Origin of the sequence: Aliihoeflea sp. 2WW (genome assembly GCF_000497755.1) — a bacterium.
Classification (GTDB): domain Bacteria; phylum Pseudomonadota; class Alphaproteobacteria; order Rhizobiales; family Rhizobiaceae; genus Aliihoeflea.
In genome coordinates, this window is record NZ_AYOD01000003.1 from 1 (window position 1) to 56,108 (window position 56,108).

At 65.2% G+C, this 56,108-nt stretch carries 56 protein-coding genes (1 of these 56 running past the window's edge); 25 read left to right on the plus strand and 31 right to left on the minus strand.

The features are described from left to right. Window positions 1–103: 103 nt before the first annotated feature. Entirely contained in the window at window positions 104–2,554 is a 2,451-nt protein-coding gene (locus ALII_RS0103105) for an FAD-dependent oxidoreductase (RefSeq protein WP_024585874.1), read from the plus strand. 3 nt (window positions 2,555–2,557) lie between these two features. Here ALII_RS0103105 and ALII_RS0103110 read toward each other — a convergent pair whose 3' ends face one another. Both ALII_RS0103110 and ALII_RS0103115 read right to left on the minus strand, forming a co-directional pair. Beyond that, entirely contained in the window at window positions 2,558–2,848 is a 291-nt protein-coding gene (locus ALII_RS0103110) for a hypothetical protein (RefSeq protein WP_348265974.1), read from the minus strand. Between the two features lie 31 nt (window positions 2,849–2,879). Beyond that, complete coding sequence (locus ALII_RS0103115; RefSeq protein ID WP_024585876.1) at window positions 2,880–3,113, minus strand: hypothetical protein; 234 nt, start codon at window positions 3,111–3,113, stop codon at window positions 2,880–2,882. A gap of 107 nt (window positions 3,114–3,220) precedes the next feature. On the opposite strand from ALII_RS0103115, the gene otsB reads away from it, so the two are divergent. Next, window positions 3,221–3,982, plus strand: a complete 762-nt coding sequence (otsB, locus tag ALII_RS0103120; RefSeq protein WP_024585877.1) for a trehalose-phosphatase — start codon at window positions 3,221–3,223, stop codon at window positions 3,980–3,982. 115 nt (window positions 3,983–4,097) lie between these two features. Further along, complete coding sequence (gene otsA, locus ALII_RS0103125; protein ID WP_024585878.1) at window positions 4,098–5,495, plus strand: alpha,alpha-trehalose-phosphate synthase (UDP-forming); 1,398 nt, start codon at window positions 4,098–4,100, stop codon at window positions 5,493–5,495. Between the two features lie 3 nt (window positions 5,496–5,498). On the opposite strand, the gene ALII_RS0103130 is transcribed toward otsA, so the two are convergent. Continuing rightward, entirely contained in the window at window positions 5,499–5,681 is a 183-nt protein-coding gene (locus tag ALII_RS0103130; protein WP_024585879.1) for a DUF3008 family protein, read from the minus strand. 297 nt (window positions 5,682–5,978) lie between these two features. Between ALII_RS0103130 and ALII_RS0103135 the strand changes: the two genes are divergently transcribed. Both ALII_RS0103135 and ALII_RS0103140 read left to right on the plus strand, forming a co-directional pair. Beyond that, complete coding sequence (locus ALII_RS0103135; RefSeq protein ID WP_024585880.1) at window positions 5,979–7,889, plus strand: autotransporter assembly complex family protein; 1,911 nt, start codon at window positions 5,979–5,981, stop codon at window positions 7,887–7,889. Continuing rightward, window positions 7,886–12,481: a translocation/assembly module TamB domain-containing protein gene (locus ALII_RS0103140; protein WP_024585881.1), complete on the plus strand. Its 4,596-nt coding sequence runs from the start codon at window positions 7,886–7,888 to the stop codon at window positions 12,479–12,481. Before ALII_RS0103135 ends, ALII_RS0103140 begins: the two co-directional genes overlap by 4 nt. Window positions 12,482–12,578: 97 nt before the next feature. Here the strand turns inward: ALII_RS0103140 and ALII_RS22760 are convergent, their stop codons facing one another. The 4 genes from ALII_RS22760 to ALII_RS20950 all read right to left on the minus strand — a co-directional run bounded on the left by ALII_RS22760 (window position 12,579) and on the right by ALII_RS20950 (window position 19,687). Beyond that, window positions 12,579–12,818, minus strand: coding sequence for a hypothetical protein (locus ALII_RS22760; protein ID WP_051375755.1), 240 nt, complete (start codon window positions 12,816–12,818; stop codon window positions 12,579–12,581). Window positions 12,819–12,836: 18 nt separating this feature from the next. Beyond that, window positions 12,837–15,500: a PAS domain S-box protein gene (locus tag ALII_RS0103150; protein ID WP_024585882.1), complete on the minus strand. Its 2,664-nt coding sequence runs from the start codon at window positions 15,498–15,500 to the stop codon at window positions 12,837–12,839. Window positions 15,501–15,591: 91 nt separating this feature from the next. Next, a complete protein-coding gene (locus ALII_RS0103155) occupies window positions 15,592–17,865 on the minus strand; it encodes an acyl-CoA dehydrogenase (protein ID WP_024585883.1) in 2,274 nt (757 codons plus the stop codon). Window positions 17,866–17,938: 73 nt separating this feature from the next. Further along, the gene (locus ALII_RS20950) at window positions 17,939–19,687 is read right to left on the minus strand and encodes a pilus assembly protein (protein ID WP_024585884.1); all 1,749 of its coding nucleotides are present in this window, start codon (window positions 19,685–19,687) and stop codon (window positions 17,939–17,941) included. 210 nt (window positions 19,688–19,897) lie between these two features. On the opposite strand from ALII_RS20950, the gene ALII_RS0103165 reads away from it, so the two are divergent. After that, the gene (locus ALII_RS0103165; RefSeq protein ID WP_024585885.1) at window positions 19,898–21,310 is read left to right on the plus strand and encodes a sodium:alanine symporter family protein; all 1,413 of its coding nucleotides are present in this window, start codon (window positions 19,898–19,900) and stop codon (window positions 21,308–21,310) included. A 15-nt stretch (window positions 21,311–21,325) separates the two neighbouring features. Here ALII_RS0103165 and ALII_RS0103170 read toward each other — a convergent pair whose 3' ends face one another. The 4 genes from ALII_RS0103170 to ALII_RS0103185 are packed head-to-tail and all read right to left on the minus strand — an operon-like array spanning window position 21,326 to window position 24,123. Continuing rightward, complete coding sequence (locus ALII_RS0103170; protein ID WP_024585886.1) at window positions 21,326–22,207, minus strand: alpha/beta hydrolase; 882 nt, start codon at window positions 22,205–22,207, stop codon at window positions 21,326–21,328. Continuing rightward, on the minus strand, window positions 22,204–22,983 hold the full coding sequence (locus ALII_RS0103175; RefSeq protein WP_024585887.1) for an alpha/beta hydrolase: 780 nt from the start codon (window positions 22,981–22,983) through the stop codon (window positions 22,204–22,206). The genes ALII_RS0103170 and ALII_RS0103175 overlap by 4 nt, the downstream gene beginning before the upstream one ends. Continuing rightward, on the minus strand, window positions 22,980–23,486 hold the full coding sequence (locus ALII_RS0103180) for a DUF192 domain-containing protein (protein WP_024585888.1): 507 nt from the start codon (window positions 23,484–23,486) through the stop codon (window positions 22,980–22,982). The genes ALII_RS0103175 and ALII_RS0103180 overlap by 4 nt, the downstream gene beginning before the upstream one ends. A 46-nt stretch (window positions 23,487–23,532) precedes the next feature. Further along, on the minus strand, window positions 23,533–24,123 hold the full coding sequence (locus ALII_RS0103185) for a cold-shock protein (protein WP_024585889.1): 591 nt from the start codon (window positions 24,121–24,123) through the stop codon (window positions 23,533–23,535). 225 nt (window positions 24,124–24,348) lie between these two features. Here ALII_RS0103185 and gloA point away from each other — a divergent pair, with 225 nt between their 5' ends. After that, window positions 24,349–24,789 carry a lactoylglutathione lyase gene (gene gloA, locus ALII_RS0103190; RefSeq protein ID WP_024585890.1) on the plus strand — a complete coding sequence of 147 codons (441 nt, stop codon included), beginning with the start codon at window positions 24,349–24,351 and terminating at the stop codon, window positions 24,787–24,789. Window positions 24,790–25,319: 530 nt separating this feature from the next. Here the strand turns inward: gloA and ALII_RS22765 are convergent. Then, window positions 25,320–25,760, minus strand: a complete 441-nt coding sequence (locus ALII_RS22765; protein WP_029660153.1) for a hypothetical protein — start codon at window positions 25,758–25,760, stop codon at window positions 25,320–25,322. A 170-nt stretch (window positions 25,761–25,930) separates the two neighbouring features. Here ALII_RS22765 and ALII_RS22820 point away from each other — a divergent pair, with 170 nt between their 5' ends. Together ALII_RS22820 and ALII_RS0103205 are read left to right on the plus strand one after the other, a co-directional pair. Continuing rightward, window positions 25,931–26,104 carry a hypothetical protein gene (locus ALII_RS22820; RefSeq protein ID WP_173401390.1) on the plus strand — a complete coding sequence of 58 codons (174 nt, stop codon included), beginning with the start codon at window positions 25,931–25,933 and terminating at the stop codon, window positions 26,102–26,104. A 64-nt stretch (window positions 26,105–26,168) separates the two neighbouring features. After that, window positions 26,169–27,209 carry a DUF1176 domain-containing protein gene (locus ALII_RS0103205; RefSeq protein ID WP_024585892.1) on the plus strand — a complete coding sequence of 347 codons (1,041 nt, stop codon included), beginning with the start codon at window positions 26,169–26,171 and terminating at the stop codon, window positions 27,207–27,209. Between the two features lie 4 nt (window positions 27,210–27,213). Here ALII_RS0103205 and ALII_RS0103210 read toward each other — a convergent pair whose 3' ends face one another. Genes ALII_RS0103210 through ALII_RS0103240 form a run of 7 tightly spaced genes read right to left on the minus strand, consistent with a single transcriptional unit; the run spans window position 27,214 to window position 33,402 of the window. Next, window positions 27,214–28,083 (minus strand): alpha/beta hydrolase, encoded by an 870-nt coding sequence (locus tag ALII_RS0103210; RefSeq protein WP_024585893.1) that lies wholly within the window; start codon window positions 28,081–28,083, stop codon window positions 27,214–27,216. Continuing rightward, window positions 28,080–29,696, minus strand: coding sequence for a molybdopterin-binding/glycosyltransferase family 2 protein (locus ALII_RS0103215; RefSeq protein ID WP_024585894.1), 1,617 nt, complete (start codon window positions 29,694–29,696; stop codon window positions 28,080–28,082). The genes ALII_RS0103210 and ALII_RS0103215 overlap by 4 nt, the downstream gene beginning before the upstream one ends. Next, window positions 29,693–30,397, minus strand: coding sequence for an XdhC family protein (locus tag ALII_RS0103220; RefSeq protein WP_024585895.1), 705 nt, complete (start codon window positions 30,395–30,397; stop codon window positions 29,693–29,695). The genes ALII_RS0103215 and ALII_RS0103220 overlap by 4 nt, the downstream gene beginning before the upstream one ends. 2 nt (window positions 30,398–30,399) lie before the next feature. After that, window positions 30,400–30,735 (minus strand): XdhC family protein, encoded by a 336-nt coding sequence (locus ALII_RS0103225; RefSeq protein ID WP_024585896.1) that lies wholly within the window; start codon window positions 30,733–30,735, stop codon window positions 30,400–30,402. A gap of 26 nt (window positions 30,736–30,761) precedes the next feature. Beyond that, window positions 30,762–31,994, minus strand: a complete 1,233-nt coding sequence (locus ALII_RS0103230) for a VWA domain-containing protein (RefSeq protein ID WP_024585897.1) — start codon at window positions 31,992–31,994, stop codon at window positions 30,762–30,764. Between the two features lie 2 nt (window positions 31,995–31,996). Further along, on the minus strand, window positions 31,997–32,926 hold the full coding sequence (locus tag ALII_RS0103235) for a MoxR family ATPase (RefSeq protein ID WP_024585898.1): 930 nt from the start codon (window positions 32,924–32,926) through the stop codon (window positions 31,997–31,999). Between the two features lie 20 nt (window positions 32,927–32,946). Then, window positions 32,947–33,402, minus strand: a complete 456-nt coding sequence (locus tag ALII_RS0103240; RefSeq protein ID WP_051375759.1) for a flavin reductase — start codon at window positions 33,400–33,402, stop codon at window positions 32,947–32,949. Window positions 33,403–33,594: 192 nt separating this feature from the next. Here ALII_RS0103240 and ALII_RS0103245 point away from each other — a divergent pair, with 192 nt between their 5' ends. The 4 genes from ALII_RS0103245 (at window position 33,595) to purB (ending at window position 37,734) form a co-directional block, all read left to right on the plus strand. Then, window positions 33,595–34,620, plus strand: a complete 1,026-nt coding sequence (locus ALII_RS0103245) for a branched-chain amino acid ABC transporter substrate-binding protein (protein WP_024585900.1) — start codon at window positions 33,595–33,597, stop codon at window positions 34,618–34,620. Continuing rightward, the gene (locus tag ALII_RS0103250; protein WP_024585901.1) at window positions 34,620–35,630 is read left to right on the plus strand and encodes a P1 family peptidase; all 1,011 of its coding nucleotides are present in this window, start codon (window positions 34,620–34,622) and stop codon (window positions 35,628–35,630) included. Before ALII_RS0103245 ends, ALII_RS0103250 begins: the two co-directional genes overlap by 1 nt. 10 nt (window positions 35,631–35,640) lie before the next feature. After that, window positions 35,641–36,357, plus strand: coding sequence for a DUF2259 domain-containing protein (locus ALII_RS0103255; RefSeq protein ID WP_024585902.1), 717 nt, complete (start codon window positions 35,641–35,643; stop codon window positions 36,355–36,357). A 69-nt stretch (window positions 36,358–36,426) separates the two neighbouring features. Then, window positions 36,427–37,734 (plus strand): adenylosuccinate lyase, encoded by a 1,308-nt coding sequence (purB, locus tag ALII_RS0103260; RefSeq protein ID WP_024585903.1) that lies wholly within the window; start codon window positions 36,427–36,429, stop codon window positions 37,732–37,734. Window positions 37,735–37,783: 49 nt separating this feature from the next. On the opposite strand, the gene ALII_RS0103265 is transcribed toward purB, so the two are convergent. After that, window positions 37,784–38,128: a hypothetical protein gene (locus ALII_RS0103265; RefSeq protein WP_024585904.1), complete on the minus strand. Its 345-nt coding sequence runs from the start codon at window positions 38,126–38,128 to the stop codon at window positions 37,784–37,786. A 260-nt stretch (window positions 38,129–38,388) separates the two neighbouring features. Then, window positions 38,389–39,192, minus strand: a complete 804-nt coding sequence (locus tag ALII_RS0103270; protein WP_024585905.1) for a VOC family protein — start codon at window positions 39,190–39,192, stop codon at window positions 38,389–38,391. Window positions 39,193–39,345: 153 nt separating this feature from the next. Between ALII_RS0103270 and ALII_RS0103275 the strand changes: the two genes are divergently transcribed. Continuing rightward, entirely contained in the window at window positions 39,346–39,900 is a 555-nt protein-coding gene (locus ALII_RS0103275; RefSeq protein WP_024585906.1) for an alpha/beta hydrolase, read from the plus strand. On the opposite strand, the gene ALII_RS0103280 is transcribed toward ALII_RS0103275, so the two are convergent. Together ALII_RS0103280 and ALII_RS0103285 are read right to left on the minus strand one after the other, a co-directional pair. Next, complete coding sequence (locus tag ALII_RS0103280) at window positions 39,890–40,651, minus strand: HpcH/HpaI aldolase/citrate lyase family protein (RefSeq protein WP_024585907.1); 762 nt, start codon at window positions 40,649–40,651, stop codon at window positions 39,890–39,892. The genes ALII_RS0103275 and ALII_RS0103280 overlap by 11 nt on opposite strands. Continuing rightward, the gene (locus ALII_RS0103285; RefSeq protein ID WP_024585908.1) at window positions 40,648–40,965 is read right to left on the minus strand and encodes a DUF1476 domain-containing protein; all 318 of its coding nucleotides are present in this window, start codon (window positions 40,963–40,965) and stop codon (window positions 40,648–40,650) included. The genes ALII_RS0103280 and ALII_RS0103285 overlap by 4 nt, the downstream gene beginning before the upstream one ends. Window positions 40,966–41,232: 267 nt before the next feature. Here ALII_RS0103285 and purC point away from each other — a divergent pair, with 267 nt between their 5' ends. The 9 genes from purC to ALII_RS0103330 all read left to right on the plus strand — a co-directional run bounded on the left by purC (window position 41,233) and on the right by ALII_RS0103330 (window position 47,861). After that, window positions 41,233–42,024, plus strand: a complete 792-nt coding sequence (purC, locus tag ALII_RS0103290) for a phosphoribosylaminoimidazolesuccinocarboxamide synthase (protein WP_024585909.1) — start codon at window positions 41,233–41,235, stop codon at window positions 42,022–42,024. Between the two features lie 16 nt (window positions 42,025–42,040). Continuing rightward, the gene (purS, locus tag ALII_RS0103295) at window positions 42,041–42,283 is read left to right on the plus strand and encodes a phosphoribosylformylglycinamidine synthase subunit PurS (RefSeq protein WP_024585910.1); all 243 of its coding nucleotides are present in this window, start codon (window positions 42,041–42,043) and stop codon (window positions 42,281–42,283) included. A gap of 20 nt (window positions 42,284–42,303) precedes the next feature. After that, window positions 42,304–42,537, plus strand: a complete 234-nt coding sequence (locus ALII_RS0103300) for a hypothetical protein (RefSeq protein WP_024585911.1) — start codon at window positions 42,304–42,306, stop codon at window positions 42,535–42,537. Then, complete coding sequence (gene purQ, locus ALII_RS0103305; RefSeq protein WP_024585912.1) at window positions 42,534–43,202, plus strand: phosphoribosylformylglycinamidine synthase subunit PurQ; 669 nt, start codon at window positions 42,534–42,536, stop codon at window positions 43,200–43,202. Before ALII_RS0103300 ends, purQ begins: the two co-directional genes overlap by 4 nt. Further along, the gene (locus tag ALII_RS0103310) at window positions 43,199–43,606 is read left to right on the plus strand and encodes a hypothetical protein (protein ID WP_024585913.1); all 408 of its coding nucleotides are present in this window, start codon (window positions 43,199–43,201) and stop codon (window positions 43,604–43,606) included. The genes purQ and ALII_RS0103310 overlap by 4 nt, the downstream gene beginning before the upstream one ends. Before the next feature lie 15 nt (window positions 43,607–43,621). Continuing rightward, entirely contained in the window at window positions 43,622–45,841 is a 2,220-nt protein-coding gene (gene purL / locus ALII_RS0103315) for a phosphoribosylformylglycinamidine synthase subunit PurL (RefSeq protein WP_024585914.1), read from the plus strand. Between the two features lie 12 nt (window positions 45,842–45,853). After that, the gene (locus ALII_RS0103320) at window positions 45,854–46,087 is read left to right on the plus strand and encodes a BolA family transcriptional regulator (protein WP_024585915.1); all 234 of its coding nucleotides are present in this window, start codon (window positions 45,854–45,856) and stop codon (window positions 46,085–46,087) included. Window positions 46,088–46,167: 80 nt separating this feature from the next. Next, window positions 46,168–46,503: a Grx4 family monothiol glutaredoxin gene (gene grxD, locus ALII_RS0103325; protein ID WP_024585916.1), complete on the plus strand. Its 336-nt coding sequence runs from the start codon at window positions 46,168–46,170 to the stop codon at window positions 46,501–46,503. A 104-nt stretch (window positions 46,504–46,607) separates the two neighbouring features. Continuing rightward, complete coding sequence (locus ALII_RS0103330) at window positions 46,608–47,861, plus strand: multidrug effflux MFS transporter (RefSeq protein WP_024585917.1); 1,254 nt, start codon at window positions 46,608–46,610, stop codon at window positions 47,859–47,861. Window positions 47,862–48,059: 198 nt separating this feature from the next. Here the strand turns inward: ALII_RS0103330 and ttcA are convergent, their stop codons facing one another. The 3 genes from ttcA to ALII_RS0103345 all read right to left on the minus strand — a co-directional run bounded on the left by ttcA (window position 48,060) and on the right by ALII_RS0103345 (window position 51,115). Next, window positions 48,060–48,914, minus strand: a complete 855-nt coding sequence (gene ttcA, locus ALII_RS0103335; RefSeq protein ID WP_024585918.1) for a tRNA 2-thiocytidine(32) synthetase TtcA — start codon at window positions 48,912–48,914, stop codon at window positions 48,060–48,062. A gap of 81 nt (window positions 48,915–48,995) precedes the next feature. Continuing rightward, window positions 48,996–49,613, minus strand: coding sequence for a 30S ribosomal protein S4 (rpsD, locus tag ALII_RS0103340; RefSeq protein ID WP_024585919.1), 618 nt, complete (start codon window positions 49,611–49,613; stop codon window positions 48,996–48,998). A gap of 215 nt (window positions 49,614–49,828) precedes the next feature. Continuing rightward, a complete protein-coding gene (locus ALII_RS0103345) occupies window positions 49,829–51,115 on the minus strand; it encodes a DUF445 family protein (protein WP_152529513.1) in 1,287 nt (428 codons plus the stop codon). A gap of 123 nt (window positions 51,116–51,238) precedes the next feature. On the opposite strand from ALII_RS0103345, the gene ALII_RS0103350 reads away from it, so the two are divergent. Continuing rightward, window positions 51,239–51,700 (plus strand): phasin family protein, encoded by a 462-nt coding sequence (locus ALII_RS0103350; protein WP_024585921.1) that lies wholly within the window; start codon window positions 51,239–51,241, stop codon window positions 51,698–51,700. Between the two features lie 57 nt (window positions 51,701–51,757). Here ALII_RS0103350 and ALII_RS0103355 read toward each other — a convergent pair whose 3' ends face one another. Further along, window positions 51,758–52,303, minus strand: a complete 546-nt coding sequence (locus ALII_RS0103355; RefSeq protein ID WP_024585922.1) for a GNAT family N-acetyltransferase — start codon at window positions 52,301–52,303, stop codon at window positions 51,758–51,760. Window positions 52,304–52,526: 223 nt separating this feature from the next. On the opposite strand from ALII_RS0103355, the gene rirA reads away from it, so the two are divergent. Continuing rightward, on the plus strand, window positions 52,527–52,988 hold the full coding sequence (rirA, locus tag ALII_RS0103360; RefSeq protein WP_024585923.1) for an iron-responsive transcriptional regulator RirA: 462 nt from the start codon (window positions 52,527–52,529) through the stop codon (window positions 52,986–52,988). 179 nt (window positions 52,989–53,167) lie between these two features. Here the strand turns inward: rirA and ALII_RS0103365 are convergent, their stop codons facing one another. The 4 genes in view from ALII_RS0103365 to ALII_RS0103380 are tightly spaced (at most 11 nt apart) and all read right to left on the minus strand, a layout consistent with a single transcriptional unit that may run on beyond the window. Beyond that, a complete protein-coding gene (locus tag ALII_RS0103365) occupies window positions 53,168–53,959 on the minus strand; it encodes a heme ABC transporter ATP-binding protein (RefSeq protein WP_024585924.1) in 792 nt (263 codons plus the stop codon). A 7-nt stretch (window positions 53,960–53,966) separates the two neighbouring features. Beyond that, window positions 53,967–55,055: an iron ABC transporter permease gene (locus ALII_RS0103370; RefSeq protein WP_024585925.1), complete on the minus strand. Its 1,089-nt coding sequence runs from the start codon at window positions 55,053–55,055 to the stop codon at window positions 53,967–53,969. A gap of 1 nt (window position 55,056) precedes the next feature. Next, window positions 55,057–55,905 carry an ABC transporter substrate-binding protein gene (locus tag ALII_RS0103375; protein ID WP_029660159.1) on the minus strand — a complete coding sequence of 283 codons (849 nt, stop codon included), beginning with the start codon at window positions 55,903–55,905 and terminating at the stop codon, window positions 55,057–55,059. An 11-nt stretch (window positions 55,906–55,916) separates the two neighbouring features. Beyond that, on the minus strand, window positions 55,917–56,108 hold the end of the coding sequence (locus ALII_RS0103380) for a hemin-degrading factor (protein WP_024585927.1). It continues 861 nt past the right edge of the window; only the last 192 of its 1,053 coding nucleotides appear in the window; its start codon lies off the right edge, out of view — the gene reads right to left on this strand; it ends in the stop codon at window positions 55,917–55,919.

Genomic DNA, 56,108 nt, shown 5'->3' on the forward strand with positions numbered 1-56,108 from the left:
GCCCTCCCTCCCCCTTGTGGGGAGGGATAAAGGGTGGGGGTTCCCACGCGCAGTCGTCTCGGATTCCCGTCACGCCCGCCCCTCAAACACCAAAGGTCACCGCATGACCGCACTCCCCGCCCGCGCCCGCGCCGTCATCATCGGCGGCGGCATTTCGGGATGCTCCGTCGCCTACCACCTGGCAAAGCTCGGCTGGCGCGACATCGTGCTTCTGGAGCGCAAGCAGCTCACCTCCGGCACGACATGGCACGCTGCCGGCCTCGTCGGCCAACTCCGCGCCTCGCGCAACATGACGCGGCTGGCGAAATATTCCGCGGATCTCTACACAAAACTCGAAGCCGAGACCGGCGTCGCCACCGGCATGCGGCAGGTCGGGTCGATCACCGTCGCCCTCACCGACGAGCGCAGGCAAGAAATCTTCCGCCAGGCCTCGCTTGCCCGCGCCTTCGATGTCGACGTGCGCGAGATTTCGCCTACCGAGGTCAAGGAGATGTACCCGCATCTCAACATCGACGGCGTCAAGGCCGGCGTCCACCTGCCGCTCGACGGCCAGTCCGACCCCGCCAACATCGCCATGGCACTCGCCAAAGGTGCCCGCCAGAACGGCGCGACCATCGCCGAAAACGTCAAGGTCACGGCGGTTCACAGCAAGAACAGCCGCATCTCCGGCGTCTCATGGCAGCAGAACGGCGAAGCCGGCACCATCGAAACCGACATCGTCGTCAACTGCGCGGGCATGTGGGCGCGCGACCTCGGCGCGGCCTCGGGCGTCACGATTCCGCTCCACGCCTGCGAGCATTTCTATCTCATCACCGAACCGATCGCCGGTCTCGGTCGCCTGCCCGTCCTGCGCGTTCCCGACGAGTGCGCCTATTACAAGGAAGACGCCGGCAAGATGATGCTCGGCGCCTTCGAGCCCAAGGCCAAGGCCTGGCCGCCGGTCGGCGGGCGCATCCGCGAAGATTTCTGCTTCGACCAGTTGCAGGAGGATTTCGAACATTTCGAACCGATCCTCGAAATGGGCGTCAACCGCATGCCGATGCTGGGTTCGGCCGGCATCCACACCTTCTTCAATGGCCCTGAAAGCTTCACGCCCGACGATCGCTACTATCTCGGCGAAGCACCCGAACTTGGCGGCTATTGGGTCGCAGCCGGCTACAATTCCATCGGCATCGTCTCGTCGGGCGGCGCGGGCATGGCACTCGCCCAATGGATGAACGACGGCGAGCCGCCCTTCGACCTATGGGAAGTCGACATCCGCCGCGCCCAGCCCTTCCAGAAGAACCGGGCCTATCTGCGCGAGCGCGTCTCCGAAACGCTCGGCCTCCTCTACGCCGACCACTTCCCCTTCCGCCAAATGGAAACCTCGCGCGGCATCCGCCGCTCGCCACTTCACGAGCACCTGAAGGCGCGCGGTGCCGTCTTCGGTGAGGTCGCCGGCTGGGAGCGCGCCAATTGGTTCGCCCGCGAAGGCCAGGAGCGCGAATACCGCTATTCCTGGCAGCGCCAGAACTGGTTCGACAATCAGCGCGAAGAGCATCTGGCCATCCGCAACAATGTCGGCCTGTTCGACATGACCTCCTTCGGCAAGATTCGCGTCGAAGGCCGCGATGCCTGCGCGTTCCTCCAGCGCCTTTGCGGCAACGACATCGACGTCGAACCCGGCCGCATCGTCTATACGCAGATGCTCAACGCGCGCGGCGGCATCGAAAGCGACCTCACCGTCACCCGGCTCTCAGAAACCGCGTTCTTTCTCGTCGTACCCGGCGCGACGCTCCAGCGCGATCTCGCCTGGCTGCGCCGGCACCTTGCCGACGAGTTCGTGATCATCACCGACGTGACCGCCGCCGAAGCGGTTCTGTGCCTCATGGGGCCGCAATCGCGCGCTCTGATCCAGAAAATCAGCCCCAATGACTTCTCCAACGAAGCGAATCCGTTCGGCACGTGCCAGGAGATCGAGATCGGCATGGGCCTCGCCCGTGCTCATCGCGTCACCTATGTCGGCGAACTTGGCTGGGAACTCTACGTCCCGACCGACCAGGCCGCCCACGTCTTCGAGACGATCGAGGCCGCAGGCGCCGATGTCGGCCTGAAGCTTTGCGGCCTCCACACGCTCGACTCCTGCCGCATCGAAAAGGCCTTTCGCCATTTCGGCCACGACATCACCGACGAGGATCATGTTCTCGAAGCCGGCCTCGGCTTCGCGGTGAAGACGGCAAAGGGTGACTTCATCGGCCGCGATGCCGTGCTGCGCACGAAGGAGGCCGGCCTGTCGCGCCGGCTCGTCCAGTTCAAGCTGAACGATCCGCAACCGCTTCTCTTCCACAACGAGGCGATCGTACGGGACGGCGAGATCGTCGGCACGATCACATCCGGCAATTATGGTCACCATCTCGGCGGCGCGATCGGCCTTGGATACGTGCCGTCAAAGGGCGAAACGGCCGACGCCCTGCTGGCCTCGACCTACGAGATCGAGGTGGCGGGCATTCGCCACCCCGCAACCGCCTCACTTAAGCCGATGTACGACCCGGCCTCCGAACGCGTGCGGATGTAGGGGTCAATCGTCGAACAGGAAAATGTCCTGGCCGCACCGATAGACGGGACACTGGTTCGCATCCCGCGTCTGGACCGAGGCGATCACTGGAACGCTCGGATGACTGCAGAACTGGCGCGATGCGACATAGCGATCATAAGTAAACTGGCCGGTCGTCAGCACGACCGCACCATTGTCGACGATCAGTTGCTGCACCTGCGCGCACGACATTGCTCGGCTGTCCGGCCGGCCCTGCGCGCTCGCACCGGCAATCGTCGCCGCCATCAGAATTGCCACCAGCGAGATTCGTTTCACGGCACGTTCCTCCGTCATGTTGCCGATGCGCCTAAAGGAATGCGGCCGCCAGAAAGGCCACGAGCACGACACCGGAAACGATGATCGTCAATCGCCAGCTAAACCCGTTGCTCATTTCCGGTCCAGACCCATAATCGCGCCCGTCGCCCAGCATGATACTCGGGGCATCTGCAGGCGTCAGGCGAACCGTCGGTCCGCCATTTTCGTCATTGCTGATTTCGACGACCTTCGACTGGTCGAGGATATCGCGTTCGAAATAGGTCATCTCATCCCTTGCCCGGCTGCAGCCAGCCCGTTGGTAATCGAATTGTGTTGCCTATATGGCCGGATAACGTCTCCGATCGGGCGCGTGTTCCGCGACTTCAACGAAGGGTGAACATCATTTCCACCAGACCACTGACGATCCGCGACATCCCCTGCCCGCCTGAACGGCTCGCCGTGTTCCTCGATTTCGACGGCACGCTCGCCGACATCGTCGAACATCCCGACGACGTTCACCTGCCCGCGACCACGGCAAAAGCGCTCGCAAAACTCGAAACCCGCACGTCGGGCGCGATCGCGATCGTGACCGGCCGGCCGATCGCGCAGATCGACGCGCTGGTCGATCCGCTCGTCCTGCCGGTCGCCGGCGTCCACGGCATGGCGCGACGCGGCTTCGATGGACGGCTTCATTCGACCCAGCACGACGCCACGCTGTTCGCCGAGATCCAGACGCGCCTGACGCGCCTTCATCTCGAACTTCCCGGCACGATGATCGAGATCAAGCCCGGCTCAATCGCCTTCCACTATCGGCGTCGTCCCGAACTTGCCCCGACGATCGCCGAGACGGTCCACGACCTTCTCGGTGAACTCGAAGGCCTGGACATCCTGCACGGAAAGATGGTCGTCGAGGTCAAGGCCGGTCACGCGCACAAGGGCGATGCCATCCGCGCCTTCATGACGGAGGCACCGTTCGCCGGCCGCGTGCCGCTTTTCGCGGGCGATGACGTCACGGACGAGTTCGGCTTCGCGGCGGTTCGCGACCTGGATGGCATCGCGATCAAGATCGGACCGGGCGAAACGGCCGCCGAGTGGCGTGTCGACGATCCGGACCGCTTCAGGAAATGGCTGGAGTGCCTTGCCGATTCTGCCTAAATTTGCATCGCCATCAGATGTTGCTAAAACCATGCGCAGATTTTCGATGATCGCAATGGATCAAATAGCCGCCCGATGGGTTCGGCCGACGAGTACAGCATAGGAGATTTTGATAGTGGGTAGACTGGTGGTCGTCTCGAACCGGGTCGCGGACCTGACGAAATCGACACAGTCAGGTGGACTTGCGGTCGGCCTTGCCGATGCCCTGAAACGGCGCGGCGGGCTCTGGGTGGGCTGGAGCGGGGAAACGTCAACCGATGCGGACGACGCCGCGCCGGAACTGACGACGGCCGGGAACGTCGCGATGGCGACCATCCCGCTCACCCCGGACGACTACGCCAATTACTATCTCGGCTTCGCCAACTCCGTCCTCTGGCCGCTCTTCCACTACCGGCTCGACCTCGTCGACTTCCATTCCGAATTTCTCGACAGCTACCGGAAGGTGAACCGCCGCTTCGCCGAAGCGCTCCTCCCGCTGCTCAAGCCCGACGACACGATCTGGATTCACGACTACCACCTGATCCCGCTCGCCTCGGAGTTGCGCAAGCGCGGTTGCACGCAGCGGATCGGCTTCTTCCTGCACATCCCCTTCCCGCCGCCGGAGGTCCTCGCGGCGGCGCCGGGCCACAAATGGCTCGCCGACAGTTTCCTCGCCTATGATCTCGTCGGCTTCCAGACCCAGACGGACGTCGCGAATCTAGCCCACTATGCCGAAGACCACATGCAGCTTTCGGCACCGGTCGACGGGCGCATGTCGGGGCCGGCCGGTGATCTGCACCTCGACTGCTTCCCGATCGGCATCGACACGCAAGCCTTCGCCGAGCTCGCCGCTTCGCCCGCCGACGACGTCCAGGTCGACACGATGCGGCGCATGGTGCTCGACCGGAAACAGATCATCGGCGTCGATCGGCTCGACTATTCCAAGGGCCTGCCCGACCGGATGAAGGCGTTCGGGCGTCTGCTCGACCTCTATCCCGAGCACATGAAGAAGGTCACCTTCCTGCAGATCGCCCCGCCGACGCGCGAGGATGTCGACGCCTATGCCGACATCCGCCACGAACTGGAATCGCTGTCGGGCTCCATCAACGGCCGCTTCGCCGATTTCAACTGGACGCCGATCCGCTACATCCACCGCTCCGTCGCGCGCGAAAAGCTCGCCGCGCTCTACCGCGTCAGCCGCGCAGGGCTCGTCACGCCGCTGCGCGACGGCATGAACCTCGTTGCCAAGGAATATGTCGCCGCGCAGAACCCGGACGATCCGGGCGTGCTCATCCTGTCGAAATTCGCGGGCGCGGCGGAGGAACTCGCCGAGGCGTTGATCGTCAACCCCTACGACATCGACGCCATGGCCGCCGCCATCGACCGCGCACTGACCATGCCGATCGAGGAGCGCAAGGAGCGCCATTCGGCGCTCTACAAACGCGTTGCCGAGGGCGATGCGCTCGCCTGGCAGAAGGCCTTTCTCGACGCACTGGAAGCCGCGCCGAACGGCATCACCCTCGACGTCGCCTGACGATCACGATTTCTTGTCGGGCAGTTTCTTGCGCTTGGTCTCGGCGAGGTCTTCGAGTTGTCGCTCGCTCATCGAGTCCGCCATCTGCTTCGATGCGCCCTTCAGCTCCGATTTCTTCGTATCGCCCCGCTTGGCGGAAAGCGCGGCGCCAGCGGCTTTTTGCTGGGCTTTCGACTTGGCAGGCATGAACTTCACTCCTCAGGTCTTTCCGCCTCCAAAGCTATCCGGGCGGCCCGATGTTCCTGACGTTCTGATACGTCCTGTGACCTTCCCGCCACGATGTCGATTGGACAGGGCCGGGGCTAACCGATAGGTTGCATCGGCGCGACTGGTCGCGATTTGTTAGGAATTCATTATCAATATCACGAACTTGGCCTTGGCCTGAGTTGGTGGCGTTGGACGGGCGGATCGCAGGGGGAGCTTCGGTTTTCGCGGTTCGGCAGTCGCAGAGTTCGGGGAGTAGCCGTGTCAGGACAATTCGGGATGCGTCACCGGCTCCTCGTCGCCTCGCTGGCGGTCGCAACGGCGATGTCTCAGGTTTCTACCGCCTCCGCCTTCTTCGGCCTGTTCGGCTCGAGCGATGCCGACGAAGTCGAGGTCATCGGCGAGCCGCAGAACTACACCGCCGAAGTCACCGTGCTCGACGCCGAAACCGCGCTCGAGCGCAAGCTGCGCAATTCCTCGACGCTCTGGAACGACCGCAACGAGCCCGCCTCCGGCGCCGGTGGCCTGCTCGCCAAGGCCCGCGGCGATTATCGCCGCCTCCTTGCTGCGCTCTATACCGAGGGCCGCTATGGCGGCACGATCTCGATCCGCATCGACGGACGGGAAGCCGCCGACATCGCGCCCGATACGCCGCTCGCAAATCCGGCCACCGTCGTCGTCTCGATCGATCCAGGCCCCGAATTCCGCTTCGGCGAAGCCTCCATCATCAACGAGGCCCCGCCTCCGCAAAGCTGGCGCGACGAGGTCGACGATCCGCGCGAAGAAGGCTACGCGCCCGGCGAGGTCGCCCGCTCATCCGTCATCCTGCGCGCCGAGCGCCTGTCGGTCGAAGCCTGGCGCCAGCAGGGCCATGCCAAGGCCGAGGTGGTCGAGCGCCGCGTCGAAGCCGCACATGATGCCGACCTCCTCAATGCCCGCATCACGGTCGAGCCCGGCCGCAAAGCGTTTTACGGCCCGGTTACGGTCCAGGGCACTGAGCGGATGGACCCGGAATTCGTAGCCTTCATGGCCGGCTTGCCGCTCGGGCGCGAATACGACCCCGACGACATCAAGCGCGCCGGCGACCGCCTCGCCCGCCTCGACGTCTTCCGCGCCTCGCGCTTCCAGGAAGCCGAAACGATCGGGCCGGACGGCCTCCTGCCGATCGACCTCATCGTCCAGGAGCGCGAGCTTCGCCGCTTCGGCATCGGCGGCTCCTATTCCACGGTCGATGGCCTCGGCTTCGAGACCTACTGGCTGCACCGAAACCTGTTCGGCCGCGCCGAGCGCCTGCGCTTCGACGCGCGCGTCGCCGGCATCGGCAAGTCGCTCGACAGCGAAGGTTTCGACCCGCGCGACTTCACCTATCGCGTCGGCGCCAGTTTCGAGAAGCCGGGCGTCTTCACGCCCGACACCAACTATTTCGCCTCGCTCTTCGGTACGCGCGAGGTGCTCGACACCTACACCCGCACCGGCATCGATGCGACGTCGGGCTATTCGCACATCTTCACGGAGGAACTGGCCGGCCGCTTCGCCGTCAATGCCGGCCATGCCGAGTTCGAGGACGACGCGTTCGGGACGCGCACATTCACAACCGCCGGCCTTCTCGGCTCGCTCACCTTCGATTCTCGCGACGACGTTCCGAACCCGACACGCGGCTATTTCGCAGAAGCGATGGTCGAGCCGTTCTACGAGTTCCAATACGGCAACGCCGCGTTCCGCTCGACGCTCGAAGGCCGCACCTATTACGGCTTTGGCGCGGAAGACCGGTTCGTTCTCGCCGGTCGCGCCAAGTTCGGCACGCTGGTGGGCCCGTCCATCGGCGAAACCCCGCCGGACAAGCTCTTCTTTGCCGGCGGCGGCGGTTCGGTGCGCGGCTATGCGTTCCGCAATATCGGCGTCGAAGGTCCGGGCGGAGCGGTTATCGGCGGCAAGTCGCTGATCGAAGGCTCGGTCGAGGCGCGCGCGCAGGTCACCGACACGATCGGGCTCGTCGGCTTTGCCGATGCCGGACTGGTCGGCTCGGACTCGGTTCCCGATTTCGGTGAAGACGTGCGCATCGGCGTCGGCGCCGGCCTGCGCTATTTCACCGGGCTCGGGCCCATACGCCTCGATGTCGCGGTTCCGCTCGATCCGAGGCCGGGCGATCCATCCGTCGCCTTCTATGTTGGGATAGGACAGGCGTTTTGATCCGAATTCTCGTCGCCCTCGCATGTCTGATCTTCGCCGTTCCCGCCAGCGCGCAGGAAACGGAAGCGGAGACGCGCTCGCTTTTCACCAATTTCATCCAGAACCAGCTTTCGACGCCCAACCGCCAGATCCAGATCAGCGGTATCCAGGGCGCACTGTCGTCGAATGCCCGTATCGGCTCGATCACGGTTGCCGATCGCGAGGGCGTGTGGATGCGCATCACCAATGCGTCGATCGACTGGAGCCGCTCGGCGCTGCTCCTGCGCCAGCGGCTCGAAATCTCCTCGCTTCGCGCCGAACGGATCGACGTGATCCGCCAGCCCGTCCCCGAAGAAGGCATGCCGGCGCCCGAATCCTCCGGCTTCGCGGTTCCCGAACTGCCCGTCGCGATCAATCTCGAAAGCCTCGAAATTCCTGTTGCGACCTTCGGTCCGACCGTCTTCGGGCTCGAATCCGAACTTTCGCTCACCGGTCGCCTGCGGCTTGAAGACGGCGCGATCGACACCGCGCTGGACGTCACGCGCCTCGATGGCCCCGGCGGTCAGCTCGGGCTCTCCTTCGTCTATTCCAACACGACCGAAGTGGTCGATCTCGACCTGTCGCTCAGCGAGCCGGAAAACGGCATCGTCGCCAACGTCCTGAACATCGAGGGTCGCCCCCCGGTCGCGCTGACGCTTTCGGGCAATGGCGAGCTCGACAATCTCGACGTCCAGCTCGCGCTCGATGCCGACAGCGAGCGCATCCTCACCGGCATCGCCATGCTGCGCGAGGGTCGCGGCGGCCGCGGTTTCTCCACCCGCCTGTCGGGGCCGATCGCACAGCTCATTCCCGCGCAGTTCCGCGACTTCTTCGGCGCCGAGACCTCGCTCGAAGCGCAAGGCTTCATTCGCGACGAAGGCGGCTTCCGCCTCGATGCGCTCGACCTCGAAAGCGCGGCGCTGACGCTATCGGCCTCCGCCGAGACGACCGCCGACAGCTTCCTGCGCCGGCTTGCCATCGACGCCTCCGTCGAGGACCCGAGCGGGGACGTCGTCGTCCTCCCCGTCCCCGGTGGCGATACGACCGTCCAGCGCGCGGCGCTCACGCTTTCCTATGGCGGGGGTGCGGATGATGACTGGTCCGGTTCGCTCGATATTCGCGGCCTCGATACGGCGGGCTTTGCGGCCGAGACGATGGAACTCGACCTGTCCGGCCTCGCGCAGAACCTCGACCAGCCGAACGACCGGCGCATCACCTTCGACCTGTCCGGTGCGATCGACGGCGTCACGTCGCCCGACGAGGAAATCGCCCAGGCGCTCGGAACGCGCATCGACCTGACTTCGTCCGGCGAGTGGGCGAGTTCGCAGCCGCTCGTCCTGTCGGATACGCAGATCGAGGCCGAGGCGCTGATCCTGCGCCTTGCCGGCACGGTCGCCGAATATGTCTTCGACGGCGATATCGGGGTCGAAACGTCGAGCCTCGCCCCCTTCTCCGGCCTTGCCGGCCGCGACCTTTCCGGCGCGCTGGCGCTCAATGCGCGGGGCAGCGTCGCGCCGATCTCCGGCGGCTTCAACCTGACGCTCGACGGCACGATCGACGAATTGCGCATCGACCAAGAAGCCGCCGACAATCTGATGGGCGGGCGCACCACGATTGCAGGACGCATCGAACGCGGGGCGAACGGCCTCGTGACCGAAAACCTGCGCGTCGAGAACCAGCAGTTCAACCTCCTCGCCGACGGCACCTATGCGACGGGCGCGGCCGATTTCGACTTCCGTTTCGGCTTGACCGACCTCGCGCTCGTCTCGCCTGAGGCGTCCGGCGCGCTGACCGCCGAAGGCCGCGCGGCAGGCAGCGACGGGCTGATCAACCTGACGACGTCCGTCACGGTTCCCTCCGGCCGGCTTGCCGACAAGCAGTTGCGCGACGCCGCCATCGCCTTCGAAGGCACGCTCGAGGAAAGCGACCTCGAAGGCACCCTTGCGGGCAGCGCGTTCCTCGACGGCGTCCGTGTCGACCTGTCCTCCGCCATCGCGCTGGTCGAGGAAGAACGGCGCCTGACCGACCTCGTCTTCACCGCCGGCGGCGCGCGCCTGACGGGCTCCGTCGTGCAGGATTCGGCCGGGCTTCTCACCGGCTCGCTCGACATCGATGCCGCCGACATTTCCACGCTCGCAGCACTTGCGCTTCAGGAAGCATCCGGCGCCGTTCAGGCGTCCGTCGGGCTCGAACCCGTCGAAAACGAACAGCGCGCGACGCTCGAAGGCACGATCGACGACTTCACGCTCGGCGAAACGCGCATCGAAGCCGCCGAAATTCAGGCCGCGATCGACGATCTCTTCGGCGTCCCGCGCATCGACGGCTCGGTCGACGCGAGCGGCATTTCGGCCGGCGGGGTCGAGGTGACGACGCTTCAGGCCAATGCCAACCGGCAGGGCGAGACCACCGACTTCTCCGCCAATGCACGCCTCGACAATGGCACGACGGCCGCTGCCGAAGGTTCGCTGACGCCCGAAGGCGAAGGCTTCCGCCTCGCCCTGACGCGCATCGATCTTGCGCAGGGCAACCTTGCCGCACGTCTGCGCCAGCCTGCGAGCCTCTCGGTCATCGGCGAGACCATCACCATCGACGCGCTCGCGCTCGATGTCGGCGGCGGCAGCATCGACGCCACCGGCCGCATCGCGGAACAGATCGATCTCGACGTGACGATCGCCGCCCTGCCCCTGTCGATCGCCAACACCGTCCGCCCCGATCTCGAACTCGGCGGCACGATCGACGGCACGGCGCGCGTCACCGGCCCGCGCAGTCAGCCGGACGTGGCCTTCGACATTCGCGGCAACGCCTTGCAGGCCGCAGCCCTGCGCGATGCGGGCCTCTCCTCGCTCGGCGTGACGGCGCGCGGCACGACATCCGGCGAACGACTCAACATCGACGCGCGCGCAACGAGCCCCGAAGGGCTCGACGCAACCGTTCGCGGCTCCGCACCGCTGGGCGACGGCCAGCTTGCGCTCGACGTGACCCTCGCCGCCTTCCCGCTCGGCATCCTGAACACGGTCGTTCCCGACCAGAATCTCGGCGGCAACCTCTCGGGCACCGCGCGCGTCACCGGCACCACGTCCGACCCACAGGCCGCGTTCAATCTGAGCGCTTCGGGCCTGTCAGCCGCGCCGCTCAGCGATGCCGGCATCGGCGCGCTCAACGCCACCGCCGCCGGCAATTTCGCCAATCAGACGGTCACCCTCTCCTCGGTCAACGTCTCCGGCAATCAGGGCCTGTCGCTCTCGGCCAGCGGCGCCGTCCCGCTTCAGGGCGCGGGGCTCGCCGTGAACCTCTCGGGCGAAGCGCCGCTCTCGCTCGCCAACCGCTTCCTGATCGATCGCGGCACCCAGCTCGTCGGCACGGTCGGCCTGCAGGGTCAGGTCACCGGCTCGATATCCGATCCACAGATTCGCGGCACGGTCTCGACGCAAGGGGCGCAGATCGTCGATCCGGAAACCAACATCTCGCTGCGCGGCATCAACGTCTCGGCCAGCATCGACGGCCAGACGATCACGATCCAGTCGGCCAATGCGACGCTCGGCGCCGGCGGCACGATCACGGCGGGCGGCACGATCTCGCTCGGCGAGGGCCTTCCCGCCAATATCAACATCGCGCTCAATCAGGCCCGCTACAATGATGGCGACCTGATCGCCGCGACCGTCTCGGGCAACCTCGCCTTCACCGGCCCCCTTGCCGCCGATGCGCGCCTGTCGGGAACGGTCAATATCGAGCGGGCCGAAATCTCCGTCCCCGAGAACCTGGGCGGCGGCGCGGCCGGCATCGACGTCATCCACCGCAACCCGCCGCCCGGCGTCGCCGCGACGCTGCAGCGCGCCCGGGCCAATGACGGGACGCCTGTCCCCACCTCGCGGCCAAGCGTCATCCAGCTCGACGTGACGGTCAACGCGCCGAACCAGATCTTCGTGCGCGGTCGCGGGCTCGACGCGGAGCTTGGCGGCAGCGTGCGGGTGCTGGGCCCGGTCACCAATGTCCAGCCGGTCGGCGCTTTCGAGCTGATTCGCGGTCGTCTCGGAATTCTCGGTCAGCGCATCGAATTCGAGGAAGGCACGATCACGCTGGTCGGCGATCTCGATCCGGTGCTGAACTTTGTCGCCAGCTCCGAGAGCGACGGGACGACCGTGTTCATCACCGTCTCCGGCCGCGTCTCGGCCCTCGACATCTCCTTCTCCTCCTCCCCGCAACTGCCGGAAGATGAGGTACTTGCGCGGCTGATCTTCAACCGATCCCTTAACGAACTCTCCGCCTTCCAGATCGCGCAACTCGCCGCCGCCGCAGCAGAACTTGCCGGCGGCGGGAACTCGTCGCTGCTCGGCAGCCTGCGCAGCGCGACCGGGCTCGACGATCTCGACATCGTCACCGACAGCGAAGGCAACGCCGCGGTCCGCGCCGGACGCTACATCCAGGACAACATCTATCTGGGCGTCGAAGCGGGCGCCGGGGGGACAGCGCGGGGGACGATCAATCTCGACATCACCGACGAATTGAAGGCGCGCGGGGCGGTTGGGTCGGATGGGGATTCGAGCCTCGGCGTGTTCTTCGAACGCGATTATTAGGCTCCGGAACGCGAAAAAGGCGGCTGAAAGGCCGCCTTTTTGAGCTCAAAGTCCGCGATTTTGAGCGAAAGCCAGCTCGTTTCGAGCGGTTTTCAGCTCATTTCTTGCCCGATTTTTCCTTTTTGGGCGCGCCCGTGATGCTCGATCCGGTTGCGGAGACGGGGTCGCTCGCGGGGAACGTGTCCTCCAGACCCTCCTGCAATTCCTCTTCCTGACGCTTCTTCTCGGCGTCCTTTTCAATGTCGAGATGACGCTTCTTTTCGTTTTCCGGCATGGGAGCCTCCTGTTGGAATTCGTCGCTCCCAAAACGCGCCCGCCCCGGCGGTGGTTGCAGCATTGCTGAAATATCGACGCGTCAGACGACGACGCCGATTTCATCGAGCGGGGCGCTGATGGTGCAGCGCAGGCCATCGGGGCGGAAGTCGAGGCGGACATCGCCGCCCAGTTCTCCGGCAAGGCTGCGGCCGACGAGGCGCGAGCCGAAACCCTGGCGCGTCGGCTGGACGACCGGCGGCCCGTCCTGTTCGCTCCAGAGAAGCGCGAACCGGCCGTCGGCGCGGTCGACGGTCCATTCGATCCGGACCGAACCTTCGGCGGTCGACAAGGCGCCGTATTTGACCGCGTTGGTGGCGAGTTCGTGCAGCGCCATTGCAAGCGCCAGGGCCGACTTCGTCGAACAGCGCACGTCGGGGCCGTTCGAACGGATGCGCGGCGTGTCCTTCTGGACAAAGGGCAGGATCGCCTGCGCCACGATCTCCGCCAACGGTGCCCCCTCCCAGCTTTCGCGGGTCAGGACGTTGTGAGCGTTGGACAGTGCGATGAGGCGCGATTCGAACGTGGCGCGCAGGTCGCGGGCGACGTCGTGGCCGCGAAAGGTCTGCGAGGCGATCGACTGGACGGTCGCCAGCGTGTTCTTCACGCGGTGGTTCAGTTCGTTGATCAGCAGGCTGCGGCGCTCCTCGGCGCGCTTGCGCTCGGTCAGGTCGAAATTGACCCCCACCATGCGTTCCAGCCGCCCGCTCGCATCGCGCATCGCGATCGCGCGCGAGCCCATCCATCTGATTTCACCGGTATCGGGCCGCTGGATTCGGAAATCCACCTCGACCATCCGACCGCCCGGTCCGTCGAGCTCCGCCGCATCGGCAATGCCCATGAAGTCGTCGCCGATGGTCAATTCCCGGAAGGATGCGAGCGAAGGCTCAAAACTTTCCGGCGAGACGCCGAACAGCCGGAACTGCGCATCGTCCCAGATCATCGTATCGGTCTGCGCGTTCCACTCCCAGACGCCCATCTGGCCGGCCGAAAGCGCCAGATCCTTGCGCAGCGATATCTCGCGCAATTCCTGTTCGGCCGCCTGACGGGCGGTGTCGTCGCGGATGGTCAGGACGTTGCCGATGGTCTCGCCATTCGGCCCGAAAACCGGCTTGGCGCTGCCGATCGCCAGGATTTCGACATCGTCAGGACGGCGAATGCGCCAGCGCGCCTCGATGACGCTCTCGCCGTTCAGAACCGCACGCGCCAGCGGCAGTTCGTGCGAGGGATAGGGCTCGCCATTCTCGCGGAAGAGCTGGAACCGTGTGGCGTATTCGTCGGGCGAGATGTCGAGATGGGCGACGCCATGGATTTCGGCGGCGGAACGGTTGATGAAGGTGATGCGCCCCTTGGGATCGGTGACGATGACGCCTTCGCTCAACTGGCCGAGAAGCGCCGCCTGTTCGGCAGCGATGAGTTCCGCGCGCCGGCGTGCCTCGGACGTCGCCTCATGCGCCTCGCGCTCCTCCGTCCGGTCCCGAAGTATCTTGAGGAAGCCGCCACCGCCGCCGCCAACCAGCGGCACGATCGCGCCCGAACCCCAGAAGCGGGTTCCGTCCTTGCGCACGTGCCAGCGCTCGTTGGAGGCACGGCCGGTCGCGCGCGACAGGGCGCGCTCTTTCTGCGGAAGCTCGTTCGCCAGATCCTCCTCGGTGAAGAAGATCGTCGCGTCCATGCCGAGGATTTCGTCTTCCGTATAGCCCAGAAGGCGCTCGGCGCCGCTGTTCCAGGACAAGACCTGCCCGGAATCATTGATCAGGATGATCGCGTATTCGACCGCGCTGTCGAGGATGAGGCGCGAGCGCTCGCGGCTGCGCACGAGTTCCTGCTCCGCTTCGCGCGCTTCGGTCACGTCCCGGACGACGGCGAAGAAGCCGGTCACGCTGCCGTCTTCGCCGCGATGCGGGACATATTCCGATTCGATGTGGCGCATGCGCCCATCCGTCTGGGGGATCGCGGTGGCGAAGGAGACCTGACGCCCGGCAAGAGCGGCTTCGGCATGTTCGCGCATGTCGGCAAAGGCGCGTTTGCCGAGCACTTCGGCAATGGTCTTTCCGATCACCTGATCATCTGGACTGGCGACGCCACGACGATGTGCATCGTTGCGGAAGGTGTAGCGCATCTGGGTGTCGATGAAGGCGACCATCTGCGGCAGGCCGTTCGCCAACTGGCGGACCTGATCGACGAGGCGCAACGAGGCCACGGGCGAGCGCGCCGTCGTTGCCGGTTCCGCGAGCAACGTCACCAGGATGCCGGCGACCGGCACGTTTCCATCGCCGATCGGCGTGGCCGTCGCTGCGAACTGCCGTGGAACCATGCCCGTCACATCGACGACGTCGCGCTCGAAAGTCAGGGTGGCGGCAGAAGCGGTCTCGCGGACGCGGTCGGCCAGTTCGCGCAGGGGACGTTCGATTTGCGGATCGAGCGCATCGAGCGTCACGCCGCGATGGGTCGGATAGAGGCTCTGGTCGATGAGCGGCGTCGCCGCGTCATTGTAGACGAGGCGAAGATCCGTGCCCCAGAGAATGAACGCAGGCGCGTTCATCGTCAGGACGATGTCGCTTGCCGCGACGAGCGCGGGCGGCCATTCGGACCGCGCGCCGAGCGCCGTCAGGTTCCAGTCGAAGACGCCTGCGCCCAGCGGACGGTGAATTGCCGTCGCCAAACCCTGCCGCCCTTCGTCAGTCTCGCCCTCTCGCGCCGACACGCATATCCCCTCGATGGCCTTGCGGCTGCCCCAGCCCGTATTTCTTGGTCGTCGGTTTTGACGCTGGTGTCAACGTTATCCCCGATACCGGTCATTCGGCCGCTTCGCGCGGCAATTCCTTCCTTTCGCCGGGCCGATGCTGGTCGGCAAGCGGCGAAATTTCGGCCATCGGGAAGGCATCGACGGCGACCACGCGCGCCACCGCCTCGCGCGCCTCGACCAGACGGCGATGCTCGTCGGCGGATATGAGACCCGTTTCGACCGCCCGTTCGACCTCGCGCATGTTCGCATCGCGAAGCTTCTTTTCGATCGGTGCAACGCCGGCACGAAGATCGAATGCGCGCTCCAGGTCCTTCAAGGCGTGGTCTTCATGACCTTCACCGAGATAGAGATCCGGCGCCAGCCGATCACGCTGCGAGCCGGGCTCCATCAGCATTTCCGCGACGCGGGTGCGCGCGGCATCGCTCGGTTCGGGGTTTGGAACGCCGAGCGGGAACGCAATGGCGCGAACGAGCCAGGCCGCCCATCGTGCCGGAAGGTTGGCGAGGACGCCCTTGAAGGCGACGCCCATGCGCTGGCGGCCGCGCATCATGATGAAATCGACGAGCGGCCTGTCGGCCTCCTGTCTCCCTTCGTCCTCGAAGCGCTTCAAGACGGCGGCGCCGAGATAGATTTCCGCCAGAATGTCGCCCAGCCGCGCGGACAGCATCTCCTTGCGCTTCAGCGCACCGCCAAGCGTCAGCAAGGCAAGGTCGGACAGGAGCGCGAAGGCGGCGGCATAGCGGGAAAGCTGGCGCCAGTGACCGGAAAGCGCAGCCTTGCGCGGCGCCGGGGCGACGAGCCCGCCCGTCCAGCCGCGAACGAAGGCCTTGAGCGCGTTCAGCGCCGAATGTCCGGCATGGCGCCAGAACTGACGGTCGAACTCTTCCAGACCGCGCGCGTCGTCCCCGTCGGACAGGGCCAGAAGCTCCTTCAGCATATAGGGATGCGAACGGATGGCGCCCTGCCCGAAGATCATCAGATTGCGGGTCAGGATGTTGGCGCCCTCGACCGTGATGCCGATGGGCACGGACCGGTATTGCGGCCCCAGATAGTTCTTCGGCCCCTCGATGATGGCCTTGCCGCCATGAATGTCCATCGCATGCTCGATGGAACGGCGCATGCGGTCGGTCGCGTGAAACTTCATGATCGCGGAGATGACGGAAGGCTTGTGATCCTCGTCGAGCGCCGCGACCGTCAGGCGCCGCGCGGCGTCGATCTGATAGGCATTCGCGGCGATCTCGGCCATCGGCTCCTGGATGCCTTCGAACTTGCCGATCGGCACGTTGAACTGCGTGCGCACGCGCGCATAGGCGCCGGTGGCGCGGGCGCACATGGCGGCGGAGGCCGCAGACTGCGACGGCAGCGAAATGCCGCGACCGGCCGCTAGCGCCGTCATCAGCATCTTCCAGCCCTGACCGACGCGCTCGGGACCACCCAGCACCCATTCGAGCGGGATGAACACGTCCCTGCCGGAGAGAGGCCCGTTCTGGAACCAGGTGAAGAGCGGGACATGGCGATCACCATGGGTGACGCCGGGCGTCGAGGTCGGCAGGAGCGCGACGGTGATGCCCCGGTCCGTGCCGCCGCCAAGATGGTTGTCGGGATCGGACAGCTTGAAGGCGAGGCCCATGACAGTCGCGACGGGGCCCAGCGTGATGTAGCGCTTTTCGAAATTCAGACGGATGCCGAGGACGCGCTCGCCTTCGTGATCGCCATATTCGACGATGCCGGTGTCGGTCATGGCGGCGGCATCGGAGCCCGCCTGCGCGGAGGTCAGCCCGAAGCAGGGAATCTCGCGGCCGTCGGCAAGGCGCGGCAGCCAGTAATCGCGCTGCTCGTCAGTACCGAAGTGCATCAGGAGTTCGCCCGGGCCGAGCGAGTTCGGCACCATGACCGTGACGCCAGCCGTCACGCTCGCCGAAGATATCGTCCTGACGACCTCGGAATGGGCGGTGTTGGAAAAGCCGAGCCCGCCAAAGCGCTTCGGAATGATCATCCCGAAGAACTTCTTCTCGCGCAGGAAATCCCAGACGTGCTTCGGCAGGTCGCGGTCTTCCCAGACGAGCTTCCAGTCGTCGACCATGGCGCACAATTGCCGCACCGGCCCTTCCATGAAGGCCTGCTCCTCGGCGGAGAGGCTGGCAGGCTTCATTTCGAGAAGCTGGCCCCAGTCAGGCGTGCCGGAGAAAATCTCGCCGTCCCACCAGACCGTTCCGGCATCGATCGCATCGCGCTCGGTTTCCGAAATGGGCGGCATGACGCCCTTGGCCCAGCCGAAAATGGGCTTCGAAATGCGGTCGCGGCGAAACTCGCGGATCGTCATGGCACTCCCCCGGATCAAGCGATGCGTTGAACCTGATGGAATGCGCGGGCGGGCTGATCGTTCCGGCCGGGCCTCAATGCGTCAGGTGCAGCGCCGCGACCGCGCGGCCGATATCCGAGAAGGCCTTTTCCAGAGCGGCCGTGTTGCTGGCCATGTGGAAATTGTCCTTCTTGGTCGCGCAGTTCTCGAACAGGGTCTTAACGGCCGCGTTCGTGGTGTTGTAGAGGACCGTGAAGACCTCCACGCCCTGGGCCTTCATCTGGGTGCACATCGAACCCGTCCAGGTGTTCAGCGTCTTTTCCGCCTCGCCCTGGCTGGTCTTGCCGTCGATGCGGCTGGCGGCATTGTTCATGCCCTTGGCGCCGAGGAAGCCGTAGGAGCCGTAGTCGGACTTGTTGATCGTGTTGCTGGAACCGAATGACACGTTGGTGCCGTCGGTCATCAGGACCAGGAACTTCGAGACGCTGTCGGTGCCGAAGGGCGCGGCCTGCGTGTAGGGCGCTTCGGGCGACAGGACGCGCCAGCCCCAGGCTAGGCCTTCGGAAATATTGGTGCCCGACCCGTTCCAGAACTGCATCGCGTCGATGCCGGTGCGCACCTTTGCCATGTCGTCCGTCAACGGCACGATCGGCGTCGGGCAGGCGCGATTCGGGCCGATGGTCAGGTTGTGGGTGTCCTTGACCGACTTGCCCGGCAGATTGTTGACGACCCCGTCGATCGAATACTTGACCGTGGAACGCTGGATGTCGGTGCGGCCGGCATTCGTGTTGATGTCGAAGCCCTGGGTCTTGTGGTCGAGCCAGGCATTGTTGAAGTTCGCACCGTCATTGCCGCCGGTGGTCTGGCGCGCTCTCGGCTCGCTCGGGGCAAAATAGGGCACGAACAGCGTATCGGGCTTCGACGGATCGGGCGGTGTCAGGTCGAAATTGTAGGGAACGGGACGTGCCTCGACGCAGCCCTTCCACTCCGTCTTCGACTGGCGGAACAGTTCCCAGTGATGCGGGTACTTCTTCACATTGGCGCACATGGCGCGCATGTCCTTGGCGGCTTGCGAGGTGCCGGTTATCGAGCAGCCGGCGCTGTCATAATGGGCCCATTTCGCCATGATCGCGTTGCGCTGGGCGTCGGTCAGGTCGGCGCGGCGCTGGACGGCGTTCAAGGTCGGGCGCGCGTTGCGCATCGTGTCGTCGATGAAGTTCCAGCCATTGTAGACGGCCACGCCGGTCTTATCGATCCAGGCTTCGTCGAAGCCCTCGCCATTGATGTTGACCGCCGTCACGAAGGGAACCAGGCCGACGCGGACTTCCTGGCGCGGGTCGCCCTCGCTTTCGACAGCGTCGAGCAATGCCTTGGAGGCCTTCTTCAGGGCGTCGATGCCGCCCTGGCCCATCGAGCCGGTGTTGTCGAGGACCATGGCGATCTCGAGGGTCTTGGTCGAGCGGAACGAGGTGGCGGAGACCGTCACGCCGTCCGTGCCAATCCGGTTCATCAGGAACAGGCGGACCTTGGCATCGACGCGGCCGGTGACCTCCACATAGTTCAGCCCCTCGCGCGTCGACAGGTCGGTGACGGCGGAGCTGATGGTCGAGCCGGTGATCTGGCTCGAGATGAAATCGTCAAACAGGCGCTCGCGTTCGGCATCGGACGCGTTCTCTCGCGAGGCTGCCAGAACGGCGCTGTCGGCGATGTTCTGCAGGCGCGCTTTCGCGTTGATGATGTTGGCGGTGTCGACCGCCAGGCCGACGCCGGCGAGCAAGGCCGGAAGCAGCACTGCTGTCATGATGCCGAAATTGCCGGCTTTGGAATGCCAGAACCTGAACATGGACTTTCCCCGCTTTCGTGCGCCGACCCTGGCCCAACAAGATTAACGGAGTGGATAGGCGCGCGCGGGCGTTGCGGATTGGGTTAAGGCCGGCCTAACGGCAGGCGCAGAATTGAAGGATCGGTGAATTTCGCCGCGGCGGGGATCGACATCGGCCGTGCCCTGCCACAGTTTCGTCAAGAAGAGCCAACCCCGCGCGAAGGACGTGCCGTGACCGCCATCGTCGACTTCCTCAACAACATCTTGTGGAACTACGTGCTGGTCTACGGCCTGCTCGCCGTCGGCATCTACTTCACGGCACGCCTCGGCTTCCTGCAGTTCGTGCATTTCGGCGAGATGTTCCGCGTCATCGCCAAGAGCGAGGAAACCGACAAGCACGGCATCAGCCCGTTCCAGGCGCTGACGATCAGCCTGGCGTCGCGCGTGGGCACCGGCAACATCGCCGGCGTCGCGGTGGCGCTGTCGCTCGGCGGGCCGGGAGCGATCTTCTGGATGTGGATGGTGGCGCTGGTCGGCATGGCGACGGCCTATTCCGAATCGACGCTTGCCCAGCTCTACAAGGTCGAGAATTCAGAGGGCCAGTATCGCGGCGGGCCGGCGTTCTACATCGCGCGCGGCCTGCGGGCGCCTTGGGCGGGCGGGTTGTTCTCGATCTTCCTGATCATCTCCTTCGGCCTCGTCTTCAATGCGGTTCAGGCCAACTCGATCGCCGATGCGGTCGAAGGCGCGTTCGGCGTTCCGAAACTGTGGGTCGGGCTGGTCGTCGCGGTCATGGCAGGCGTCGTCATCTTCGGCGGCATCCGCCAGATCGCACGCGTCGCGCAGGTCGTGGTGCCGGTGATGGCCGGGCTCTATCTGCTGATGGCGGCCATCGTGCTGGCGATGAACATCTCGGAAGTGCCAGGCGTCGTCGGCATGATCTTCGCGCACGCCTTCGGACTGCAGGAAGCAGGCGCAGGCGTTGCCGGCGGCATCATGGCGGCGATGCTCAACGGGGTGAAACGCGGGCTGTTCTCCAACGAGGCCGGCATGGGCTCGGCGCCGAACATCGCGGCGGTGGCGACGCCACAGCCGCACCACCCCTCCTCCCAGGGCTTCGTCCAGGCGCTCGGCGTCTTCATCGACACGATCGTCATCTGCACGGCGACGGCGATCATGATCCTGCTTTCCGACGTCTACCAGATCGGCGGCGATATCGAGGGCGCGACGCTGACGCAGAACGCGCTGCAGGAGCAGTTCGGCGTCTTCGGGCTCTACTTCATCGCCATCGCGATCTTCTTCTTCGCGTTCACGTCGATCATCGGCAACTATTCCTATGCCGAAAATGCGATGACCTTCCTACGAGCCGACAATACCGTCGCGCTCGGTGTCCTGCGCTTCGCGCTGCTCGGCATGGTGGTCTGGGGCGCGTATGAAAGCGTCGCGACCGTCTTCAACGCAGCGGATGCGTCGATGGGTCTGATGGCGACGATCAATTTGATCGCCATCGTGCTCCTGTCGGGAACGGTCGTGAAGCTGACGCGGGACTATTTTGCGCAGCGAAAGGCCGGGAAATCGCCCCGCTTCGAGGCGCGCGACTATCCCGAACTTCAGGGTAAAATCGACAAGAACATCTGGTCCTAGCGCGGGGGTGACGCCCTACGACGCCGAAGCGGCGGCGCTTTGCTCGTCGAAGAAATCGATGACGGCCTGCGAAAAGACGTCGTTGCGATCGCCGGCGACCATGTGGCCGGCACCGCCGATATCGACATAGCGCGCATTCTTCGCCTGTCCGACGAACGCTCGCGCGGCTTCCGCGTCGACCAGTTCGGACTGCATTCCCCGGACGAGGAGGATCGGCAGATCGAGTTCGGGCAGCCGGCCGAGCACGTCCCCCAGCAGGGTGCGCGCATCGGCATCGATGCTGGCGGGGCCGCGCATGAAGGCGGGATCCCAGTGCCAGCGGAAACGGCCATCGTCGCCGAGGCGCAGATTCTTGGCGAGGCCTTCAAGCGTGCGGGGCCGCTTGCGGTTCGGCAGGTAGGCGGCGATCATGTCGGCGGCTTCGTCCAGCGAGCCGAAGCCCTCGTCCATGCGCGATCCCATGAAGCCGATGATGCGGGCGACGCCGGCGGGATTCATCTGCGGCACGATATCGACCAGCACCAGCGCGTCCATCAAGTGCCCGGTACGGCATTCGGCGAGCAGCGATGCAAGCCCGCCGAGGGAAGCGCCGACGATCGATGGCGTCAGGCCAAAACGCGGCTTCACCGCCGCGCAAAGCGCGGTTACGTCCTCGGCATAGTGGGCGAAACTGTAGTTGCCGCTGGCAACCCAGTCGCTGTCGCCATGGCCGCGAATGTCGATCGTGATCGCGCGCATGCCCTTTTCGGCAAGGCGCATAGCCGTCTTCTGCCAGGCGTGCCGCGTCTGCCCGCCGCCATGCAGCAAAATGACGGGCTGGCCGCCGCCGTCCCAGATCGAACCGGCGAGACGGTTGTCCTCGGCGCCGCGAAAGGCGATGGCGGCTTCGTCGATCAAAGCGGATGCTCCTTCAGGAAGTCCAGCGCCCGCGCCTTGAAGGTGCGGTCGCCGACGGACAGCATGTGGTCGCGGCCGACGATGTCGAATGCCTCGGCCTTCGGCATCAGACCGGCAAGGCGATGCGCGTCGCCGGCGATGTCGTCGGTGGTGCCGACGGCAATGAGGGTCGGCTGCGCGATGCGGCCGACATCCTGCGGCGACAGTTCCTGACGCGAGGTCTCGATGCAGGCGGCGAGCGCGGCGCGGTCGCTTTTCGTCTGGTCGGCGAAGGCGCGGAACATGCGCCCGCGCGGATGAGTGACATCGTCGAGCGACGGCGCGCGCAGGGCCTCTGCGATCGGGTCCCAATCCCCGACACCCTCGACCATGCCGATGCCGAGCCCGCCAAAGATGAGCGTCGCGACGCGATCCGGATGTTCAAGCGCCAGGAAGGCCGAGACGCGTGCGCCCATCGAATAACCGAAGACGTGGGCGCGCGGAATGCCGAGATGGTCGAGCAGTGCGGCCGCGTCCGAGGCCATCGCCGTCGGCGTATAGTCGGTCGTGGCGTAGCTCTTCGACGTCTCGCCATGACCGCGATGGTCGAAAGCGACGACGCGGTAGCCTTCGCGCGTCAGCGTCTGGACCCAACCGGGCTGCACCCAGTTGATGCGCAAGGTGGAGGCGAAGCCGTGGACCAGCAGGATCGGATCGGCATCGCGATCGCCCTCGTCGATGAAGGCGATGTCGAAACCATCATGATGGAAATGCTGCGTGGGACGCGGAAGGTTCAATTGCCTGCGACCTCGTCGATCGCCGGATGGTTGAGACGTGTTCCAGCGGTCAGGCCGACCCGCTCCGACGTTCCCTGGTTCAGTTCGAGAACGAAGCGGCTCGGGCCGTCCGGGGCGATCGAAGCCGTGGAGAAGGGTTCGCCCGGCAGGATATCGATCACGCGCCCATCTTCGCCGATGAAGACAAGGTCGAGCGGCGACGGCGTGTTCTGCATCCAGAAGCTGACGGGCTGCGTCTCACCGAAGACGAAGAGCATGCCGCGATCTTCGGGGAGGTCAGTGCGGAACATCAGGCCCCGGGCACGGCGTTCGCCCGTGTCGGCAATCTCGATGTCGAAGGAAACCGTCTCGCCATCTGCCTCGAAGGTCAGAGGCGCAGCGTCGACGGGCAGCTCCATCGGCGCGCCCTGAACCGCCTCCTGGGCGAGCGCGACGGGCGGCGAAGCGAATGGTGCGACGACGAAGGAAAGCGACAGGGCAAGGGCGGCGATACGTGCGTTCACGGATGATCCTTTGCAATGATGGATGCGCGCCGAGGCTGGAACGCCGTCAATGCGCGACCGGCAAAGTCCCGATATCGGGGTGAACTTCGGCAGCCATAAGGCCTTTGTCGCCGCGCCCGAAACGGACGAGGACGACCTGGCCGGGACGCAGCTCGGTTATGCCGTAGCGGCGAAGGGTTTCCATGTGGATGAAAATGTCCTCGGTGCCCTCCCCGCGTGTCAGGAAGCCGAAGCCCTTGGTCCGGTTGAACCATTTGACCAGCGCGCGCTCCAGCCCGCTTTCCGCGACGACGGCGACATGGGTGCGGTCGGCAGGTTGTTCGGACGGATGGATCGCGGTCGACGCGTCCATCGACAGAATGCGGAAGGCCTGGAGCCCGCGTTCACCGCGACGAACCATGCAGGTGACACGCGCGCCTTCAAATGCCGTCGGGTAGCCGTCCCGACGCAGGCAGGTGACATGGATCAGGATGTCGCCCAGCGAGGAATCATCGGCATGGATGAAGCCGTAACCCTTGGCGACGTCGAACCATTTGATCGCGCCGGAAGCTTCGATCAGGTCCGATCTTTCACCGTCGCTGTCAGCCGGGTTCGCCTTCGTAGTCAGACTCCCTGCCGCTGAGGCATTTTCCCCCATGCCCGACCCTTTCCAAGATACGCCACACCTGATTCTTGGCGTCTAAGATAACATCGGGCGTTCGGGTCGGTGCAAGGCCCGATTGTGGCTTTTTCGTCGCAAGGACGGCGAAATACTGGCACGACACTTGGAACGGCATATGGCGCGGCGGTTGCCACCGCGCGGGCGGAGACATATCTATCGCGTCGACGGAAAACCGGCCGCACATCTGAAAAGGATAGCAAAATGCGCTACTTGCACACGATGGTCCGCGTCAAGGACATCGACGAATCGCTCGACTTCTACTGCAACAAGCTGGGAATGCAGGAAGTTCGCCGGATCGAAAGCGAACAGGGTCGTTTCACGCTCATCTTTCTTGCCGCAGCGGAAGATGTGGAAGCCGGCAAGTCGAAGAAGGCGCCGCTACTGGAACTGACCTATAATTGGGACCCCGAAAACTATCAGGGTGGCCGGAATTTCGGCCATCTCGCCTTCGAGGTCGACGATATCTACGAGACCTGCCAGAGGCTGGCAGACATGGGCGTCGTCATCAACCGCCCGCCGCGTGACGGCAACATGGCGTTTGTCAGGTCGCCCGACGGGATTTCGGTCGAGTTGCTGCAGAAGGGTCCGGCGAAGGAAAAGGCGGAGCCCTGGGCTTCGATGGAGAATACGGGGAGCTGGTAGGGGTTTGGCGAGAGCCGGGGGTGGTGGTCGGTTTCTTTGAAGGGGACCCCCACCCTTTATCCCTCCCCACAAGGGGGAGGGAATTCGCCGGCGTTGGGTTTTTCCCGTCGATGCGGCAACTGGCTTGAAGGTTGGGCTCTACACTGATCCCCTCCCTCCCCCTTGTGGGAAGGGATACAGGGTGGGTGTCACTTCGGACGAAACCGGCATGCACGGCACGCCTGAACGCAACGGGCTTTAACGCCGCGATTGCCAGCCCTACTTGGCCATCGTCGCCTATGCAGTGGCATGGCTGAGCCGCAAACTTCGATGACACGGTGCTGTCGGCAGGCTGGTTCTTTGAAGGGGGACCCCCACCCTTTATCCCTCCCCACAAGGGGAGGGAATTCGCCGGCGTTGGGCATTTTCCGTCAATGCGGCAACTGGCTTGAGGTTAGGCTCTACGCTGATGCCCTCCCTCCCCCTTGTGGGGAGGGATACAGGGTGGGGGTCAATTCGGAAAAACCAGCGTTGCCCGTTCGGCTGACGGCCTAATCGGCCATCGTCGCCTTTGCCGTATCGATCAGGCCGTTCGCGATGCCCATGCGTTCGGCTGCTCGTTCGCGCAGATGCGGCGCGAGGCGGTCGGGGTGGTTTTCGAAGGCGAAGCGCCGGCGGGCGCGATCGAGGGCGGCGACTGTGTGCAGGCTGCCGATGCCGAGTTCGAGCGCGATGTCATGCGGGTCGGTCGACAGTTCGGGCATCAGCGTATCGAGTGCCTCGAGTATTTCCGGCGCGAGGGTCGGCTCCAGATAGGCCTGCCGGGCCGACGGCTCGAACAGCGGCGCGTTCGAGGCCTGGATGCGCTCGATCTGGTCGAGAAGATCGCCCTGGAGCGACGGAGCCGGTCCGACATCGAGACGTTCCGCCTGCTCGTGCGAAATCAGGTCGTCGAGCAGATCGCCGAAGCTCTTGGCGCGTGCGCCGGACATCGAGGCCTCCCAGCCATTCATTGTTCTCGCCTAGGTAACAGGCATTTCCTAAGAAAGGTTCCCATCGCGCAGGAGCGAAGCGCATGGGAGCCCTGCAGATATTGCACTGCACAACCGCCCTGCCCGATGCCATCTTCCGTATGGGAGGATCGAAACTTCGGAGACGATCCATGGGCATTTTCACTGAATTCTTCGCCAAGCCGCGACCGTTGCGCGCCAGCCGCCAGTCGCGCGGAATGCTGATCCTCAACGCAATGGGCAGCGCGGAACTGTCGGATCTCGGCATCAAGCCGGCCGACTTCCCGCACATCGCCCGCGACATGGCGTCCAAGCGCCGATTCTAGACATCGGCGCCAATGAATGGCTGACTTGGCGATCATGAAGGGACATGATTCGCGAGGTCAGCCCATGCGCAAGCTCGTCTCGATCGGCGTGCCTGCTCTTCTCCTGAGCACGTCCGCCTTCAGCCAGACGGCCTTCATCGACGACCGCTCGTCGCCGGATGCCGTCATCCGCTCGCTTTACAATGCCATCGACCGCAAGGAATTCGCGCGCGCTTATTCCTATTTCGCCAATCCGCCGGCCGACAGCGTCGAGGCCTATGCGGAAGGCTTTGCCGATGCCGAGACGAGCGAGCTCCTGCTCGGCGCGGCGGCGGAGGAAGGGGCGGCGGGCAGCGTCTACTACCGCCAGCCGCTGGTACTGCGATCCGTCGCCGAAGACGGGACCGAGACGGTCTATGCCGGGTGCTACACGCTTCAGGCGCCGAACCCGGCGAATTTCGCCGAAGGCTACACGCCGATGGCGATCGAGGATGGCGACCTGCAGGAAACGGACGCCGAATTCAGCCCAGAGGCCTTGCCGCAGGACTGCGCCGGCGAGGAACTGCCGCCGACCGACGCGGCGCTGCTCGAGGCGGAGCGCGTTTTTGCGGCGAGCTTTGCAGAACGCTGCGGCGGCGGGGCGATGGAGGGCGTGGCCACCGAAGAACTCGAGCCGCAAAGCTTCGAGATAGGCTATCGCTACATGCACGAGACGTCGGACGATCCGCTGCGCACGGCGCGGCTGTTCCAGTTTTTCTGCAATGGCGGGGCGTACAATATCAGCCAGGTCTACCTGATGAGCGATGGCGAGGGCCCGGTGGAGCCGGTGTCGTTCGCGGTTCCCGAACTCGACATCCGCTATGAGAACGACGATCTGGAGGGCGCGGTCGAGGAGATGACGCAGCTTGGCATGATCACGCGGACAGAACTCGTCAATTCCGGCTACGATCCGGACACGCAGGCCATCGTCTCGGCGGAGAAGTGGCGGGGCGTGGGCGACGCCTCGGCTTCGGGGCGCTGGATCTTCCGCTATGGGACGTTTTCGCTGGTCTCCTACGAGGTCGACGCGACCTATGACGGCCAGATCAATCCGGAACAGATCATCGGGTATGGCGAAGCGCCTTAGGCGCTTATCGGCGTTCGCTCATCCAGTTTATGACTTCGCGCCAGTCGGTCATGCGGATCGGCGTGCCGTGGCTGCCGCTCTCGAAACGGACGAAGCGGGCCGGGTATCCGGGGGACGCGGCGCGGATCGCGCGGAAGAAGGTTTCCTGCCGCTCGACGGGGAAGACGCGGTCGCGGCTGCCGTGGCCGAGATAGACCGGGACGCGGGCGCGGAAGGCGGGGCTTTTGAGGAAGCTCTCGTCCCAGTGCGAGCCGAGGAGGAGCAGGCCGCCGAGGCGGGGGACGAGGTCCGCATCCTGTGCCAATTGCCAGCAGATCGCGCCGCCGGCGGAGCCGCAGGCGACGAAGATCGGCGCTTGCGGTGAGGCGTTGGCGTAGGTTTTCAGGAGCGCCGCCACCTGCCCTGCGCCGGTCGCACCAAAATCGGCGAAGTCGGGCGAGAGGTAGAGGCCGCCATTTTGGGCGGCGAGGTTCTTGATGCGGTTGAAATTGCCGCCGAAGGTGAAATCGTCCACGCCCTGCCCGCGATTGCCGCCCTGGCCGTGGAGATAGGCGACGATGAAACGCGCGCCTTCCGGCTTGCCGACAGAGATGTGCGGGATGTTGCCGGCCGGTGTCTGGATGGTGACGTCACGCTGGGCGCGGCGGACGGAGAGGTCGACATAGGTGGCGTGGGCGCGGCGTTCGGGGATCTCGTCGCGGCCGTTGATGTCGCGCATTTCCTGGTAGTCGACGACGATGCGGGCGCCGTCGTCGCTCGTCTCGATGGTGGCCGGCAGCGCGAAGAGGCGGTCCTTCGAGGGCGCGAGCAGTTCGGCGGCGGCGGGGACGAGCGTGGCGGCGAGGAGTGCGGCGGCGAGGATCAGGCGGGTCATGCGTCTTCCACGATGTTGCCGCCGGCAAGGCGGACGGCGTCCTGCGTGTCGAGATCGAGGCTGGCAGCAGTGCCGAGTTCGACATCGATGACGGGCAGTGATGCGCCCTCGACGAGATGGCGGGCGCCGGTGTCGCCTTCGATCCGCTCGATCTCGGCGAAAAGTGCGCGTGGCAGGAGTACGGGATTGCCGCGCTTGCCGGCATCGGTGGCGCGGATGATGGCCTGGCCGCCCGAGCGGGCGAAGGCGTCGAGCATCGCGTCGATGGCGTTTGCGGTGACGCCAGGCATGTCGCCGAGGACGACGAGGAGGCCGCTAACTTGCGAGGGAAGCGCGCGCTCGGCTGCCTTCAGCGAGGTGGAGAGGCCATCGGCGTAGTCAGGGTTGTCGACGAAAGCGACGTCGATGCCGTCGAGGGCGGCGGCGATGCGCTCGCGCTGGTGGCCGAGGACCATGTGGGTGGCGTCGACGCGGGAGGCCGTGACGGCCTCGGCAACGCGGCGGATCAAGGGTTTGCCGTCGAACTCGGCGAGGAGCTTGTTCGGGCCGCGCATGCGGCTGGAGCGTCCGGCGGCGAGGATGGCGGCGTGAACGATCGGGCGCGTCTCGGCGGCGGCGATGTCGCGCGGCTGCGGGCGGACGGGGATTTCCATCAGGAGGCCGCCGACACCCATGGCGGCGATATCGGCGGCCGTGACGGGAATGTCGGCGATCAGGCGGTCGAGAACCCAGTCAAATCCGTTGGGCTTGGGGCTGCGGGCGCAGCCGGGTGCCCCGATGACCGTGCGGCCGGCGAGTGAGCCAAGGACTAGAAGGTTGCCGGGATCGACGGGCATCCCGGCGCGCTCGACCGTGCCGCCGGCGCGGCGGATGGCGGCGGGGATGACGTCGTCCCAATCGCAGAGCGCCGAGGCGCCGAAGACGAGGACGAGATCGATTGCGGGGTCGATGTCTCGCAGAGCGTTGGCAAGCGCCTCGTCTTCATGCGGGACGCGAAGTTCGGCATGCAAAGTACTATGCGAGCGGGACAGACGGTCGCTGGTTACACGGGCGGTCTTGTCGAGGACGCTTGGCTTGACGCCGGCAAGTGTGGTCTGGATGACCGCGACGCGGCGCGGGCGGAAGGGGTGGACGGCGAAGGCTTCGCCGGCGCCGGCAGCGTTGATGGCGGCCCGAAGGGCGGCTTCCGGGGCGGCGAAGGGGATGATCTTGACGGTCGCGACCATCTGGCCGGACTGGACGGTGTCGAACGGCGCGAGCGTGGCGATTGTCAGGGCCGGGTCGACGCGGTTGATGGCGTCGATGATCGCGCGGTCGACGGTGAAGATTCCGGCGTCGCGGGCGTGGATGTTGACGCGGCCGGTCGCCGGTTCGCGGATTTCACAGCCGTCGATGGAAAGGGCTGCGGCAAGGCGGGCGGCGGCTTCGTTTTCGGGGACGTCGCCGGATTCGAGGACGGCGCCGATGATTGTTTCGATTCCGGCGGTGCGGAGGGACGCGATGTCGGATGCCGTCAGGCGGTGCGCCTTTTTCAGCCGGAGGCCGGGCACTGCGAGAGAATGCGCGAGGAGCGCGCCTTCGGCCTGGTCGAGCGGCAGCGGGCCGAACTTCACGCCAGCGTTTCCATCTGCCGCGAGGCGCGGGTGCGCAGGGCGCCGATGATCTCGGCGAGAACCGAGACCGCGATTTCGGCGGGGCTGGCAGCGCCTATGGGAAGGCCGATCGGGGCGCGGATGCGGGCAATCTCGGCTTCGCTCAGGCCCGCCGCGACCAGGCGCTCGACGCGCTTGGCGTGCGTCTTGCGGCTGCCGAGGGCGCCGACATAGAAGCAATTGGCACGCAGTGCGGCTTCGAGCGGGTAGTCGTCGATCTTGGGGTCATGCGTGACGGCGGCGAGCGCGGTGAAAGCGTCGAGCGGGCGGGTTGCGAGCACGGTTTCCGGCCATTCGGCGCTCAAGGCGGTGTCGGGGAAGCGTTCGGGCGTGGCGAAGGCGGTACGCGGATCGATGATTTCGACGTCGAGGCCGACAAGGCGCGCCATGGGGGCAAGCGCCTGGCTGATATGGACGGCGCCGATGACGACCAGCCGCGCCGGCGGAACGTGGACGTTGAGGAACAGTTGTCGGCCGGCGACTTCGACGCTGCCGGATTTGCCGGAATCGAAGGCGCGGGTGAGTGCGGCGCCGAGGTCGCCGGTGCGCGGGTCGGACTCGCGGTGGAGCGTGGCGGCGCCGGTTTCAAGGTCGGTCGCGAGTATGACCGCGCGGCGGGCGGCGCGTTCGGCGTTGGCCTGTTTGAGAAGCTCGATATCCATGGTCAGGCAACGGGCTCGACATAGACCTTGATGCGGCCGCCGCAGGAGAGACCGACCTGCCAGGCGGTTTCGTCCGCGACGCCGAATTCGAGCATTTTCGGCGCGCGTGATTCGAGCACGTCGATGGCTTCGCCGACGACCGCGCCCTCGACGCAACCGCCCGAGACGGAGCCTTCGAAATTGCCTTCGGAATCGATGACGAGGTGGCTGCCGACGGGGCGCGGTGCCGAGCCCCACGTCTCGACGACGGTGGCTAGCGCGACCTTGCGCCCTTCGCCGACCCAGCGCTCGGCGAGCGCGAGCGGATCGGTTCCCTGTCCGAGAAGATTAGATGTCATGGCGTCTACCTCCAACCCGGATATGGTCACGCCGCCCTGCCCTTGCCAAGGGCCAGCCACTGGCGCGGGTCGGTGGTCTGGCGGCTTTTCGTCGACAGCGAGGCGACGAGGTCGGTCAAGGCGTCGAGCGAATGGACGGGGCGGAACTCGTCGACATGATCAAGCATGACCCGCACGCCGCGTGCGCGCGGCTCGAAACCGTCGAAGCGCAGGAGCGGGTTCAGCCAGATCAGGCGGCGGCAGGATTTTTGCAGGCGGTCCATCTCGCGAGCGAGCAGGTCGGTGTCGTCGCGCTCCAAGCCATCGGTAATGAGCAGCACGACGGCGCCCTGCCCCAGCACGCGCCGCGACCAGAGCCGGTTGAACTCGTGCAGCGTCTCGCCGATGCGCGTGCCGCCCGACCAGTCCTTGACGGCGGCGGCGGCCTCGGACAGCGCTTCGTCCGGGTCGCGATGGCGCATCTGACGCGTGAGATTGGTCAGGCGCGTGCCGAAGACGAAGGTGTGGACGCGGCTACGCTTTTCGCTCAGCGCGTGAAGAAAATGCAGGAAGATGCGGGAATATTGACTCATCGAGCCGGAAATATCGGCGAGGACGACGAGCGGCGGGTGGACTGTGCGCGCCGACTTGAAGCGCGGCAGCATCAGATCGCCGCCGGTGCGGAGCGCCTGGCGCATCATCGCGCGCGGGTCGGCTCGGCTGCCATGCGGATCGGGGCGGAAACGACGGGTCGTCACGTGATCGGCTGGAAGCTGCAGGCGCGCAATGGCGGCGCGCGCCTCGATGAGTTCACGCGCGCTCATCTGGGCAAAATCCTTGGCGCGCAGCACTTCGTTGCCCGAAACGGAAAAGCGGGCGTCGAACTCGATTTCGGGGATTTCCTGCTTCGTCTGGCGGTCGTTCTGGCCGAGGAGGGCTTCGGAGACGCGGCTTTCGGCCGGTTTCGGCTTCGACTTTTCCTTCATGTCCGGCGCGACGGGCGAGAACATGGCGATCATTTTCTCGATCAGCTCGCGCGAGCGCCAGTAGAGACGAAACGCCTTGTCGAAGGTGGCGTGGTCCTCGCGGCGATTCACCAGCACGGCATGAAGCGTCCAGTAGAATTCCTCGCGGGTGCCGATGCCGGCGGCGAGGACCGCTTCGATCGCATCCTTGACCGCGGCGGGGCCGACGCGCATGCCGGCCTTGCGCAAGGTTCGGGCGAAATAGACGATATTGTCGGCGATCCGGCCTTCGGCTTCGCTGCGCGCCGCGTTCATGGCTATTCGGCTGCCGCCAGTTCGGATTTGACCTCGTTCAGGATGCGCCGACCCTCACCGTGGCCGATACGGGCGATGTCGTCCTGATACTTCAAGAGTACGCCGATCGTATCCGAAACGGTTTCGGGGTCGAGCGCAACCTTGTCGAGTTCCGTCAGCGCGCTTGCCCAGTCGATCGTCTCGGCGACGCCGGGCACCTTGAAAAGGTCCATCTGGCGCAGGCGCTGGATGAAGGCAACGACTTCGGCCGACAGACGCTCGTTTGCCTGCGGCACCTTGCGGGCGACGATTTCCAGTTCGCGCTCGGCATTCGGATAATCGACCCAGTGATAGAGGCAGCGGCGCTTCAGCGCGTCGTGGATTTCGCGCGTTCGGTTGGTGGTGATGATGACGATCGGCGGCTCCTTGGCCTTGATCGTGCCGAGTTCGGGGACGGTGACCTGAAAGTCGGACAAGATCTCCAAGAGGAACGCCTCGAACGCCTCGTCGGTGCGGTCGAGTTCGTCGATGAGGAAGACCGGGGCCGCGCCCTCCTCGCCGGACAGCGCGTCGAGGACCGGGCGGCGGATCAGATACTTCTCGGAGAAGACGTTGCGCTCCATCGCGTCGCGCTTCACGTCGCCGGCGGCTTCCTCCATGCGGATTTCGATCATCTGCGCGGCGTAGTTCCACTCGTAGACGGCGGAGGAGACGTCGAGGCCTTCATAGCACTGGAGGCGGATCAGACGGCGGCCGAGGGCCGATGCGAGCACCTTAGCGATCTCGGTCTTGCCGACGCCGGCCTCGCCTTCGAGGAAGAGCGGCCGGCCCATGCGCAGGCTCAGGAAAAGTACCGTCGCGAGCGCGCGATCGCCGACATAATCGGCGGATTTCAGCAGTTCCAGCGTCTCGTCGATCGAGTTCGGTACGGGACGCGGTTGGGCTGTCGACATGGGGGCTCCGGTGAAACCGATCAGGTTTCGAGACTGTGGTAGCGGCGATCCTGATAGATCAATGGCGAAAGACTATCGCCGATGCGGATGCCTGTCACTTCACCGAAAAGTATGCGGTGGGTGGCGATTTCCTTGGTTTCGATGATGCGGCAGTCGAACGAGGTCAAGGCGCCGACGAGGACCGGGGCGCCGGTCTGGCCAGTTTCCCATTCGCCGAGCGCGAAGCGATCCTTCTGGCTCAGACCGGTCAGGCCCGAGAAGGCATCGGCAAGCGCGCGCTGTTTCGACGACAGCGTGTTGAGCGCGAAGACGCCGTTTTCGGCGAAAACGTCATTGTCCGGCTTTACGCGGCTGAGGCAGACGAGGACAGTCGGCGGGTTGTCGGATACGGAGCAGCCGGCAATGATCGTCACGCCGCGCCGCCCGGCCGTTCCGTCGGTGGTGACGACATGGACCGCACCTGCGAAACGGGCCATCGCATCGCGGTAAAGTCCGGAATCCACTTGTCTCTTGTCGAGCACGGCCACCCCTTCATCGAACACGGCGCATATAGGGCGCCGCGCAATCACCACCAAGCATGTCCTTCCCGATTAGCCGGTTGCGCGCCCGGCTGCCAGCCTTTACCTGTGAACGCAGCCTTCACAGCCCGGCCGGTCAGCAAACCATCGATGCCGCACAGTCTCAAATCCATCCTCCTTCTCGGCGCCCTGACGCTGGCCTGCTCGAGTGCCGGCGCGCAGACGCGCATCGGACTGGCCGTGCCGGGAGGCGAGACGGCGCCGCTGCTCGAAGCGCAGATGCGCGCGGGCGCACAGGCGGCAATCGACGCGGTCGATGGCGAACTCATCATCGAGACGGATGCCTGCACGAGCGAAGGGGGCAGTGCTGCGGCGCGGCGCTTCGTGGATGACGGCGTTTCGGCGGTGGTCGGATTTCTGTGCACCGACGCGATCGAGGCGGCGCTGCCGATCCTGACCGAGGCGGGCATTCCAGTCATCGCTACCGGTATCCGTACGGACAGCCTGACCGACCGGCGCGAGCGCACGGGCTGGCAGGTGTTCCGGCTCGGCCCGCGCGCCGATGCCGAACGCGAGGCCGCGGCGCGCTATGTGATCGACGACTGGCGCGGATCGCTTTTCGCCATCGTCGACGACGGCACGATCTATGGGCGCGAGATCGCGGAGACGGTTCGGATCGCGGCGGAAGAATCGGGGCTTGTGCCCGTCTTCGTCGATACGTTCCGCCCGCAACTCGACAACCAGATCGGGCTCGTCGGGCGGTTGCGGCGTTCGGGCGCGACGCATGTCTTCGTCGGCGGCGACCGCGAGGACATCGCGATCATGGCGCGCGATGCGGCCGGGCTGGACTATGCGCTGATGATCGCCGGCGGCGAAGCGCTGCGCGCGGCGGGCGAAACGCCTCTTGCCGAAGGGATCGTGATGATCGCGGCGACGCAGTGGGAAGATGCGGTTGAGCCTGACGGCGAAACGCCGGCCGAGGAACAGGGCTATTTCCTGCCGGTCCATGCGGCGGTGGAGATCGCGGTTGCGGCCTTGGAGAATGACGAGGCGATCGGCGATGGCCGGTTCGAGACGATCATCGGGCCGGTCGAGTTCGACGCGAAGGGCGACATAGAAGGCCAGATTTACCGCAGCTACCGCTTCGACGGTGCCAGCTTCGTGCCGGTGGACTGATGGCGTTCAGGGCCGGGCCGCGCAATCTGATCACCGACGTGGCGGGGCTTTCCGTCGGCAATGTGCATGACGAGAAGGTGCGCTCGGGGGTCAGCGTCGTACTTTGCGACGCGCCGGCGATCGCCAGCTACCAGGTGCTGGGCGGCGCGCCGGGGACGCGTGAAACGGATCTTCTGGAGCCGCACAATTCGGTCGAGACGGTGCATGGGATCGTGCTTTCGGGCGGCTCGGCGTTCGGGCTCGACGCGGCGTCGGGCGTGCAGGCGGCATTGCGCGAGCGGGGCATCGGCTTCGAGGTGCGCGGGCAGAAGGTGCCGATCGTGCCGGCTGCGATCCTGTTCGACCTTGCCAATCAGGGTGACAAGGATTGGGGGCGCTATCCGCCCTATCGGGAGCTCGGTTTCGAGGCCGTGGCGGCGGCGGATACGGATTTTGCCATCGGCAGCGTGGGCGCGGGCTATGGCGCGCTGACGGCGGGACTGAAGGGCGGTCTCGGCTCGGCCTCGACGGTTCTGCCGAACGGCATCACCATCGGCGCGCTGGTCGCGGTCAACCCCACCGGCTCGGTGACGGTTGGGCGAAGCCGGCATTTCTGGGCGGCGCCGTTCGAGATCGGCGACGAGTTCGGCGGGCACGGAATGCCCTCCCCGCTGCCGGCTGACGCGCAGGATGTGCTGATCAAGTTCCGCGATCCGGTTTCGCCAGTCGCCAATACGACGATCGCGGTGATCGCGACGGATGCGGCGTTGACCAAGGCGGCGGCGAAGCGGCTGGCGATCTCGGCGCATGACGGATTTGCGCGTGCGATCTGGCCGGCGCACACGCCTTATGACGGCGACCTCGTCTTTTCGCTCGCAACGGGGCGCAATCCGGCACGGCTCGATCCGGCGATGGAGATGGATTTCCATGCGGCCGCGGCGGCGACCATGGCGCGGGCGATCGCGCGGGGCGTTCATGCGGCGAGCGCCATGGCGGGTGATATGATACCGGTCTGGTCGTCGAGGACATAAGGAGACGCTGATGCGTTCGCTGATCGCCGCCATTGCGATGCTGGTTGCGGGCCCCGCCGCTGCCGGCGATACCGCCGAACTCGGCATTCTTGGCTTCAGCGCGGACGGCGCGATCTTCGCCTTCGAGGAATACGGCATCCAGGACGGGTCGGGCTTCGCCTACGCCAACCGGTATTATATCGAGACCGCGACCGATCGCTTCGTCACCGGCACGCCGATCCGGGTGCTTTCGGAGGAGCAGGACGCGTCGATCGCGGACGCGCGGGCCAAGGCACGGCTGCAGGGCGCCGACATTGTCGATGAGGACGAGCTCGCCGCTAACCGTGGCTTTACGGCCGGGGCCAATGCGGTGACCGAGATTTCAGCCGATCCGCTTGCGATGGAGGTCAATCCGCGGCCGGTGTTCCCGCCGATCGACCCGCCGCTTGCGATCCGGCTCGAGGAAATTGCGTTCGAGGTGCCGGAAAACTGTGCGTTCGCGGCCGAGCGCCATGTCGGGTTCCGGCTGCTCAAGGTGAGCCACGAAGGCGGCGTGGCGACGGAGCTTTTGCACGAGGACGAAAGCGTTCCGGCAAGCCGCAGTTGCCCGCTCGGCTACCGGATCGGTGCGGTGCAGACCTTCTTCCCGGAGGGCGGCGAGCCGGTGTTCGTGGTGCTGATCGCGGTCAGGCGCGTCGGCTTCGAGGGGCCCGATCATCGCTGGATCGCGGTGCCCGGCAAACTATAGAGCGTTGAGCCTTTGGACCTCGTCTGTTAGGGAGCGGGCGAAAGCCTCCCAAACGTCAGGACGAGACGCATGATCCCGCGCTATTCGCGGCCCGAAATGGTCGCCATCTGGTCTCCGGAAACGAAGTTCCGCATCTGGTTCGAGATCGAGGCGCATGCCTGCGACGCGCTCGCCGAGATCGGCGTCATCCCGAAGGAGGCGGCGCGGAACATCTGGGAAAAGGGTGGCGCGGCTAAATTCGATGTCGAGCGTATCGACGAGATCGAGCGCGAGACCAAGCACGACGTCATCGCGTTCCTGACCCATCTGGCCGAATTCATCGGGCCGGATTCGCGTTTCGTCCATCAGGGCATGACCTCGTCGGACGTGCTCGACACGACGCTGAACATCCAGCTCGTGCGGGCGGCGGACCTCTTGCTCGCCGACATGGACCGGGTGCTGGCGGCGCTGAAGAAACGAGCCTTCGAGCACAAGGACGACGTCAGGATCGGCCGCAGTCACGGCATCCATGCCGAGCCGACGACGATGGGGCTGACCTTCGCACGGTTCTACGCCGAGATGGCCCGCGGGCGCGACAGGCTCGTGGCCGCGCGGGCGGAGATCGCGACCGGGGCGATTTCGGGCGCGGTCGGGACCTTCGCGAACATCGACCCGAGCGTCGAAGAGCATGTCTGCGCGAAGCTGGGACTGAAACCGGAGCCGATCTCGACACAAGTCATTCCGCGCGACCGGCATGCGATGTTCTTCGCCACGCTCGGCGTCATCGCCTCGTCGATGGAGAACGTCGCGACCGAAATCCGGCATATGCAGCGCACCGAAGTTCTGGAAGCGGAGGAATTCTTCGCGCCTGGGCAGAAGGGCTCATCGGCGATGCCGCACAAGCGCAACCCGGTGCTGACGGAGAATTTGACCGGGCTCGCACGGCTCGTGCGCATGTCGGTGACACCGGCGCTGGAGAACGTGACGCTCTGGCACGAGCGCGACATCAGCCATTCCAGCGTCGAGCGGGGAATTGCGCCGGATACGACGATCACGCTCGACTTCGCGCTGAACCGGCTCGCGGGCGTCATCGAGAAGCTGGTGATCTATCCCGAGACGATGCTCGCCAACATGAACAAGTTCCGCGGGCTCGTGATGAGCCAGCGCGTTCTGCTCGCACTGACGCAGGCGGGCGTCAGCCGTGAGGATTCGTATCGGCTGGTCCAGCGCAACGCGATGCGCGTCTGGGAACAGGGCGCCGACTTCCTCGAGGAACTGCTCAAGGATTCAGACGTGCGGGCCGCGCTTTCGGAAGAGGAAATCCGCGAAAAGTTCGACCTCGGCTATCACACCAAGCATGTCGACACGATCTTCGCGCGCGTATTCGGCAATCGCTGACCGCTGCCCTGAATGCCGCGCGACGCGATGATCGCGCGCGCGGCGGCGATCAAGCAATGATCTCGATCGCAAGGAGCGTGGCCGCAAGCATTCCCGCGCCAGCGAGGAATGGCGAGCGCCACCGGTTGGCGCGAACCGCCCCAGCCTCATTTGCGATCGGCGCTCGATCGACAGCGGTCCTGACCGGCAGAGCCGCACGAACGAGCGGGGTCGGATAGACCGACGGAACGATGATCGGCTCATCGTCCCTGCTGGTGCGCTTCATCATGAGGTCGCGGGCGACCAAGGCACGCTCGATACTCGCGATCTGACTTTCGAGAAGATCGAGACGGTTGTGGATCGCGGCCATGGTGGCGTTGTCATCCGCGTGCTGATTGTTCCCGACTTGCAGCATGAGCGTTCCTCCATCGACCGGGATATACCTCACCGGCCAAATGAATCTTGAACGGGCGGATCATCGATCAATTCCCTCCAATCTGCCGCTCACAGCCTTGTGATTGAAAGAATGGGCATGTGATTGGGAACCGGAAAGCTGTCCGCACATTATTCCCGCATAGCTGCAACGGACCCCCTCACCGACGCAGCGAGACGAGAAGACCCCCTCCAGTAAGAAGTCCGCGTTTCCCCTGACGCGGACTTCTTCGCATTTGGGACCTACACAGCCTTTACCCGAATTTCCGTCCCCCACGGGTCGCGAAGCGTGCGTCCCGCGTGATCGCTCGACGCCAGTTCCACATAGGCGAGGCCGGCGCGGTCGGGATCGCGCGGGCCGGCGCCGGCGCTCGCCCAACTGTTGGCGCCGATGTGGTGGTGGTAGCCGCCGGAGGCGAGGAACACGGCCTGCGAGCCGTAGCGCGCCATCGTGTCGAAGCCGAGTTCGGAATGCCACCAGTCTTCGGCCGCTTTCGGATCGCCGACGCGCAGATGGACGTGGCCGATGACCGTCGCCTCGGGCGCGTCATGCCAGGCGGGCGTGGACGCGTCGATTTCGCCGAGCAGGTTCTCGATGTTCAGCCGCTCCGTCGCCATGGCGATGTCGCCACCGTTCTTTTTCCACGTTTCCTTCGGCCGGTCGGCATAGATCTCGATGCCGTTGCCCTCGGGGTCGTTCAGATAAAGCGCCTCGCTGACGAGGTGGTCGGACGCGCCGGTCACCGCGATGCGGTTTTCGCCGGCATGGCGGACCCAGCGGGCGAGATCCTTACGGGTGGGCAGCAGGAAGGCGGTGTGGAAGAGACCGGCGCTGCGTGGATCGTCCGGCTTTGCCGACGGAGCGCTTTCGATCTCGAGCAGTTCGCGGCCTTCGACGCCAAGAACGATGGCGCCGCTGCGGCGGGCGAGTTCGGAAAGGCCCAGCAATTGACGATAGAATTTCGCAAGCGCGTCGGCGTCGCGCGCCTTCAACCCGACTTTGGCGATATGCGTCGGCGTGGTCGCCGAGAACGGCAGTTCGGTCATGATGATCTCCTTGGCGGATGGCTCCGCAGATACCGACAAGATCGTATGCGCGACTGTTCAATGCAATTTCGATTTCGACGACAACTCGTTCGCAATTGTGGAACAGTGCCGTCGAGGTTGCGCATGGCGGCGGCGCTCGCTACATGGCGCGCCATGAAAGCCAAAGACGCCGACATCCTCATCATTCCAGGCTACACCAATTCCGGGCCGGATCACTGGCAGACGCGCTGGGAGGAAAAACTTTCGAGCGCGCGCCGGGTCGAGCAGGCCGAATGGTCGAAGCCGGTTCTGGCCGACTGGAAGGCCAGTCTCGTCGCGGCGGTGAATAGCGCCACCAAGCCGGTCGTATTGGTCGCGCATTCGCTCGGGGTCGCGACTGCGGTGCAGGCGGTTCCGGAATTTCGCAACAAGATCGCCGGCGCGTTCTTCGTCGCGCCGCCCGACGTCGCCAATCCGAACGTGCGGCCGAAGCACCTGATGACGTTCGGGCCCTATCCGCGCGACCCGCTGCCCTTTCCGTCGATCACGGTGGCGAGCCGCAACGATCCGTTCTGCGCGTTCGACGTGGCGGAGGACATCGCCGGCGCCTGGGGCTCGCTTTTCATCGACGCGGGCGAGCGCGGACACATCAATGCCGAATCCGGCCACGGACCGTGGCCGGAAGGCACGCTGACCTTCGCCAAGTTCGTCTCGCAGCTCACGCCTTAGCGGCGTCGAGCAGGGCCTGGGCGCCCATCGCGATGTAGCGCTGGTCCGACCCGAGGGCGATCAGGCGGTAGCCCATGCCCTGATAGCGGGGCGCGAGCTTCGGATCGACCAGATAGATCGCGGCCAGCTTGCCGACGGCGGTGGCGCGGCGAGCGATGTCCTCGAGCGTGGCGACCATTTCCGGCAGTGCCGGATCGACCGCCCTGCCCTCGGTCCACGCGATGGAAAAGTCGGACGGGCCGACGAAGACGCCATCGATGCCCGGCACGGCAAGAATGCCGTCGAGCGCATCCAGCGCCTGGCGGGTCTCGATCATCGCCAGCGAAAGCGTCGCCTCGTTCTGGCCCGAAAGCCAGGCGGCCGAATCGGCGATCCCGTGGCGCGGCATCGCGAAGACCGGACCCCAGGAGCGCGACCCGAGCGGCGGATATTTCATCGACCGGGCGAACGCCTCGGCGTCCTCGACCGAATTGACCATCGGCGCGATCACGGCCTCGGCGCCGAAATCGAGCGCGCGGCTTGCCATGTCGAAGCGGCCGACCGGAATGCGCACGATCGGGTGCTTGCGGGCCGAGATGACCGGGGCAAGGCCGCGCAGGACGCTGTCCTCGTGGTGGCCGCCATGCTGCATGTCGAGCGTGACGGCACCGAAGCCGGTCACTGCTACGGCCTCGACCGTCACGGCATCGGGGATGCCCGACCAGGCGGTGAAGACGGTTTGCCCGGCCCGAAGGCGCGCGGCGAGGTTCACGACGCCTCGATCTGACGGACCGCGGTCGCGAGCAGTTCCTCCATCGTGCGGCGAATCTGGTGATCGGACTGCTGCACGCCGCCTTCGTCGAAATCCTTGCGGATCTTGCGGAAGACGTCGTGGTCGCCCGCTTCCTCGAAATCCGATGCGACCACTTCGCGGGCATAGGCGTCGGCCTCGTCGCCATTCTTGCCCAGCTTTTCCGCCGCCCAGAGCCCGAGCAGCTTGTTGCGGCGCGCCATGGCCTTGAATTTCAGCTCCTCGTCATGGGCGAACTTGCGCTCGAACCCTTCTTCGCGATCCTTCAGGCTCATCGGCCAACCTCATCATCACTGCGATTTCATGCCCTTGCGGCAGCGGCCACGTTGCCCATGGACGCCACGACCAATATGGCGGCTAGAATGGCGGGGCGAAAGAGCCAATCGGTCAGCACGCGCTCGCCTGTGGGCGCGGTCATTTGGTGATTGAGCCCAGGGGTCACATGCGCTAGAGAGCGGGCAAGTTCAGTAACCTTCCGCAATTCCTGCGGATGACAGGCTGCCGGGCCCTATCCGTTCCGGCCACCGAGACCAGAGACCGCCATGAACCGTCGCCGCCGCATCTACGAAGGCAAGGCCAAGATTCTCTATGAAGGCCCCGAGCCCGGCACGCTGATCCAGTTCTTCAAGGACGACGCCACCGCCTTCAACAAGAAGAAGCACGAAGTGGTCGACGGCAAGGGCGTGCTCAACAATCGGATTTCCGAGCACATCTTCACCCATCTCAACCGGATGGGAATCCCGACCCACTTCATCCGCCGCCTGAACATGCGCGAGCAGTTGATCAAGGAAGTCGAGATCATCCCGCTCGAGGTCGTGGTGCGCAACGTGGCGGCGGGCTCGCTCGCCAAGCGGCTCGGCATCGAGGAAGGCACCGTGCTGCCGCGCTCGATCATCGAATTCTACTACAAGGCCGACGCGCTCGACGATCCGATGGTCTCCGAAGAGCACATCACGGCCTTCGGCTGGGCGGCGCCGCAGGAACTCGACGACATCATGGCGCTCGCCATTCGCGTCAACGATTTCCTCTCCGGCCTCTTCCTCGGCGTCGGCATCCAGCTCGTCGACTTCAAGATCGAATGCGGCCGCCTCTACGAGGGCGAGATGATGCGCATCGTCGTCGCCGACGAAATCTCGCCGGATTCGTGCCGGCTGTGGGACGTGGCGACGCAGGACAAGCTCGACAAGGACCGGTTCCGCCGCGATATGGGCGGCCTCGTCGAAGCCTATCAGGAAGTCGCCCGCCGCCTCGGCATCATGAACGAGAACGAGCCGCCGCGTCCGTCCGGCCCGGTGCTCGTCACGTCGGGCAACGGCAAGGGCAAGCCGCATTAATTTTCAGGAGTTGGCAGTGATCAAGGCGCGCGTGACCGTCACGCTGAAGAACGGCGTTCTCGACCCGCAGGGCAAGGCCATCGAAGGTGCGCTCGGCACGCTCGGCTTTGATGGCGTCGGCCATGTGCGGCAGGGCAAGGTGTTCGACATCGAGCTCGAAAGCGCCGACCGCGCCAAGGCCGAAGCCGATCTGAAAGCCATGTGCGACAAGCTTCTGGCGAACACGGTGATTGAGAATTACACTGTCAGCATAACCTGAGGTTGTGCGGAGCTGACTCCATGGCTGAAGTGACGAATGAGCTGATGTATGAGCTGCTGAAGCGCATTCATCATGAAATGTCCGAAATCAAATTCGACCTTCACGAAATTAAGAAGCGAATGACGGGCACGGAAGAAGCCGTCGTCGGCGTCAACCGCCGGCTCGACCGGCACGATGACCGTCTGGAGCGCATCGAGCAGCGCCTCGAACTTCGTGAACTCGCCGAACCCCACGCGCCCTACGAGCCGAAATGAAATCAGCCGTCATCCTCCTCCCCGGCCTCAACCGCGACCGCGACATGATCGCGGCGCTGACCAAGATCGGCGGCAAGGCGCCGGTCACGGTCTGGCAGACCGATACCGAAATCCCCGACGTCGACCTGATCGTCATCCCGGGCGGCTTTTCCTATGGCGACTATCTGCGCTGCGGCGCGATCGCCGCGCGGATGCCGGTGATGCGGGCGGTGGCTGAGAAGGCCGCGCAGGGCGTGACGGTGATGGGGGTCTGCAACGGCTTCCAGATCCTGCTCGAGGCTGGCCTCCTGCCGGGCGCACTGATGCGCAACGCCTCGCTGAAATTCGTCTGCCGCGAAGTGAAGCTCGAGATCGCCAATGCCGAGACACGGTTTACCGACCGCTACGCCCAGGGCCAGGTGATCCGTTGTCCGATCGCGCATCATGACGGCAATTATTTTGCCGACGAGGCGACGCTGGCGCGGATCGAGGGCGAAGGCCAGGTGGCGTTTCGCTATGCCGAGGGCACCAATCCGAACGGCTCGCTCAACGACATCGCCGGCATCGTCAACGCCGAAGGCAATGTGCTTGGCATGATGCCGCATCCTGAAAACCTGATCGAGGACGCGCATGGCGGCACCGACGGGCGCGCGCTGTTCGAGGCCGCGCTCGGGCGTGCGGCGTGAGGGCTGCGCTGGTCGCATGCGGCATCGCGCTGGCGCTGGCCGGGTGCCGAAGCTCCGCGCCGGAGCCTGAAGCCGCTTCGCGGCCGGGCGACGCCTCGGCGCTTTCGACCATGGAACGCGTCGCGGTCGCGGCGCAGCGCTGCTGGTTTCGCGCCGGCGACCCGCGATTTTCCGGGCTGATCATGTCGCCCGAACTGACATCGCATTCGGGCAAGCCGCGCATCCTCGCCGTGCCGCAGGGCAATATCGGCGGCCTGCCGAAGCTGGTCGTCGAGGCGTCCGGAAGCCCAGCGCGCATTGCCAGCTTCGGCCCGCTGATGGATGGCGGCGCTGAGGCGACACGCATTTCGTCCGACGTCACCCGCTGGGCGTCGGGCGGCACCACCTGTTCCCGCCCGGCCTGACGGAGACCCATCCGCGTGACCCTTTCGAACACGATCCCGATCACCGACGAACTGGTCGCCTCGCACGGCCTGAAGCCCGACGAATACCAGCGCATTCTCGACCTGATCGGGCGCGAGCCGAGCTTTACCGAACTCGGCATCTTTTCGGCGATGTGGAACGAGCATTGCTCGTACAAGTCCTCGAAGAAGTGGCTGAAGACGCTGCCGACCACCGGTCCACGCGTCCTCCAGGGACCCGGCGAGAATGCCGGCGTGGTCGACATCGGCGACGGGCAGGCCGTGGTCTTCAAGATGGAGAGCCACAACCACCCCTCCTATATCGAGCCCTATCAGGGCGCGGCGACCGGCGTCGGCGGTATCTTGCGCGACGTCTTCACCATGGGCGCGCGGCCGGTCGCGGCGATGAACGCGCTGCGCTTCGGCGCGCCGGATCATCCCAAGACGCAGCATCTCGTCGTGGGCGTGGTCGCGGGCGTGGGCGGCTATGGCAATTCGTTCGGCGTTCCGACGGTGGGCGGCGAGGTCGAGTTCGATCCGAGCTATAATGGCAATTGCCTCGTCAACGCCTTTGCGGCCGGACTTGCGGACACCGACAAGATCTTCCTGTCGCAGGCCAAGGGCGTCGGGCTGCCGGTCGTCTATCTCGGCGCCAAGACCGGGCGCGACGGCGTCGGCGGCGCGACGATGGCCTCGGCGGAATTCGACGACGACATCGAGGAAAAGCGCCCGACGGTGCAGGTGGGCGATCCGTTCACCGAGAAGTGCCTGCTCGAAGCCTGCCTCGAACTGATGAAGACGGGCGCGGTCATCGCGATCCAGGACATGGGCGCGGCGGGGCTGACCTGCTCGGCCGTCGAGATGGGCGCTAAGGGCGACCTCGGCATCGAACTCGACCTCGACGCGGTACCGGTGCGCGAGGAGCGCATGTCGGCCTATGAGATGATGCTTTCGGAAAGCCAGGAGCGGATGCTCATGGTGCTCAGCCCCGAAAAGGAAGAAGAGGCCGAGGCCATCTTCCGCAAATGGGGGCTCGACTTCGCCATCGTCGGCAAGACGACCGACGATCTGCGCTTTCGCGTGCTGCACCAGGGCGAGGAAGTCGCCAACCTGCCGATCAAGGAACTGGGCGACGAGGCGCCGGAATATGACCGGCCGTGGGTGGAAAGCCCGAAGGCCGCTCTGCCCGACTTTTCCGCCCTGGCCGCGATCGACCCTGCAGACGCGCTTTTGAAACTGATCGGCTCGGCGAACCTGTCGTCGCGGCGCTGGGTCTGGGAGCAATACGACACGCTGATCCAGGGCAATTCGCTGCAGCGGCCCGGCGGCGACGCCGGCGTGGTGCGCGTCGAGGGCCACGAGACCAAGGCGCTGGCCTTCGCGTCGGACGTGACGCCGCGCTATGTCGAGGCCGATCCGTTCGAGGGCGGCAAGCAGGCGGTGGCCGAATGCTGGCGTAACCTTTGCGCGACCGGCGCGCTGCCGCTGGCGGCGACGGATAATCTCAACTTCGGCAACCCCGAGCGGCCCGAGATCATGGGCCAACTCGTCGGCGCGATCAAAGGCATCGGCGAGGCCTGCCGGGCGCTCGACTTCCCGATCGTCTCGGGCAACGTGTCGCTCTACAACGAGACCAACGGCAAGGCGATCATGCCGACGCCGACCATCGGCGGCGTCGGGCTGATCGACGACTGGTCGAAGATGGCGCGGATCGGCTTTTCGGCCGAGGGCGATGCGATTCTGCTCGTCTGCAAGTCCAACATGTGGGGCACGCATCTGGCGCAATCCGCCTATATGCGCGACCTGCACGAGCGTCGCGACGGCCCGCCGCCGCCGGTCGATCTTGCCCATGAGCGCAAGGCCGGCGAATTCGTGCGCGATGCGATTCAAGATGGACGGATCACCGCCTGCCACGACCTTTCCGATGGCGGGCTTGCAGTCGCGGTTGCCGAAATGGCGATGGCCTCTAGCATCGGGGCGGCGATCAGCCTGCCGATGCCAACCGATCCGACGCCGGTTCTCTTCGGCGAAGACCAGGGCCGCTACCTTTTGACCGTGCCGCGTGCCGACAAGGAGCTTCTGCGCGAGATCATCGACGAGGGCGCGGCGCGCGGGCTTGTCGTCGCGTGGATCGGCGAGACGGGCGGCACCGAATTGAAACTGCCCGGCACGCGTGCCATATCCGTGAAGGACCTCAAGGCTCGCCACGAGTCGTGGTTCCCGGATTTCATGGACTGAAGGCAGACAGCAATGGCAATGGACGCGCACGACATCGAACGCATGATCAAGGAAGCGATTCCGGATGCGAAAGTGACGATCCGCGACCTCGCCGGCGACGGCGACCACTATGCCGCGGAAGTCGTGGCCGAAAGCTTTCGCGGCAAGAGCCGCGTGCAGCAGCACCAGATGGTCTACGACGCGCTGAAGGGAAACATGGGCGGAGTTCTGCACGCCCTCGCCCTACAGACCAGCATTCCAGACTAGCCAAACTCGACAGGCCGGTTTCCATCACCTATATCGGGTGCAAACGAATTATCGGCGGCTCGCCGCCAGGGATTGAAGACATGACCGCGATCAATCAGTTCATCGACAGCGAAGTGAAGAGCAACGATGTCGTTCTCTTCATGAAGGGCACGCCGGGCTTTCCGCAGTGCGGCTTTTCGGGACAGGTCGTCCAGATTCTCGATTATCTCGGCGTCGACTACAAGGGCGTCAACATCCTGACCTCGGACGAATTGCGCCAGGGTATCAAGGAATATTCCAACTGGCCGACGATTCCCCAGCTTTACGTGAAGGGCGAGTTCGTCGGCGGATGCGACATCATCCGCGAGATGTTCCAGGCCGGCGAACTGCAGACGTTCCTCGGCGAAAAGGGCGTCTCCGCCAAGGGCGCCGCCTAGACCAGACGCCGCGGCGTTTCTGCCGCAAGCAATTTCAGGTTCCGACGATGCGCCGGCCTTGCCCGGCGCATTTTCGTCTGGACGGCACCACTGGAACAATTCGCATGGACCAAACCCGCTCCCATGTCGCTCTGCCGACAAGCTTTCCGCTCGGCCGCAATGAGCTGATTGCACTTGCCGCGGCGCTGATGGCGCTGAATGCGCTGGCGATCGACATCATGCTGCCGGGCCTGCAGGAAATCGGCGCCAGCCTCGGCGAAAGCGACGAGAACCGCCGGCAATTCGTCATTACCGCCTATGTGACCGGTTTCGGGTTCGCGCAATTGCTGTTCGGCCCGCTTTCCGATCGGTTCGGGCGACGCGCGCCGCTGATCGTCGGGTTGTTCATCTATGTCGGCGCGGCATTTGCCTGCGCCTTTGCGCCCTCCTTCGAGACGCTGCTTGCGATGCGCTTCGTGCAGGGGCTCGGCGCGGCGGCGACGCGCGTCATCGCGATATCGCTGGTGCGCGACATCTTCGGCGGTCGCGCGATGGCCGAGGTGATGTCGCTCGTCTTCATGGTATTCATGATCGTTCCGGTGATCGCGCCGGGCGTCGGTCAGGTCGTCATGCTGTTCGGCGACTGGCCGATGATCTTCCTGTTCATGGGCGTGATGTCGGCCCTGGTGCTCGTCTGGACGTCGATGCGACTGCCCGAGACGCTGAAGCCGGAATACCGCCGTCCGTTTACCGTGCGCGCCATTGCCGACGGCTTCCGGATCGTGCTGACCAACCGCGTGTCGATCTGCTACACGGCGGCTTTCACCTGCATTTTCGGAGCGCTGTTCGGGTTCATCAATTCGGCTCAGCAGGTCTATATTGGCATCTACGGCGTCGGTGCGTGGTTCCCGGTGCTGTTCGCTATCGTCGCCGGACTGATGGCGGTTTCGTCGTATCTGAACTCGCGCCTCGTCGGCCGGCTCGGGATGCGCAAGCTCGCGCATGGCGCGCTGATCGGTTTCATCGGCGTGACGGCGATCAGCTTCTTCTGGTCGCTGACCGGCACCGTACCGCTCTGGGCGTTCACCGTGCTTTTCGCTCTCGCGATGATGCAGTTTTCGTGGATCGGATCGAACTTCAATTCGCTCGCCATGGAGCCGCTGGGACACGTCGCCGGCACGGCTTCGTCGGTGCAGGGCTTCCTGCAGACGGTGGGCGGGGGCATTTTGGGCGCCATGATCGGCCAGGCCTTCGACGGGACCGTGACGCCGCTGGCGGCAGGGTATTTCTTCGCCGGGATCGGTGCGCTGGGGATGGTGCTGCTGGCGGAGCGGGGGAAGCTGTTTCAGGCGCAGAACGAGGCCCCGGTTCGGCGGTAGGCGGTTCGGGTGGCGAATCGCTGACCCCACCCTTTATCCCTCCCCACAAGGGGGAGGGAATTCGTCGGCGTGACGTTTGCCTTTTGAACCTAGGTACCCGGTTTCGAGCATGAGGCTCGGCCATGGCGGCTCCCTCCCCCTTGTGGGGAGGGATAGAGGGTGGGGGTACGCCTCGGATAGGCCTCTCAATCCGGCGCGTTACGCGCCCTGAGCGAAAGTTCCCAAAGACGCGAAGTCGAACAGCTTGGTGTCGAGCAGGTGCGATGGGCGGACGTTGGCGAGGGCACGGATCATGGCTTCCTTGCGGCCGGGCATGCGGCGCTCCATTTCGGCGATCATCTCCTTCATCGCGTTGCGCTGCAGGCCGTCCTGGCTGCCGCAAAGGTCGCATGGAATGATCGGGAAGCGCATGGCTTCGGCGAATTTCGCCAAATCGCCTTCGGCGCAATAGGAGAGCGGGCGCAGGACCATCAGGTCGCCGTCGTCGTTCAGCAGCTTGGGCGGCATGGCGGCGAGGCGGGCGCCGTGGAAGAGGTTGAGGAAGAACGTCTCCAGAATGTCCTCGCGGTGATGGCCGAGGACGAGCGCCGAACACCCCTCCTCCCGCGCGACGCGGTAGAGATTGCCGCGGCGAAGGCGCGAGCAGAGCGCGCAGTAGGTTGCGTTTTCCGGCACCTTTTCGGTGACGATGGAATAGGTGTCACGATATTCGATGCGGTGGGCGATGCCGTGCCGCGACAGGTAGTCGGGCAGGATGTGCTTGGGGAAGTTCGGCTGGCCCTGATCGAGATTGCAGGCGAGGAGTTCGACGGGGAGCATGCCGCGCCACTGGAGATCGAGCAGGATTGCCAGAAGGCCGTAGGAATCCTTGCCGCCGGAGAGCGCGACGAGCCATTTCTCGCCCGGTTTGACCATCGCGAAATCGTCGAGCGCCTGGCGGGTGGAGCGCAGGAGGCGCTTGCGCAGCTTGTTGAACTCGACCGAGCGCGGCGCATCCGCCATCAAGGGCGGAATGGACTGCGCGTCGTCATCGTGCGGCTGGTGGAGCGTCATCGTCGCGTTAGACCAAAGCGTGGGCCAAAAAGAAAGGCCGCGTCGAAACGCGGCCCATCCGAATTCGATGATCGAAACTGATCAGCGCGAGTAGAACTCGACGACCAGGTTCGGTTCCATCTGGACGGCGAACGGAACGTCGGCCAGGCCAGGAGCGCGCACGAAGGTCGCGGTCATCTTGGAGTGATCGGCCTCGACATAGTCCGGCACGTCGCGCTCGGCGAGCTGCACCGATTCGAGCACGATCACGAGCTGCTTCGACTTCTCGCGCACCTCGATCACGTCGCCCGGACGGCAGCGGAACGAAGCGATGTTCGTGCGGCGGCCGTTGACGTTGACGTGGCCGTGGTTGACGAACTGACGGGCGGCGAAGATCGTCGGCGCGAACTTGGCGCGGTACACGACCGCATCCAGGCGCGACTCCAGCAGACCGATCAGATTGTCCGGCGTATCGCCCTTGCGACGGTCGGCTTCCTCGTAGGTCTTGCGGAACTGCTTCTCGGAGATGTCGCCGTAGTGACCCTTGAGCTTCTGCTTGGCGCGGAGCTGCAGGCCGAAGTCGGACAGCTTGCCCTTGCGGCGCTGGCCGTGCTGGCCGGGGCCGTATTCGCGCTTGTTGACCGGGGACTTCGGACGGCCCCAGATGTTTTCGCCCAAACGGCGGTCGAGCTTGTACTTTGCGGATTGGCGCTTGCTCATCGCATTCCCTTTCAAACAATTGCACCCGGATGCTCACGCACCGGGCGAAGGAAACGCGCCCTCCTCTGGCCCCCGTTTTCGGAGCCTGACAGGGCATCTCACGCAATGCGATGAAGATGCCCACGGGACACGTCAAATGAAACACCGCGCATTGCGGCGCGGCGTTGGGGTGTCTGCTATGCGAGTGCGCATATAATGTCAAGCGCAGGCGCGCATCAGCCGAAGATCAGCCCTTCGCCGATATGAAGGGCAAGGCCTGCGAGGCCACCGATAATCATGCCATTGAAGCGTATATATTGCAGATCGCGGCCGATGTTGAGTTCGATCAGACGCGTGGTCTGGGCGATGTCCCAGGCCTTGACCTGCTCGGCGATGAAGATCGCAACACCGGACTTCTGCTTTTCGACGAAGGAAGCGAGCGCGACGACGAAGCCGGCATTCATGTCGGCGCGGATGTCCGGGTCGTCGGCGAGACGGCGGCCGATTTCCATGAACATCGAGGCGAGATGGGAGCGGATGATGGAATTGTCGCTCTCGGCATCCTCCCGCAAGAATGTCGCGAGGTTCTTCCAGATCTCGTCGGCGAGCGTGGCGAGCTCGGGCCGGGCGAGCAGGTTCGCCTTGATGCGCTCGGCGCGGGCGACGTAGGCGGGATCGGTCTTCAGATCCTCGATGAAGCGCAGCGCGAAGGCGTCGAATTCCTGACGGAGCGGGTGATCGGGATCGGTGCCGGCCTCCTCCATCAGGCGGCCGGCGGAGGCGACGATCTTGTTGAGGAGATAGGCGTCGGCGCGGAAGATGTTGGCGAGCGTCGGCAGTTCGGCGCGGACGCGTTCGCGCATGACACCGAGCGTCTTTTCGTCGTTGAGGATGCCCCCGAGGACGTGGATCAGGCCGTCGAAGAGGCGCTGGTGCCGGCGCTCGGCGGTGACGGCGGAGAGGAGTTCGGCCGCGACGGGGGCGATGTCGATCTTGTCCAGACGCTCGACGACGCGCTTGCCGAGGAAGCCGCGGAGGTTTGAGTTTTCGAGCGCCGCGAGTGCCTGCGGGGTCATGCGGGTGACGAAGCCGGCGAGGTCGTCGGCATGGCGGCGCTCGCCCAGCCAATCGGCGACGAGGCGGGCGAAGTCGACCTCCTGCAGCTTGGCGTGGACGGCCTTTTCAGTAAGGAAATTGGATTCGATGAAACGGCCGAGATTGTTGGCGATGCGGTCCTTGTTGGCCGGAATGATCGCCGTGTGCGGGATCGGCAGGCCGAGCGGGCGGCGGAACAGCGCCACGACCGCATACCAGTCGGCGATGCCGCCGATGGCGGCGGCTTCGGCGAAGGCGGCGACATAGCCAAGGCCGGGATAGCCGTCCACGAATGCCCGGGCGGCGAGGAACACGGCGACGCAGACCACCAGTGCCGACGTTGCGACGGCCTTGGTTCGGCGCAGCGCGCGGGCCTTTTCGATGTCGCCGAGCGCGGCAATCTGCGCTCGGGCATGGTCTCGGTTCATACTTTTTTGCATCGCACGCACATTTTATGTTGCATTGCACAATTCCATATCTATATACGCATCACGCCTCGAGCCGAATGGGCGGGGTTCGACCATGGCTCCCTAACGAGAATGGAGATTCAAATGACCAAGACCAAGACCCAGCAGGCCGCTGCTTCCTATTTCGACGGTTTCACCCGCGCTTTCGACGACGTCGGCGCGAAGATCCAGGTTCCCGAAGCCACCCGCGACTTCTTCCGCACGCAGGCTGCGACCGCTGCCCAGCGCGCCGAGGAACTGCATCGCCAGGCCGCTTCGCTCGCCGACCAGAGCAAGACCGTTTTCGGTCCGTTCGCCGGCAGCTTCGATGCCGTGACGCGCACCATGCTCGACGCGACGCTTGCCAACACGCAGCACTATTTCGCCACCGTCGAGAAGCTTGCCGATGCCAATTCGGTCGGTGAAGCGCTGACGATCCAGGCCGATTACGTGCGCGAGGCGACCGCCGCCAACATGGAGCGCATCCGCTCCGGCGCCGACCAGGCCAAGACGCTGATGGCCGACAACGCCAAGGTCGTTCAGGACCAGGTCAAGAAGGCCGCCTGAACCAATTACCGATAAAAAAAGGCCCGGATTTTTCCGGGCCTTTTTTTGTGCCTTCAATCAGGCGGCGAGAGGTCGGGGTTGAGGCATCACCTGTGGGGCGAAGATTTCGGCGGCAGGCTCGAGCTCGATCAGCCCCACCGTCTCGCCGCCCTCGAAACGCAGCCGCGCATTAAAGCGGGAGGCAAGGCGCTTCATCGCCTGGTTCTGCGGATGGGTGGTGACGCGAAGCTGGGTGTAGCCGAGCGCGTGGGCGTGCCAGATCAGGCGCTGGAACAGCTTGCTGCCGATGCCGCGATGCTGGAGAACCTGCTCGACCGAGAATGCGATCTCGCCGGTCGGCTCGCCCTCGCCTTCTATCTCGTGCAGTTCGGCGGCGCCCAGCACCTCGTCACCTTCGACATAGCCGATCACCGTCGTGCCGGCGCGAAAAGCGCGGTCGGCATAGGCTGCGACGAATGCGTCGTTCGACGGACCGTTGAAACGGTCGCGGCGACTTTCGACATCGAGGCGGAGAAGATGTTCGCGGAACTTCGGCAGATCCGACGGGCGGAGCTGGCGGATGACGCCAAGGGGCATTTCGGTGTTGATTCTCAGGTCTTGCATATCGTCGCTCTCCTCAAGGGCTCCTCCCCTGAAGTCGAAGCAACTCGACCTACCGAATATTGTGCGTTGCAACATGAATTTCAAGGCAAATCGGCGTGAGCATGGCTGCCATGCGCCGTTAAAGATGATATTTACGCTCATGTTTTTTCATTGCGGCTTGTCTGGAACCGTTCTAAGGAATAGACAATAGGAAGCCGACCGACGGAATCGTGAAAGGCATGCCATGCGGCTGACCCGCCAGACGAATTACGCAGTGCGTATCCTGATGTATTGCGCGGCCAATCCCGGGCGGCTGAGCCGCATTCCCGAGATCGCGAGCGCTTATGGCGTCTCGGAGCTGTTCCTGTTCAAGATCCTGCAGCCGCTGGTCGAGCACGGACTGGTCGAGACGGTTCGCGGGCGCAATGGCGGCGTGCGGCTTGGACGCGCGGCGACCGAGATCACGCTGTTCGACATCGTGCGGGTGACGGAAGACAGCTTCGCCATGGCCGAATGCTTCGAGAAGGACGCGACGGAGTGCCCGCTGGTCGATGCCTGCGCGCTCAACGAAGCGTTGCGCAAGGCGCTGAACGCCTTCTTCGAGGTGCTTGAGGGGTATACGATCGAGGATCTGGTCAAAGCGCGGCCGAACATGCGCTCGCTGCTCGGCATCGATGTGGACTTGCCGCGGGTGGCGGCGAACTAGCTATCGGGCGAAGGTTTTGCGAGGCACAGGGGTGAGGCCTGGATTCCTGTGACGAGCACAGGAATGACGGCATCAAGGGTTAAGCGGGCCTTCGACCATCGCTCTATGGCGGAAACACTCCTGCCATCGTCATTCCTGTGCTTGTCACAGGAATCCAGGTCTCGGTTTTCGATGACGTCCTAAGCCCGGATCGACTGCGGCAGGACGAAGGGGACGTTTCCCAAAGGCGCGACGCCGACGCGCAGGCGGCAGTCGAAGACGGTTTCGATCAGTTCATCCGTCAGAAGATCGGCCGGAGCGCCGAAAGCGGCGACCCTGCCCTCGTTCAGCATCATCATGCGGTCGGCATACATCGCCGTCAGGTTCAGATCGTGCAGGACGGCAATGACGCCGCCGCCGCGGCGGGCGTAATCGCGCGCGACGTTCATGATGACGAGCTGGTGCTTGATGTCGAGGCTGGAGACGGGCTCGTCGAGGAAGAGGTAGCGCGCTTGTCCGTCGAGCACCGGCTCCCAGACCTGACAGAGAACGCGGGCGAGTTGCACGCGCTGCTGCTCGCCGCCTGAAAGTTCCTGATAGTGACGGCCGGCAAAACCGGAGAGGTCGACGGTCGAAAGAGCGCGGTCGGGGAGCGTTTCGAGATCGCGGTCGGCAACGCCGGAGCGACCGCCCATCAGGCCGAGCCGGACGATTTCGCGGACGGTGAAGGGGAAGGACAGGCTCGTTGCCTGCGGGAGGACGGCGCGCAGGCCGGCGGCCTGCCACGGCTTCAGCGAGCGGAGGTCGCGGCCGTCGATCCTGATCTCGCCCATTGAATCCAGATCGCCTGACAAGGCCTTGAGAAAGGTCGATTTTCCCGATCCGTTCGGGCCGACGATGGCGGTGATTTCACCGGCAATGGCGGTGAAGTCGATGCCATGCAAGATCGGCCGGCCACCGAGCGAAACCTTGACGTTGCGGGTCTCGATCATCACGGCCTCACAAGTCCAACACGCCGCGCCGGCGCAGCAAAATCCAGAGGAAGAACGGTGCGCCGACGGCAGCCGTGACGATGCCGATCGGCAGTTCGGCGGGCGCGACGATGGTGCGCGAGACGGCGTCTGCGAGAAGCAGGAGGCTTGCGCCGAGAAGCGCGGAGGCCGGCAGGAGGTAGCGATGGTCGGGGCCGATCGACAGGCGCAGGAGGTGCGGGACGACGATACCGACGAAGCCGATGCCGCCGGAAACGGCCACGGATGCACCCGTTGCGGCGGCGACGGCGACGATGGCGATGTTTTTGAGACGCTGGACGGGCACGCCGAGATGATGCGCGGCGCCCTCGCCCAGAGCGAGCGCGTTGAGGCCGCGCGCGAGGAATGGCGATGCGACGAGGGCGAGGACGATGATCGGGCCGGCGGCGAGGATTTTGGTCCATGTCGCGCCGGCGAGCGAGCCGAGGCCCCAGAAGGTCAGGTCGCGGAGCTGGTTGTCGTCGGCGAGATAAACGAGGACGCCGGAAAAGGCGCCGGCCATGGCGCCGAGCGCAATGCCGGCGAGAAGCATGGTCGCGACCGAGGTCTGACCGCGCCGCGTGGCGACCTTGTAGAGCAGGAGCGTCGTCGCGAGGCCGCCGAGAAAGGCGGCGAAGGGCAGCGCGTAGATGCCGAGAAGCGCGACGACGGGGCCGAGCGTCGTGCCGCCGAGAACGATGATCGAGATGGCGCCGAGGCCGGCGCCGGCGGAGACGCCGACGAGGCCGGGATCGGCGAGCGGGTTGCGGAACAGGCCCTGCATGACGGCGCCTGACACGGCAAGCGCCGCGCCGATGAGGATGCCGAGCGCGACGCGCGGCAGGCGGATGTCGTAGATGATGACGCGGTCGCGCGCGGAAATCTCGATGTCGCTCGACAGAGTGGCCCGGATGAGGTCGACCACCGAGGCGTCGGATGCGCCGGCCGTCAGGCTGAAGAGCGAGACGAAAACGAGCGCGCCGGCGAGGCCCAGGATCGTCAGCCGCGCGATGTGCGAGCGGTCGCCCGCCGGCCTTGCACGGCGCATGGCGGATGTCGCCTCTTGTGTCACGCTCATCTCAATCGGCTTCGGCGTGGAGTTTCGCCGCCAGTTCCTTTGCGGCGTCCGCCGTGCGCGGGCCGAAGCCGAGCAGATAGGCGCCGTCCATGCGGATGACGCGACCGGATTCGCCTGCCGGCGTCGCGGCCAGAGCGGGCTGCGTGGAGAGGTCGACAGGCGCGGGGTCGAGATTGCCGCCGCGATCCATCAGGAGGATGACGTCAGGGGCGGCGGTGACGATGGCTTCGTCGGTCAGTTGCTTGTAGCCCGGATAGTCGGTGATTGCGTTTTCGCCGCCGGCAATGCGGATCATCCCGTCGGCGGCGGTGCCGGTGCCGGATGCCATGACGCGCCCGCCCTCCATCGACAGGATGAAGAGCACGCGGGCGGGGTCGTCGATGCCCGATGCGTCCTCTTCGGCCGCCTGGAGATCGGTATCGATGCGCTTTGCCAGTTCGGCCGCTTCGTCCTCGACGCCTAAAGCTTCGCCGACCGCAGCGACCTTGGCGAGCACGCCTTCGCGGTCGAAGCTTTCCGGCACGGTGACGACGGGTACGCTTGCCGAGCGGATGACGTCCATCGCCTCGGGCGGGCCTGCGCCTTCAAGCGTCAGGATCAGGTCGGGATCGACCGACAGGACGCCTTCGGGCGATAGCGCGCGCATGTAGCCGACATCAGGCAGTTCCAGCGCTTCTTGCGGGAAGACGCTGGTGGTGTCGCGGGCGATGAGGCGGTCCTGCTGGCCTAGCGCATAGACGATCTCGGTCAGCGAGCCACCGATGGCGACGATGCGCTGCGGGCCGTCCTGCGCGAACGCCGCCGTGGAAAGCGCCAGCGTTGCGGCAAGGCCCAAGATGGTGATCCTCATAGTCGCCTCGTTCAGGCCGCGCTCGAACGCGGGATGCGCGGCAGGTTTTCCGCGATCAGGCGCCAGTCGGCGCGTTCGTCCTCGCCTTCCTTGCGCTTGCCGAAGAACTGGATGATGAGCTCGCCCTTCGCGTCATAGGCCTCGATGGAGGTGACGTGGCCCTCCTTCGTCGGCTTGCGCACACCCCACAGCTCGGCGACGTG

Coding starts and splice junctions, on each gene's coding strand:
- ALII_RS0103320 (WP_024585915.1), top strand. CDS start 45,854: ATGGCAATGGACGCGCACGACATCGAACGCATGATCAAGGAAGCGATT.
- ALII_RS20950 (WP_024585884.1), bottom strand. CDS start 19,687: ATGTTCAGGTTCTGGCATTCCAAAGCCGGCAATTTCGGCATCATGACA.
- ALII_RS0103210 (WP_024585893.1), bottom strand. CDS start 28,083: ATGACCCGCCTGATCCTCGCCGCCGCACTCCTCGCCGCCACGCTCGTC.
- purB (WP_024585903.1), top strand. CDS start 36,427: ATGATCCCGCGCTATTCGCGGCCCGAAATGGTCGCCATCTGGTCTCCG.
- ALII_RS0103240 (WP_051375759.1), bottom strand. CDS start 33,402: ATGGCCCGTTTCGCAGGTGCGGTCCATGTCGTCACCACCGACGGAACG.
- ALII_RS0103285 (WP_024585908.1), bottom strand. CDS start 40,965: ATGAGCCTGAAGGATCGCGAAGAAGGGTTCGAGCGCAAGTTCGCCCAT.
- ALII_RS0103205 (WP_024585892.1), top strand. CDS start 26,169: ATGCGCAAGCTCGTCTCGATCGGCGTGCCTGCTCTTCTCCTGAGCACG.
- ALII_RS0103185 (WP_024585889.1), bottom strand. CDS start 24,123: ATGGGGGAAAATGCCTCAGCGGCAGGGAGTCTGACTACGAAGGCGAAC.
- ALII_RS0103220 (WP_024585895.1), bottom strand. CDS start 30,397: ATGGATATCGAGCTTCTCAAACAGGCCAACGCCGAACGCGCCGCCCGC.
- ALII_RS22760 (WP_051375755.1), bottom strand. CDS start 12,818: ATGCTGCAACCACCGCCGGGGCGGGCGCGTTTTGGGAGCGACGAATTC.
- ALII_RS0103135 (WP_024585880.1), top strand. CDS start 5,979: ATGCGTCACCGGCTCCTCGTCGCCTCGCTGGCGGTCGCAACGGCGATG.
- rirA (WP_024585923.1), top strand. CDS start 52,527: ATGCGGCTGACCCGCCAGACGAATTACGCAGTGCGTATCCTGATGTAT.
- ALII_RS0103375 (WP_029660159.1), bottom strand. CDS start 55,905: ATGAGGATCACCATCTTGGGCCTTGCCGCAACGCTGGCGCTTTCCACG.
- ALII_RS0103275 (WP_024585906.1), top strand. CDS start 39,346: ATGAAAGCCAAAGACGCCGACATCCTCATCATTCCAGGCTACACCAAT.
- ALII_RS0103255 (WP_024585902.1), top strand. CDS start 35,641: ATGCGTTCGCTGATCGCCGCCATTGCGATGCTGGTTGCGGGCCCCGCC.
- ALII_RS0103155 (WP_024585883.1), bottom strand. CDS start 17,865: ATGACGATCCGCGAGTTTCGCCGCGACCGCATTTCGAAGCCCATTTTC.
- ALII_RS0103245 (WP_024585900.1), top strand. CDS start 33,595: ATGCCGCACAGTCTCAAATCCATCCTCCTTCTCGGCGCCCTGACGCTG.
- purQ (WP_024585912.1), top strand. CDS start 42,534: ATGAAATCAGCCGTCATCCTCCTCCCCGGCCTCAACCGCGACCGCGAC.
- ALII_RS0103130 (WP_024585879.1), bottom strand. CDS start 5,681: ATGCCTGCCAAGTCGAAAGCCCAGCAAAAAGCCGCTGGCGCCGCGCTT.
- rpsD (WP_024585919.1), bottom strand. CDS start 49,613: ATGAGCAAGCGCCAATCCGCAAAGTACAAGCTCGACCGCCGTTTGGGC.
- ALII_RS0103270 (WP_024585905.1), bottom strand. CDS start 39,192: ATGACCGAACTGCCGTTCTCGGCGACCACGCCGACGCATATCGCCAAA.
- ALII_RS0103330 (WP_024585917.1), top strand. CDS start 46,608: ATGGACCAAACCCGCTCCCATGTCGCTCTGCCGACAAGCTTTCCGCTC.
- ALII_RS0103350 (WP_024585921.1), top strand. CDS start 51,239: ATGACCAAGACCAAGACCCAGCAGGCCGCTGCTTCCTATTTCGACGGT.
- ALII_RS0103355 (WP_024585922.1), bottom strand. CDS start 52,303: ATGCAAGACCTGAGAATCAACACCGAAATGCCCCTTGGCGTCATCCGC.
- ALII_RS0103370 (WP_024585925.1), bottom strand. CDS start 55,055: ATGAGCGTGACACAAGAGGCGACATCCGCCATGCGCCGTGCAAGGCCG.
- ALII_RS0103230 (WP_024585897.1), bottom strand. CDS start 31,994: ATGAACGCGGCGCGCAGCGAAGCCGAAGGCCGGATCGCCGACAATATC.
- ALII_RS0103235 (WP_024585898.1), bottom strand. CDS start 32,926: ATGTCGACAGCCCAACCGCGTCCCGTACCGAACTCGATCGACGAGACG.
- ALII_RS0103345 (WP_152529513.1), bottom strand. CDS start 51,115: ATGAACCGAGACCATGCCCGAGCGCAGATTGCCGCGCTCGGCGACATC.
- ALII_RS0103365 (WP_024585924.1), bottom strand. CDS start 53,959: ATGATCGAGACCCGCAACGTCAAGGTTTCGCTCGGTGGCCGGCCGATC.
- ALII_RS0103300 (WP_024585911.1), top strand. CDS start 42,304: ATGGCTGAAGTGACGAATGAGCTGATGTATGAGCTGCTGAAGCGCATT.
- grxD (WP_024585916.1), top strand. CDS start 46,168: ATGACCGCGATCAATCAGTTCATCGACAGCGAAGTGAAGAGCAACGAT.
- ALII_RS22820 (WP_173401390.1), top strand. CDS start 25,931: ATGGGCATTTTCACTGAATTCTTCGCCAAGCCGCGACCGTTGCGCGCC.
- ttcA (WP_024585918.1), bottom strand. CDS start 48,914: ATGACGCTCCACCAGCCGCACGATGACGACGCGCAGTCCATTCCGCCC.
- ALII_RS0103105 (WP_024585874.1), top strand. CDS start 104: ATGACCGCACTCCCCGCCCGCGCCCGCGCCGTCATCATCGGCGGCGGC.
- gloA (WP_024585890.1), top strand. CDS start 24,349: ATGCGCTACTTGCACACGATGGTCCGCGTCAAGGACATCGACGAATCG.
- ALII_RS0103265 (WP_024585904.1), bottom strand. CDS start 38,128: ATGCTGCAAGTCGGGAACAATCAGCACGCGGATGACAACGCCACCATG.
- ALII_RS0103225 (WP_024585896.1), bottom strand. CDS start 30,735: ATGACATCTAATCTTCTCGGACAGGGAACCGATCCGCTCGCGCTCGCC.
- purC (WP_024585909.1), top strand. CDS start 41,233: ATGAACCGTCGCCGCCGCATCTACGAAGGCAAGGCCAAGATTCTCTAT.
- ALII_RS0103115 (WP_024585876.1), bottom strand. CDS start 3,113: ATGACCTATTTCGAACGCGATATCCTCGACCAGTCGAAGGTCGTCGAA.
- ALII_RS0103250 (WP_024585901.1), top strand. CDS start 34,620: ATGGCGTTCAGGGCCGGGCCGCGCAATCTGATCACCGACGTGGCGGGG.
- ALII_RS22765 (WP_029660153.1), bottom strand. CDS start 25,760: ATGTCCGGCGCACGCGCCAAGAGCTTCGGCGATCTGCTCGACGACCTG.